Annotated in this window: 51 protein-coding genes and 3 pseudogenes (2 of these 54 only partly in view); 34 read left to right on the forward strand and 20 right to left on the reverse strand. The window is 66.5% G+C overall.

Annotated elements, in window-relative coordinates; genetic code table 11:
* On the forward strand, nt 1-959 hold the 3' portion of the coding sequence (locus EET13_RS12725; RefSeq protein WP_122442620.1) for an aminotransferase class I/II-fold pyridoxal phosphate-dependent enzyme. Its footprint begins 367 nt before the window's first position; 959 of the gene's 1,326 nt are visible here — the last part of the coding sequence; its start codon lies beyond the left edge, outside the window; the stop codon is at nt 957-959.
* 75 nt (nt 960-1,034) lie between these two features.
* Here EET13_RS12725 and treZ read toward each other — a convergent pair whose 3' ends face one another.
* The 5 genes from treZ to ripD all read right to left on the reverse strand — a co-directional run bounded on the left by treZ (nt 1,035) and on the right by ripD (nt 10,378).
* Nucleotides 1,035-2,759 carry a malto-oligosyltrehalose trehalohydrolase gene (gene treZ, locus EET13_RS12730; protein WP_122442621.1) on the reverse strand — a complete coding sequence of 575 codons (1,725 nt, stop codon included), beginning with the start codon at nt 2,757-2,759 and terminating at the stop codon, nt 1,035-1,037.
* Nucleotides 2,752-5,061, reverse strand: a complete 2,310-nt coding sequence (treY, locus tag EET13_RS12735; RefSeq protein WP_122442622.1) for a malto-oligosyltrehalose synthase — start codon at nt 5,059-5,061, stop codon at nt 2,752-2,754. Before treY ends, treZ begins: the two co-directional genes overlap by 8 nt.
* 3 nt (nt 5,062-5,064) lie before the next feature.
* Nucleotides 5,065-7,248 carry a glycogen debranching protein GlgX gene (glgX, locus tag EET13_RS12740; protein WP_122442623.1) on the reverse strand — a complete coding sequence of 728 codons (2,184 nt, stop codon included), beginning with the start codon at nt 7,246-7,248 and terminating at the stop codon, nt 5,065-5,067.
* An 87-nt stretch (nt 7,249-7,335) separates the two neighbouring features.
* A complete protein-coding gene (locus EET13_RS12745) occupies nt 7,336-9,486 on the reverse strand; it encodes an acyltransferase family protein (protein WP_122442624.1) in 2,151 nt (716 codons plus the stop codon).
* 85 nt (nt 9,487-9,571) lie between these two features.
* Nucleotides 9,572-10,378: an NlpC/P60 family peptidoglycan-binding protein RipD gene (gene ripD / locus EET13_RS12750; RefSeq protein ID WP_122442625.1), complete on the reverse strand. Its 807-nt coding sequence runs from the start codon at nt 10,376-10,378 to the stop codon at nt 9,572-9,574.
* Here ripD and EET13_RS30340 point away from each other — a divergent pair.
* A complete protein-coding gene (locus EET13_RS30340) occupies nt 10,377-10,514 on the forward strand; it encodes a hypothetical protein (RefSeq protein WP_168990761.1) in 138 nt (45 codons plus the stop codon). The genes ripD and EET13_RS30340 overlap by 2 nt on opposite strands.
* 198 nt (nt 10,515-10,712) lie before the next feature.
* Here EET13_RS30340 and EET13_RS12755 read toward each other — a convergent pair whose 3' ends face one another.
* Nucleotides 10,713-11,129, reverse strand: coding sequence for a hypothetical protein (locus EET13_RS12755; RefSeq protein WP_244603891.1), 417 nt, complete (start codon nt 11,127-11,129; stop codon nt 10,713-10,715).
* Between the two features lie 84 nt (nt 11,130-11,213).
* Between EET13_RS12755 and EET13_RS12760 the strand changes: the two genes are divergently transcribed.
* Genes EET13_RS12760 through EET13_RS12775 form a run of 4 tightly spaced genes read left to right on the forward strand, consistent with a single transcriptional unit; the run spans nt 11,214 to nt 14,868 of the window.
* Complete coding sequence (locus EET13_RS12760; RefSeq protein WP_122442626.1) at nt 11,214-12,521, forward strand: adenosylmethionine--8-amino-7-oxononanoate transaminase; 1,308 nt, start codon at nt 11,214-11,216, stop codon at nt 12,519-12,521.
* Nucleotides 12,522-12,527: 6 nt separating this feature from the next.
* Nucleotides 12,528-13,688 carry an 8-amino-7-oxononanoate synthase gene (locus EET13_RS12765; RefSeq protein WP_122442627.1) on the forward strand — a complete coding sequence of 387 codons (1,161 nt, stop codon included), beginning with the start codon at nt 12,528-12,530 and terminating at the stop codon, nt 13,686-13,688.
* Nucleotides 13,685-14,359: a dethiobiotin synthase gene (gene bioD / locus EET13_RS12770; RefSeq protein ID WP_122442628.1), complete on the forward strand. Its 675-nt coding sequence runs from the start codon at nt 13,685-13,687 to the stop codon at nt 14,357-14,359. The genes EET13_RS12765 and bioD overlap by 4 nt, the downstream gene beginning before the upstream one ends.
* Nucleotides 14,359-14,868 (forward strand): 2'-5' RNA ligase family protein, encoded by a 510-nt coding sequence (locus tag EET13_RS12775; RefSeq protein WP_122442629.1) that lies wholly within the window; start codon nt 14,359-14,361, stop codon nt 14,866-14,868. Before bioD ends, EET13_RS12775 begins: the two co-directional genes overlap by 1 nt.
* A gap of 336 nt (nt 14,869-15,204) precedes the next feature.
* Here EET13_RS12775 and EET13_RS31425 read toward each other — a convergent pair.
* The 3 genes and pseudogenes from EET13_RS31425 to EET13_RS31430 form a co-directional block, all read right to left on the reverse strand.
* Nucleotides 15,205-15,444: pseudogene (locus tag EET13_RS31425) on the reverse strand (IS1380 family transposase); the annotation flags it as partial.
* A gap of 235 nt (nt 15,445-15,679) precedes the next feature.
* Nucleotides 15,680-16,471 (reverse strand): PE family protein, encoded by a 792-nt coding sequence (locus EET13_RS12785; protein ID WP_122442630.1) that lies wholly within the window; start codon nt 16,469-16,471, stop codon nt 15,680-15,682.
* Between the two features lie 630 nt (nt 16,472-17,101).
* Nucleotides 17,102-17,358 (reverse strand): annotated as a pseudogene (locus tag EET13_RS31430) (hypothetical protein); the annotation flags it as partial.
* 342 nt (nt 17,359-17,700) lie between these two features.
* Here EET13_RS31430 and bioB point away from each other — a divergent pair.
* The 3 genes from bioB to EET13_RS12805 are packed head-to-tail and all read left to right on the forward strand — an operon-like array spanning nt 17,701 to nt 19,665.
* Entirely contained in the window at nt 17,701-18,762 is a 1,062-nt protein-coding gene (gene bioB, locus EET13_RS12795) for a biotin synthase BioB (protein ID WP_122442631.1), read from the forward strand.
* Nucleotides 18,763-18,775: 13 nt separating this feature from the next.
* Nucleotides 18,776-19,003, forward strand: coding sequence for a biotin synthase auxiliary protein BsaP (gene bsaP, locus EET13_RS12800; RefSeq protein WP_122442632.1), 228 nt, complete (start codon nt 18,776-18,778; stop codon nt 19,001-19,003).
* The gene (locus EET13_RS12805) at nt 18,952-19,665 is read left to right on the forward strand and encodes a DUF2567 domain-containing protein (RefSeq protein ID WP_122442633.1); all 714 of its coding nucleotides are present in this window, start codon (nt 18,952-18,954) and stop codon (nt 19,663-19,665) included. Before bsaP ends, EET13_RS12805 begins: the two co-directional genes overlap by 52 nt.
* A 6-nt stretch (nt 19,666-19,671) precedes the next feature.
* Here EET13_RS12805 and EET13_RS12810 read toward each other — a convergent pair whose 3' ends face one another.
* Together EET13_RS12810 and EET13_RS12815 are read right to left on the reverse strand one after the other, a co-directional pair.
* Nucleotides 19,672-21,012 (reverse strand): lipase family protein, encoded by a 1,341-nt coding sequence (locus EET13_RS12810; RefSeq protein ID WP_122442634.1) that lies wholly within the window; start codon nt 21,010-21,012, stop codon nt 19,672-19,674.
* Between the two features lie 309 nt (nt 21,013-21,321).
* A complete protein-coding gene (locus EET13_RS12815) occupies nt 21,322-22,044 on the reverse strand; it encodes an NUDIX hydrolase (RefSeq protein WP_122442635.1) in 723 nt (240 codons plus the stop codon).
* Nucleotides 22,045-22,090: 46 nt separating this feature from the next.
* On the opposite strand from EET13_RS12815, the gene nadA reads away from it, so the two are divergent.
* Genes nadA through nadC form a run of 3 tightly spaced genes read left to right on the forward strand, consistent with a single transcriptional unit; the run spans nt 22,091 to nt 25,577 of the window.
* Nucleotides 22,091-23,149, forward strand: coding sequence for a quinolinate synthase NadA (gene nadA, locus EET13_RS12820; RefSeq protein WP_122442705.1), 1,059 nt, complete (start codon nt 22,091-22,093; stop codon nt 23,147-23,149).
* Complete coding sequence (locus tag EET13_RS12825; protein WP_122442636.1) at nt 23,146-24,720, forward strand: L-aspartate oxidase; 1,575 nt, start codon at nt 23,146-23,148, stop codon at nt 24,718-24,720. Before nadA ends, EET13_RS12825 begins: the two co-directional genes overlap by 4 nt.
* Nucleotides 24,720-25,577 (forward strand): carboxylating nicotinate-nucleotide diphosphorylase, encoded by an 858-nt coding sequence (gene nadC / locus EET13_RS12830; RefSeq protein WP_122442637.1) that lies wholly within the window; start codon nt 24,720-24,722, stop codon nt 25,575-25,577. Before EET13_RS12825 ends, nadC begins: the two co-directional genes overlap by 1 nt.
* Nucleotides 25,578-25,579: 2 nt before the next feature.
* Here nadC and EET13_RS12835 read toward each other — a convergent pair whose 3' ends face one another.
* A complete protein-coding gene (locus tag EET13_RS12835) occupies nt 25,580-26,146 on the reverse strand; it encodes a TetR/AcrR family transcriptional regulator (RefSeq protein ID WP_122442638.1) in 567 nt (188 codons plus the stop codon).
* A 49-nt stretch (nt 26,147-26,195) separates the two neighbouring features.
* On the opposite strand from EET13_RS12835, the gene EET13_RS12840 reads away from it, so the two are divergent.
* Entirely contained in the window at nt 26,196-27,233 is a 1,038-nt protein-coding gene (locus tag EET13_RS12840) for a zinc-dependent alcohol dehydrogenase (RefSeq protein WP_122442639.1), read from the forward strand.
* Nucleotides 27,234-27,347: 114 nt separating this feature from the next.
* Here the strand turns inward: EET13_RS12840 and EET13_RS12845 are convergent, their stop codons facing one another.
* Nucleotides 27,348-27,758, reverse strand: a complete 411-nt coding sequence (locus EET13_RS12845) for a nitroreductase family deazaflavin-dependent oxidoreductase (RefSeq protein ID WP_122442640.1) — start codon at nt 27,756-27,758, stop codon at nt 27,348-27,350.
* Between the two features lie 113 nt (nt 27,759-27,871).
* Here EET13_RS12845 and hisD point away from each other — a divergent pair, with 113 nt between their 5' ends.
* The 8 genes from hisD to hisI are packed head-to-tail and all read left to right on the forward strand — an operon-like array spanning nt 27,872 to nt 34,265.
* The gene (gene hisD, locus EET13_RS12850; RefSeq protein ID WP_122442706.1) at nt 27,872-29,188 is read left to right on the forward strand and encodes a histidinol dehydrogenase; all 1,317 of its coding nucleotides are present in this window, start codon (nt 27,872-27,874) and stop codon (nt 29,186-29,188) included.
* Complete coding sequence (locus EET13_RS12855) at nt 29,185-30,333, forward strand: histidinol-phosphate transaminase (protein WP_122442641.1); 1,149 nt, start codon at nt 29,185-29,187, stop codon at nt 30,331-30,333. Before hisD ends, EET13_RS12855 begins: the two co-directional genes overlap by 4 nt.
* The gene (gene hisB / locus EET13_RS12860; protein WP_122442642.1) at nt 30,330-30,962 is read left to right on the forward strand and encodes an imidazoleglycerol-phosphate dehydratase HisB; all 633 of its coding nucleotides are present in this window, start codon (nt 30,330-30,332) and stop codon (nt 30,960-30,962) included. The genes EET13_RS12855 and hisB overlap by 4 nt, the downstream gene beginning before the upstream one ends.
* On the forward strand, nt 30,959-31,579 hold the full coding sequence (gene hisH / locus EET13_RS12865) for an imidazole glycerol phosphate synthase subunit HisH (RefSeq protein WP_122442643.1): 621 nt from the start codon (nt 30,959-30,961) through the stop codon (nt 31,577-31,579). Before hisB ends, hisH begins: the two co-directional genes overlap by 4 nt.
* Before the next feature lies 1 nt (nt 31,580).
* Nucleotides 31,581-32,315 carry a bifunctional 1-(5-phosphoribosyl)-5-((5-phosphoribosylamino)methylideneamino)imidazole-4-carboxamide isomerase/phosphoribosylanthranilate isomerase PriA gene (gene priA / locus EET13_RS12870; RefSeq protein ID WP_122442644.1) on the forward strand — a complete coding sequence of 245 codons (735 nt, stop codon included), beginning with the start codon at nt 31,581-31,583 and terminating at the stop codon, nt 32,313-32,315.
* A 6-nt stretch (nt 32,316-32,321) separates the two neighbouring features.
* Nucleotides 32,322-33,134 carry an inositol monophosphatase family protein gene (locus EET13_RS12875; RefSeq protein WP_122442645.1) on the forward strand — a complete coding sequence of 271 codons (813 nt, stop codon included), beginning with the start codon at nt 32,322-32,324 and terminating at the stop codon, nt 33,132-33,134.
* 1 nt (nt 33,135) lies between these two features.
* Nucleotides 33,136-33,921 carry an imidazole glycerol phosphate synthase subunit HisF gene (gene hisF, locus EET13_RS12880; protein WP_122442646.1) on the forward strand — a complete coding sequence of 262 codons (786 nt, stop codon included), beginning with the start codon at nt 33,136-33,138 and terminating at the stop codon, nt 33,919-33,921.
* On the forward strand, nt 33,918-34,265 hold the full coding sequence (gene hisI, locus EET13_RS12885) for a phosphoribosyl-AMP cyclohydrolase (protein WP_122442647.1): 348 nt from the start codon (nt 33,918-33,920) through the stop codon (nt 34,263-34,265). The genes hisF and hisI overlap by 4 nt, the downstream gene beginning before the upstream one ends.
* Here hisI and EET13_RS12890 read toward each other — a convergent pair.
* Nucleotides 34,262-35,776 carry a serine/threonine-protein kinase gene (locus EET13_RS12890; protein WP_122442648.1) on the reverse strand — a complete coding sequence of 505 codons (1,515 nt, stop codon included), beginning with the start codon at nt 35,774-35,776 and terminating at the stop codon, nt 34,262-34,264. The two genes, hisI and EET13_RS12890, sit on opposite strands and share 4 nt — an antisense overlap.
* A 152-nt stretch (nt 35,777-35,928) precedes the next feature.
* Here EET13_RS12890 and EET13_RS12895 point away from each other — a divergent pair, with 152 nt between their 5' ends.
* Nucleotides 35,929-37,011: a calcium:cation antiporter gene (locus EET13_RS12895; protein WP_122442649.1), complete on the forward strand. Its 1,083-nt coding sequence runs from the start codon at nt 35,929-35,931 to the stop codon at nt 37,009-37,011.
* Between the two features lie 7 nt (nt 37,012-37,018).
* Here the strand turns inward: EET13_RS12895 and EET13_RS12900 are convergent, their stop codons facing one another.
* Complete coding sequence (locus EET13_RS12900; RefSeq protein ID WP_122442650.1) at nt 37,019-37,477, reverse strand: peroxiredoxin; 459 nt, start codon at nt 37,475-37,477, stop codon at nt 37,019-37,021.
* A gap of 332 nt (nt 37,478-37,809) precedes the next feature.
* On the opposite strand from EET13_RS12900, the gene EET13_RS31435 reads away from it, so the two are divergent.
* From EET13_RS31435 to EET13_RS12945, 9 genes and pseudogenes are all read left to right on the forward strand, one after another.
* The gene (locus EET13_RS31435; RefSeq protein WP_244603893.1) at nt 37,810-39,219 is read left to right on the forward strand and encodes a PPE family protein; all 1,410 of its coding nucleotides are present in this window, start codon (nt 37,810-37,812) and stop codon (nt 39,217-39,219) included.
* Between the two features lie 63 nt (nt 39,220-39,282).
* Nucleotides 39,283-40,887: an anthranilate synthase component I gene (locus EET13_RS12910; RefSeq protein ID WP_244603894.1), complete on the forward strand. Its 1,605-nt coding sequence runs from the start codon at nt 39,283-39,285 to the stop codon at nt 40,885-40,887.
* Entirely contained in the window at nt 40,856-41,527 is a 672-nt protein-coding gene (locus EET13_RS12915; RefSeq protein WP_122442651.1) for a TIGR02234 family membrane protein, read from the forward strand. The genes EET13_RS12910 and EET13_RS12915 overlap by 32 nt, the downstream gene beginning before the upstream one ends.
* Before the next feature lie 130 nt (nt 41,528-41,657).
* The gene (trpC, locus tag EET13_RS12920) at nt 41,658-42,476 is read left to right on the forward strand and encodes an indole-3-glycerol phosphate synthase TrpC (protein WP_122442652.1); all 819 of its coding nucleotides are present in this window, start codon (nt 41,658-41,660) and stop codon (nt 42,474-42,476) included.
* Between the two features lie 35 nt (nt 42,477-42,511).
* Complete coding sequence (gene trpB, locus EET13_RS12925) at nt 42,512-43,810, forward strand: tryptophan synthase subunit beta (RefSeq protein ID WP_122442653.1); 1,299 nt, start codon at nt 42,512-42,514, stop codon at nt 43,808-43,810.
* The gene (gene trpA, locus EET13_RS12930) at nt 43,807-44,619 is read left to right on the forward strand and encodes a tryptophan synthase subunit alpha (protein ID WP_122442654.1); all 813 of its coding nucleotides are present in this window, start codon (nt 43,807-43,809) and stop codon (nt 44,617-44,619) included. Before trpB ends, trpA begins: the two co-directional genes overlap by 4 nt.
* A complete protein-coding gene (locus EET13_RS12935; RefSeq protein ID WP_122442655.1) occupies nt 44,616-46,490 on the forward strand; it encodes a prolipoprotein diacylglyceryl transferase in 1,875 nt (624 codons plus the stop codon). The genes trpA and EET13_RS12935 overlap by 4 nt, the downstream gene beginning before the upstream one ends.
* A 55-nt stretch (nt 46,491-46,545) precedes the next feature.
* A pseudogene (locus EET13_RS12940) lies at nt 46,546-46,961 on the forward strand (NINE protein).
* A complete protein-coding gene (locus EET13_RS12945) occupies nt 46,951-47,388 on the forward strand; it encodes a DUF2752 domain-containing protein (RefSeq protein ID WP_122442657.1) in 438 nt (145 codons plus the stop codon). Before EET13_RS12940 ends, EET13_RS12945 begins: the two are co-directional and overlap by 11 nt.
* Nucleotides 47,389-47,421: 33 nt before the next feature.
* Here EET13_RS12945 and EET13_RS12950 read toward each other — a convergent pair whose 3' ends face one another.
* Nucleotides 47,422-48,174 carry a cutinase family protein gene (locus tag EET13_RS12950; protein WP_122442658.1) on the reverse strand — a complete coding sequence of 251 codons (753 nt, stop codon included), beginning with the start codon at nt 48,172-48,174 and terminating at the stop codon, nt 47,422-47,424.
* A 198-nt stretch (nt 48,175-48,372) separates the two neighbouring features.
* Here EET13_RS12950 and pyk point away from each other — a divergent pair, with 198 nt between their 5' ends.
* The 3 genes from pyk to EET13_RS12965 all read left to right on the forward strand — a co-directional run bounded on the left by pyk (nt 48,373) and on the right by EET13_RS12965 (nt 52,174).
* The gene (pyk, locus tag EET13_RS12955) at nt 48,373-49,791 is read left to right on the forward strand and encodes a pyruvate kinase (RefSeq protein WP_122442659.1); all 1,419 of its coding nucleotides are present in this window, start codon (nt 48,373-48,375) and stop codon (nt 49,789-49,791) included.
* Nucleotides 49,792-50,658: an acyl-CoA thioesterase II gene (locus tag EET13_RS12960; RefSeq protein WP_122442660.1), complete on the forward strand. Its 867-nt coding sequence runs from the start codon at nt 49,792-49,794 to the stop codon at nt 50,656-50,658.
* A 121-nt stretch (nt 50,659-50,779) separates the two neighbouring features.
* A complete protein-coding gene (locus EET13_RS12965; protein ID WP_122442707.1) occupies nt 50,780-52,174 on the forward strand; it encodes a bifunctional lysylphosphatidylglycerol flippase/synthetase MprF in 1,395 nt (464 codons plus the stop codon).
* Here EET13_RS12965 and cydC read toward each other — a convergent pair.
* The 4 genes from cydC to EET13_RS12985 all read right to left on the reverse strand — a co-directional run.
* Nucleotides 52,166-53,824 carry a thiol reductant ABC exporter subunit CydC gene (cydC, locus tag EET13_RS12970; protein ID WP_122442661.1) on the reverse strand — a complete coding sequence of 553 codons (1,659 nt, stop codon included), beginning with the start codon at nt 53,822-53,824 and terminating at the stop codon, nt 52,166-52,168. The two genes, EET13_RS12965 and cydC, sit on opposite strands and share 9 nt — an antisense overlap.
* Nucleotides 53,811-55,424: a thiol reductant ABC exporter subunit CydD gene (gene cydD / locus EET13_RS12975; RefSeq protein WP_122442662.1), complete on the reverse strand. Its 1,614-nt coding sequence runs from the start codon at nt 55,422-55,424 to the stop codon at nt 53,811-53,813. The genes cydC and cydD overlap by 14 nt, the downstream gene beginning before the upstream one ends.
* Before the next feature lie 62 nt (nt 55,425-55,486).
* Entirely contained in the window at nt 55,487-56,527 is a 1,041-nt protein-coding gene (gene cydB, locus EET13_RS12980; protein WP_122442663.1) for a cytochrome d ubiquinol oxidase subunit II, read from the reverse strand.
* A gap of 29 nt (nt 56,528-56,556) precedes the next feature.
* On the reverse strand, nt 56,557-57,415 hold the 3' portion of the coding sequence (locus EET13_RS12985; protein ID WP_122442664.1) for a cytochrome ubiquinol oxidase subunit I. The gene runs 599 nt beyond the window's last position; only the last 859 of its 1,458 coding nucleotides appear in the window; the start codon falls outside the window, past its right edge — the gene reads right to left on this strand; its stop codon occupies nt 56,557-56,559.

The following is a 57,415-nucleotide window of genomic DNA, read 5'->3' on the forward strand; positions in this document are numbered from 1 at the left end:
TCTACGGACAGCCGCCGATGTCGGACGAGTTGGTCAACCATGCTCGCGCCGCGCTGACCGCGGATGGCGTCCCGCCCCATCACCTGGCGGTGACCAGCGGCGCCCTCGACGGGATTGAGCGGGCGCTGACCGCACACCTGCGACCCGGTGACCGGGTAGCCGTCGAGGACCCGGGTTGGGCCAATCTACTCGATCTGCTTGCGGCACTGAGGCTTAACGCGGAGCCGGTACGAGTCGACGACGACGGGCCGCTGGTTGCCGACCTTGCCCGGGCGCTGGGCCGCGGCGTGCGGGCACTAGTGGTCACCACCCGTGCGCAGAATCCGACCGGCGCGGCGTTGTCCGCGGATCGTGCGGCCGCACTCGGCAAACTGTTGGCGGGCCGATCCGACGACGTGTTACTCGTCGAGGACGACCACTGCGCCGGCATCGCTGGGGTGCCGCTGCACGCCCTGGCCGGATCAACCGGCCACTGGGCTTTCGTGCGTTCCGCGTCGAAGGCCTATGGCCCCGACCTGCGCCTGGCCATCCTTGCCGGAGACCAGCGGACAGTCGAACGGGTGCAGGGGCGGCTGCGGCTCGGGCCGGGGTGGGTGAGCCACCTGTTGCAGGATCTGGCCGTCACGCTGTGGTCGGACGAGGCGGCCACGCGCCTGGTCCGCAAGGCCGAACGGCGCTACGCCGATACCCGCGTCCGGTTGCGCGCTGCTCTGGCCGACCGCGGTGTCATCGCATATGGCCGATCCGGGCTGAACGTGTGGATCCCGGTGCCCGACGAGACGGTCGCGATCACCCGGCTGCTCAACACCGGCTGGGCGGCTGCGCCCGGGTCGCGGTTTCGAATTGCGACCCCGGCCGGCATGCGCATCACCATTGCCGACCTGAACGTGGGCGAGATCGACCCGCTCGCCGACTCGATTGCCGAGGCGATGCACGTCGCAGGCCGGCGCTGCGTGTGAGCTACCGGGTGGCGAGCAGACGCGGAATCGCACTGTTGTGGCCACAACAGTGCGATTCCGCGTCTGCTCGCGGTGCTATCCGCAGCGGAGAATGGCGACCGAATGGCCTTCCAGCGCAGTGTGGTCGGCGTCGACTGCCGGCTCGCCCCAGGCCAGTACCACCTCACCAGTGACGGGCACCTGCACCGATTCGGCGCCCAGGTTGCACGTGATGCGCAACCGGTTGCGGCACACGATGATCCAACGCCCGTCTTCGTCGTAGTCGACGATCAGGTGCTCCAGCCAGCGATCAGCCATGTCGGGGTCGTTGCGCCGCAACGCGATCAGATCGCGATAAAAGTGGTGCAGACGGGCATGTTCGCCGGCAAGGAGCTCATCCCACTTCAGCTTGGAGCGCGCAAACGTCCGCGGGTCTTGGGGGTCGGGGATGTCGTCGGCATCCCAGCCGTGCTCGGCGAATTCGGCCTTGCGTCCCTCGGCGGTGGCCCGGGCCAGCTCCGGTTCGGGATGCGAGCTGAAGAATTGAAACGGCGTCGAAGCCGCCCACTCTTCACCCATGAAAAGCATTGCGGTATAGGGTGATCCGAGGGCCAGCGCGGCTTTGATCGCAAGCTGGCCGCTGGTCAGGTTTTGCGATGGGCGGTCGCCGAGAGCGCGGTTGCCGACCTGATCATGGGTACAGGTGTAGGCGAGCAACCTGGTGGCCGGGATGGTCGCGGTATCCAGTGGCCGCCCGTGGCGGCGGCGCCGGAACGACGAATAGGTGGCCGCGTGAAAGTAACCGTGCCGCAAGGTATGTGCCAGTGTGGCAAGCGAGCCGAAATCCGAGTAGTAACCCTGGCGCTCGCCGGACACCGCGGTGTGGATGGCGTGATGAATGTCGTCGGACCATTGCGCGGTCAGCCCGAAACCGCCGCGATCACGCGGCGTGATCAGCCGCGGATCATTGCGATCGCTTTCGGCGATCAATGACAGCGGCCGCCCCAGCTGCTCTGCCAGCCAAGCGGTTTCACCGGCGAGTTCTTCGAGGATATCGATGGCGGTGGTGTCCACCAGTGCGTGCACGGCGTCCAGCCGTAGCCCGTCGGCGTGGAAGTCGCGCATCCAGCGCAGCGCGCACCCGATGATGTAGCGGCGCACCTCGTCGGAGTCGGAGTCGGCGATGTTGATGCCTTCGCCCCAGGGGTTGCTCGCCGACGAGAGGTAGGGCCCGAACCGCGGCAGGTAATTCCCCGACGGGCCGAGGTGGTTGAACACCGCATCGATCAAGACCCCCAGACCGCGAGCGTGACAAGCGTCGACGAACCGGATCAGCCCCTCGGGTCCGCCGTAGGGTTCGTGCACGCTGTACCACAGCACGCCGTCGTATCCCCAGCCTCGGGTGCCGGCAAAAGAGTTGACCGGCATCAGCTCGACGAAATCGATCCCGAGATCGACCAGATAGTCCAGCTTTTCGACGGCTGCGTCGAAGGTGCCGGCGTCGGTGAAGGTGCCCAGGTGCAGTTCATAGATCACCGCACCCTCGATCGAACGGCCCGGCCAGTCGCCGTCGGTCCAGGTTGCATCGGCCGGGCTCCATAATTGCGAGCGCCCGTGCACCCCGTCGGGTTGTCGCGGTGATCGGGGATCGGGCAGCACGGTGGGGTCGTCGTCGAGCAGATACCCGTAGCGGGCCTGCGGTGCCGCGTCGACGTCCGCGTGCCACCACCCGTCGTTCGAACGCGTCATCGCGTGCACCCGGCCGTCGACGTCAAGGCCTACCAGCTCGGGTTTGGGTGCCCAGACCCGAAATTCAGTCACGGTTGCGCTCCAGCAGGACCACGGGCAGGTCCGCGAACAGTTCGCCGGCCGAGGTCGGCCCGCTTGCGGTGGCGCCGGAAAGCGTGTCGGTCCATGACCCATCGGGCAGCGGCACCACGGTGTTACCCCAGCCGGTCTCCGCCAACCGCACGGTCCAGCGGGTCACCGCGACCACGATGTCCTGACCTTCCCAGCCGCGACGAAACGCCACCACATGGTCACTGGCGTCGCCGTCGGCTAGCATCGGAACATAGCCGCCACGGAGGAAGCTGTCCGGACGGGAGCGCCGTAGCCGAAGTGCCGTGGTGACGACGCGAATCTTGGGGTGTGCCAACGCCTTCAGTTCGGTGCGGCGCGCGGCGTAATCGACGGGCCGGCGGTTGTCCGGGTCGACCAGGCTGTCGTCCCACAGCTCGGTGCCTTGGTAGACGTCGGGTATCCCGGGTACGGTCAGCGCGAGCAGCTTCTGACCCAGCGCGTCGCTTGCCGCGTGCGGGTGCAGCTGAGCCACCAGCCCGGTCAGCTGCTCTGCCACCGGACCGTCGAGCACGGTATCGAGCCAGCGGTGTGTCGCGTCCTCGAAATCGCTGTCCGGATCGTTCCACGAGGTGTGCCAGGCCGCTTCCCTGATGGCCTTCTCGGCGTAGCTGTGCAACCGGTTGCGTAGCTCAGCGGTTACCTCGCCACTGACGGGCCACACTCCGAAGATGTTCTGCCACAGGAACTGTCCGGTGGACGGATCGGGGGAGGGGGCCTCGATCTCCCAACGGGCGACGAACTCGGCCCACAGCGACGGAACCTGCGAGAGCACCCCGATCCGGGCGCGCGCATCCTCACCGCGCTTGGTGTCGTGGGTGGTCAGTGTCGTCATCGCGAGCGGCCACATCCGGGCCCGGGTGGCAGCGCTGTGATGGAACTCCGCCGCCCCAACGCCGAAACGGTGCGGTTCGCCACCCACCTCGTTGAGTGAAACCAGCCGGGAGTCGCGGTAGAAGTAGCAGTCCTCGACGGATTTGGCGGTCACCGCACCGCAGAGCTGCTGCAGCCGGGTGGCCGGTTCGCCGCCAATGGCCAATGCCGCGGCGACGACCTGCAGTGCCGGACCTAATTCCGGTGCGGCCGACTGGGTTTCGGCTAATGCGGTGGGCATCACCGCGGCCAGGCCCGGGTAGTCGCAGCGGTACACGCCGATGTGGGTGAGTAGCGCGGCTATCGCCTCGGGCAGCAACGGATCATCGGCGCCGGCGGCGGCCACGATACTGCGGCGTAGCCTGCGCAATTCGCTTGCCAGGGTGTCGGTTGCCGAACGGGTCTTGAGCTCGGCCAACATGTCCGGCATCGCCCGATAGTTCACTCCCGCGGACTCGACCAGCGCGGTGAGCTCCGCGGCTCCGCTCGGATCGACGAAAAGCCCGCCTATCTCCCGCAATGCGTCGTAGCCGGTGGTGCCGGCCACCGGCAGCGTCGGCTCCAGCGCCTCGTCGACGGCCAGGATCTTCTCGATCACGATCCATGCGTCAGGGCCGAGCAATTCGCGTAACCACGTGAGGTATCCACACGGATCCGACAGGCCGTCGGGATGATCGATGCGCACGCCGTCGACGAGTCCCTCGACAAACCATCGCGCGACTTCGGCATGGGTGGCGTCGAACACCGCCCGGTCCTCCTGACGCAGCCCGGCCAGCGAGGTGATCGAGAAGAACCGGCGGTAGCCGCAGACCCCGTTTCGCCAGCCCACTAATCGGTAGTGCTGACGGTCGTGAATCTCCGGGCCGGTGCCCGCCGCGGTGCCGGGCGCGATGGGCAGCGCCAGATCACCCAACCGCAACAGGTCGCCGTCGACTTTCAGGTCCGCGACGTCGTCGTCGGAACCCAGAATCGGCAGCACAATTCGGCCGTCCTCGTCGAGATCCCAGTCGATGTCGAAGTAGCTGGCGTAGGCCGACGAGCGGCCGTGCCGCAAGACGTCCCACCACCAGGAGTTCTGCTCGGGCTGGCCGATGCCCACATGGTTGGGCACGATGTCGACGACCAGACCGATGCCGCGGGCCCGGGCCGCCGCCGACAGTCGCGCCAACCCGTCAGCGCCCCCGACCTCGGCCGATATAGTCGTCGGGTCGGTGACGTCGTAGCCGTGGCTCGACCCGGCGGCTGCGGTCATGATCGGCGACAGGTACAGATGTGACACCCCGAGGTCGTCGAAGTAGTCCAGCAGGTTTTCGGCGTCGGCGAAGGTGAACGCAAATCCGCTGGAGAGACCACGCAGCTGCAGCCGGTAGCTGGACACGATGGGCAAAGCCATGTGTCACAACGTCTTACGGAGTACGAGGAGCGAACGGGCGGACAGCGCGAGCTGTTCTCCGGCGTAGCGGACCTGATCGGTGTCACCGGCCGGGTCGTTGGTGTCGAGTTCCACGGTCCACTCCTGCGCGTAGCTGCCATGGGGCATCACGAACTCCACCGGCTCGTCGTGAGCGTTGAAGCACAACAGGAATGAATCGTCGACCACCCGCTCACCACGGGCGTTGGGTGCCGTGATCGCGTCGCCGTTGAGAAACACCGCCACGCACTGGTGAAAACTCTTGCCCCAGTCCTCGTGTGTCATTTCGCGGCCGTCCGGCGTCAACCAAGCGATATCACGTACCTCGTCGCCGCTCCGGATGGGTTCGCCTTCGAAGAACCTGCGTCGGCGAAATACCGGGTGGTTCTTGCGCAACGTGGTCGCCTTGCGCGCGAAGGTCAGCAGATCCGAGTTCTTGTCCACCAAAGTCCAGTCCATCCAGGATAAGTCGGAGTCCTGGCAGTAGACGTTGTTGTTGCCATTTTGGGTGCGCCCAAATTCGTCGCCGTGGGCGATCATCGGCGTACCTTGGCTGACCATCAAGGTGGCCCAGAAGTTGCGTATCTGGCGGCGGCGTAGCGCCGTGATGTCGAGGTCGTCGGTGGGACCTTCGACCCCGTAGTTCCACGACCGGTTGTGATTTTCTCCGTCGCGGTTGCCCTCACCGTTGGCCTCGTTGTGTTTTTCGTTGTAGGACACCAGGTCGTTGAGGGTGAACCCGTCGTGAGCGGTGACGAAGTTGATGCTGGCACTGGGCCGGCGGCCGGTCGCTTCGTAGAGGTCCGACGACCCGGTCAGCCGGGACGCGAATTCGCCCAAGGTTGCGGGCTCGCCCCGCCAGTAGTCACGCACAGTATCCCGATATTTCCCGTTCCATTCCGTCCACAAACCGGGAAAATTGCCGACCTGGTAGCCGCCCTCACCGACGTCCCAGGGCTCGGCGATCAATTTGACCTGGCTGACCACCGGATCCTGCTGTACCAGATCGAAGAATGCGCTCAACCGGTCCACGTCGTGCAGCTCGCGGGCCAGGGTCGCGGCCAGGTCGAAGCGGAATCCGTCGACGTGCATCTCGAGCACCCAGTAGCGCAGCGAGTCCATGATCAGTTGCAGCACGTGCGGGTGACGGGCGTTGAGGCTGTTACCGGTGCCCGTGTAGTCCTTGTACAGCCGCAGGTCCGAGTCGACGAGCCGGTAGTACGCGGCATTGTCGATGCCGCGGAAGTTGATGGTCGGGCCCAGGTGGTTGCCTTCGGCGGTGTGGTTGTACACCACGTCCAGGATCACCTCGATGTCGGCTTCGTGCAGGCTGCGCACCATGGATTTGAACTCGGCCACCGCCCCGCCGGGTTGCCGGTTCGACGCGTACTGGTTGTGGGGGGCGAAAAAGCCGAACGTGTTGTAGCCCCAATAGTTTCGCAATCCCAAGTCGAGCAACCGCGAGTCGTGCAGGAACTGGTGCACCGGCATCAGTTCGAGCGCGGTGACGTTCAGCGACTTGAGGTGGTCGATGATCACCGGGTGCGCCAGGCCGGCGTAGGTGCCCCGCAGTTGCTCAGGAATTCCCGGGTGAGTTTGCGTCATCCCTTTGACATGAGCCTCGTAGATGACCGTCTCGTTGTACGGGGTCACCGGTGCCCGGTCGTAACCCCAGTCAAAAAACGGGTTGATCACCACGCTGGTCATGGTGGAGCCCAAGGAGTCAACCAGGGGAGGGGTGCCCGGGTCGGCCGAATCGCCTGCGGGATCTACTGCGCTCAAGTCGTAGGAGAACAGCGCCTGCCCGAAGGTGAAGTCACCGTCGAAGGCCTTGCCGTAGGGGTCGAGCAGCAGTTTGCTGGGATCACAGCGATGGCCGGTCGAGGGCGCGAAGGGCCCGTAAACCCGAAACCCATAACGCTGGCCTGGGACGATGTTGGGCAGATAGGCGTGCCAGACGTATCCGTCGACCTCGTCCAGGGAGATCCGGGTTTCGCTGCCGTTGTCGGCGATCAGGCACAATTCGACTTTCTCGGCGATTTCGGAGAACACCGAGAAGTTGGTGCCGGCACCGTCATAGGTAGCTCCGAGCGGATACGGGGTGCCCGGCCACACCGTGGGCAGTGTGGGCCGGGTTGCGCCTGAGCGTTCGGTGTTGTTCGGCGACATGGCTTGACCTTATCCGCGTTCGGTGTGGCGCCGATTGGTGATCGACACTCGTGTCCGGCTGATTTGCCGCATCGGTGCGGCGCCCGGTCACCACCAACCGGTGATCGCCGCGATCTGCCGCCCCAGCTCCGGTGCCATGGTTCGCATGTACGTCGGAGTGAGGTGGTGAGAATCGCGGTAGATCAGCACATTCCCCTCTACCGCGCGACAGAAATCCTCGCGGCATATCGCATCTGACATGTCAATGGGTTTCAGCAGCGGAAACTGCGCCACGAAATCCAGGGTGGTGTTGTAGTCGGAAAGCAGGTCCGAGCGCTTGATTCCGCAGGATTTCCCGTTACCGCCCTTGGCCAGGCAGTCCGCAGGCTTGAATGGTTGGCCGTCTTTGACCATCCACGGGGTGTCGCGAACCGCGAGAATAGGAATGTTGTTGTCTGACAACGTTTGCCAGATCCCGATGTAGGTGGCCGGCATCACGTCACCGGGCTTGATGTTCCACGGGCGGGTCGACGTGGTGAACACGTAATCGGGACGATCAGCGACGATCTTTTCCATGGTTGCCTGCACCCACTCGCGGCATTGTGGGTACGCGGCGTTGTTGCCCATGATCAATGGGACTTCTTCGGTCGACAGCGGGCAGCCCATCTTGAGATAGGTCACCACCTTGAAGTGATGCAGACGCCCGAGCAGGTCCAGTGCCGGCAGCCAGTGTTCGGCATGGGACCCGCCGGCCAGCGCGATCGTTCGGGGGGCTTCCGGGTCGCCGTAGGTGCAGTTGACCAAAGCCGGATTCACGAAGTCACTGATGCACCCGTCCCGGGTGGACGCCGGCAGGTCGTCTTTGACTTCCAGGACGGTGGGACGCATCCGCAAGGTTGGGACCCGGGCGTGGTTGGTTAGGGCTCGGGCGCCGGGATAGTCGCTGGCGCTGAGTCCACTGAGCTCCTTTCCGGACGCTCGCGCGACGATGACATGCTCACGCCAGCTGAACGATGTCGCGGTCAACGTGACGCCCAACAGCACCACGATCGATCCCAGCGCCATGCTCGGCCGGCGAAAACGCAGCTGCCAGGGCTTCGTGGCGGGGGTGGCGGGGGCGGCTTGGGCGGTGGAGGATGCGCGGTACCGCAGGGGGTCTTCGACATGGCGAAGGGTCAGGTAGGCCAGCAACCCCGACACCAGCAGTACCGCTGCGCCCTCGAGGAAGTTCGCCTGCCGGTGGCCGGTGTAGGAAAGCCAGAAGATGAGCAGCGGCCAATGCCACAGATATAGCGAGTAGGCCATCGCCCCCAACGTCACCAACGGCCCGATGGCCAGCACCCGGTTGGGCAGCGGCAGTCGATTGCTGGTGCTCGGATGGGCTTGCCGGTTCGCTCCGGCCATGATCATCAGCATCGCGGCGCCAACGGGTACCAGAGCCCAGGGGCCGGGGAATTCCTTGACGCCGTCGATCAGGGCGCCGCACGACAAAATCGCCGCCAGGGCGGCGGTGGCGGTGAGGGTCCGCAGCCACATCGGCCAGCGGATGTAGGGCACCGATGCCCCGACGAGCACTCCCAAGAGCAGCTCCCAGGCCCGCGCGAAGCTGTTGTAATAGGCGTTGGCCTGGTCGGCCTGGTGGGCGGCGACGGCGTAGCTGAACGACGCGACCGTGAGCACGCTGAGCAGCACGACGAACAGCGTTCGCAGGCGGGGGCGCAGCGGACGCCGGATTAGGTGCGCACATCCGGCAATCAGCAACAGGAAAGCCAGATAGAACTGGCCCTGAACTGACATGGACCAGATGTGCTGCAGCGGGCTGACGGCTTCGCCGGCGCGCAGGTAATCCGACTGTGAATTGGCCAGTTCCCAGTTCTGGTAATAGCCCAGGCTGGCCAGGCTCTGGTCGGCGAACGTCTCCCAGCGGGTCTGTGGCTGCACCAGGACGGTGAGCAGGGCGCAGCCGGCGAGAACGACGACCAGCGCCGGAAGCAGGCGGCGGATCAGCCGGACCACCTCGGTGACCGGCGAGAGCTTCGCGCCTGGATCAAGGGCCGCACGCACTACTTTGCCGCCGAAGAAGAAGCCGGACAGCGCCAGGAACACGTCCACTCCGCCGGAAACCCGGCCGAACCACACATGGAATACCGCGACCAGCGCTATCGCGACACCCCGCAAGCCGTCGAGGTCATGCCGATAAAACCCCGCCGCCCGCGACCCCATCGCGGTGGGGGTATGAGGAGGCGCCACGGTCTGCATGATCGACCGCCAATTTACCGAAACCCGCCACCGGCCCCGCGCTGAGCGGCGGGTACCGGTGGCGGGTTGCGGGTGGTCGAAAAGGTTACCGGGGGGTGCCGGCGGGCGCTTGCTGTGCAGGCACGCGCTGTAGCGGTGCCTGTTGGGCCGGCAACTGCTGTAACGGGGCCTGCTGGCCGGGCGTCTGCTGGGCCGGCAACTGCTGTAACGGGGCCTGCTGGCCGGGCGTCTGCTGGGCGGGCAACTGCTGTAACGGGGCCTGCTGGCCGGGCGTCTGCTGGGCGGGCAACTGCTGCAGGGGTGCCTGCTGCAGCGGTGTCTGCGACGTGGGTGCTTGCTGCACCGGCGCCTGCGGTAATGGCGTCTGCGATGGCACCTGCCCGGGCGCCGTCTGGGTGCCGAGGATCCGGACCAGGTAGGGGGTCATGCCGCTGGTTCGCACCGGCGAAACCTGAACGACGTCGCCGACCTCGAGCATCTGGCCGTTCCCGAGATACATCGCGACGCTTTGCGTGCCTTCGGGGCCGTAGAAGATCAGGTCACCTTTGCGTGCCTGCTGCGGCAGGACCTTCTGGCCCACTTTGTACATCTCGCCGGAGGAACGCGGGAGCTTGATTCCGGCGCCGGCGTAGGCGTATTGGATGAGACCTGACGCGTCGAATCCGACGGTGTAGATGCCGGATCCTTTGCCGCGGGTGGGGCCGGTGATACCGCCGCCGGCCCAGGAAAATGGCACCCCGCGTTGCGAAAGACCGCGGGCGATGACGGCGTCGGTGGCCTGCTGGTAATCCGTCGACCTCAGGCCTGGGTCGGCGGCCGCGAGGCTCGGGACGGCCGCCATCGGGCTGACCATCATCGCCAGACCGACGGCGAAGGCGTAGATGCGTTTCATGGTGATCAACCTCCTGGACCCTGCCGGGCCCTTCCTGCGTCAGCGCGGTGACTTCGCGCGTCAGCCGCCGTTGCATGACCGCCGCGGTGGCCGCTACGTCGAGACCTCACGGCGCTGCATGCACTCGGAAGTGTGAATCACTCGGCCGAAACCACTTAATTCACACCAGTCACTACAGTCACTTTGACAACCGGAACCGACGATCGCCAGGGTTTACCGGAATTTTTTGTCTTAACGTGACCGGACAGTGACTGCACTGGCCCCAATCTTCTGCGGGCAGTTGTGATTTCGGTCTCAAAGAGGCTGCGGCCAGGTGTTCAGTCAGATGCGGAGATCAGTGCCAAAAACGTTCGCTGAAGCCGGCCAGCGCGTACCCGAGTACGGACGTGATGGTGATGACGCCGACCGCGATGATCGGCCAGAAGGACATGTACCAGCCCTTGACCATCGACACGAACGGGCCGATGACGGCGGCGGCAATGGCGGCGCCGATACCGCCCCACATCACCGGATAGATGTAGTAGTTGGCGCCGTACGGCACGGGCGGGCAATCCTCGGTTAAACACACGTTGTCGGTGAAAGCGAACAGCCGCGCCGGCCAACTGGTTGCGGTGACCAGGTACAGCAGCAGCGCCGACACCGCGACGGTACTGACCACGTCCCACGGGACTATCCGCAGCTTGAGCACGCGCGGAGCCTGATGGTCCGCGGTAGCGGAGCTCGGACGGTCTTCGGAATCGGGCGCGGCCATGCCATGCATGCTCCCGGATGACCGGGGTTTGCGCGACCGGCGACCGGGATGGGCCGTGCGGCGCCTGCATTACTCTCGGTCTCCATGGCTGCCGCGGTAACGCCCGGGTTGACACCCGAGCAGATCAGCGCGATCGACGCCGCCCACCTCTGGCACCCGTACAGCACGATCGGCGCCGAGGCGGTGCCGCCCGTCGTGGCGGTCGCCGCACATGGCGCTTGGCTCACGTTGATCCGTGACGATCGCCCGATCCGGGCACTCGACGCGATGAGCTCCTGGTGGACGGCGATTCACGGGCACGGCCATCCCGTTCTGGACGCGGCATTGACCACTCAGCTGGCCACGATGAACCACGTGATGTTCGGCGGCCTGACGCATGAGCCGGCGGCCCGGCTGGGCCGGCTGTTGGTCGAGCTGACTCCGCCCGGCCTGGACACCGTCTTCTTCAGCGACTCGGGCTCCGTCGCGGTAGAGGTGGCGGTGAAGATGGCGCTGCAGTATTGGCGCAGCCGGGGCCGGCCCGCCAAGCACCGGCTGATGACCTGGCGGGGCGGCTATCACGGTGACACGTTTACGCCGATGAGCATCTGTGACCCCGACGGCGGCATGCATTCGCTGTGGACCGACATCCTGGCACGGCAGGTGTTCGCACCACAGGTGCCGCGGGACTACGACCCCCACTACAGCGCGGCGTTCGAGGCTCAGCTGGCAGTGCATGCCGGCGAGCTGGCCGCGGTGGCGGTGGAGCCGGTCGTGCAGGGCGCGGGCGGCATGCGTTTCCATGACCCGCGCTACCTGCGCGACGTGCGCGAGATCTGCCGTCGCCACGAGGTATTGCTGATCTTCGACGAGATCGCCACCGGTTTCGGCCGCACCGGCGAACTGTTCGCCGCCGACCACGCCGGGGTGAGCCCGGACATCATGTGCGTGGGTAAGGCGCTCACCGGCGGATATTTGAGCCTGGCAGCCACGTTGTGCACGACCGAAGTCGCGCACACCATCAGCACCGGTGCGGCCGGCGCGCTGATGCACGGGCCCACGTTCATGGCCAATCCGCTGGCCTGCGCGGTGTCGGTGGCCAGCATCGAAGTGCTGCTGACGCAGGACTGGCGTTCGCGGATCTCCGAAATATCGGGGGGGCTGACCGCTGGGCTCAAACCGGCCCGAGCCCTGCCCGCGGTGGCCGACGTGCGGGTGTGCGGCGCTATCGGCGTCATCGAATGCGACCGCCCGGTCGACCTGGCTGTCGCCACCCCGGCGGCTCTGGATCAGGGTGTCTGGCTGCGCCCGTTTCGCAACCTGATTTACGCGATGCCGCCCTACATCTGCCCACCCGCCGAGATCGCGCAGATCACCTCCGCGATGGTAGAAGTCGCGCGACTCGTAGTCTGAACGCCTATGAACGCCTCTGCGCAGGCACCGACCGAGACGTCACCGTTGGCTTGGCTGGACGAAGTCGAACGGCAACGGTACGCGGCCGGGTTGCGCCGCTCGCTGCGGCCACGTCGCGCCGTCGCCACCGAATTGGATTTGGCCTCCAATGACTACCTGGGACTGTCCCAGCATCCCGATGTCATCGACGGTGGTATCCAGGCGCTGCGCGTGTGGGGTGCCGGTGCAACCGGTTCGCGACTCGTCACCGGCGACACCGAACTGCACCAGGAGTTCGAAGCCGAGATCGCCGAGTATGTCGGCGCCTCCTCAGCGTTGCTGTTTTCCTCCGGATACGCCGCCAACCTCGGAGCTGTCGTGGGCCTGTCCGGTCCCGGCTCGCTGCTGGTGTCCGACGCCTATTCGCACGCGTCGCTGGTTGATGCTTGCCGTCTTTCGCGGGCCCGCGTGGTCGTGGCCCCCCATCGCGACCTCGCGGCGGTGGCGGCGGTGTTGGGATCGCGCGACGAGGAACGCGCCGTCGTCGTCACCGATTCGGTGTTCAGCGCCGACGGCACCTTGGCCCCCATCCGCGAGTTGGCCGGGGTGTGCCGCCGGCATCGGGCGCTGCTCATCGTCGACGAGGCGCACGGCCTGGGGGTACGCGGCGGCGGGCGGGGACTGTTACACGAAGTCGGGCTGGCGGGTGCGCCCGATGTGGTGATGACGACCACGTTGTCCAAGGCGCTGGGCAGTCAGGGCGGTGTGGTCTTGGGACCGGCGGCGGTGCGCGCGCATCTGATCGACGCGGCCCGGCCGTTCATCTTCGACACGGGCCTGGCACCTGCGGCGGTGGGCGCGGCGGTGGCCGCGCTGCGAGTGCTCAAGTCCGAGCCGTGGCGACCCGACGCGGTGCTTGCGCATGCGCGCCGCCTGGCCGGGATCTGCGGGGTGCCGACGGCGCCGGAATCCGCGGTGGTGTCCGTGGTGCTGGGTGATCCGGAGGTGGCGGTGGCGGCCGCGGCGGACTGCCTGGACGCCGGGGTCAGGGTCGGCTGTTTTCGTCCTCCGACGGTGCCCGCCGGGACGTCGCGGTTGCGGCTGACGGCGCGCGCCTCGCTGAGTCCCGACGAGCTGGAGTTGGCTCGACGGGTCTTGACCGACGTCCTGGCTGTGGCGCGCGGTTGACCGTACTGCTTGTCACCGGGACCGGCACCGGCGTCGGTAAGACCATCGCCAGTGCGGCGCTGGCGTCACAGGCGCGCCAGGCCGGCATCGAGGTCGCGGTGTGTAAGCCGGTGCAGACCGGCACCGGCGCCGGCGACGACGACCTGGCCGAGGTGGGCCGGCTGTCGGGGGCGACCGAGCTTGCCGGGTTGGCCCGCTACCCGCTGCCCATGGCGCCGGCCGCGGCGGCGGAGCAGGCCGGGACCGCATTGCCCACCCGCGATCAGGTGGTGCAATTCATCCGTGGCGTCGACCGTCCCGGCCGGTTGACCTTGGTCGAGGGCGCGGGCGGGTTACTGGTCGAACTCGCCGACGGCGGGGTAACGCTGCGCGATCTGGCCGCCGCGCTGCGGGCCCCGGTGCTAGTCGTGGTCGGCGCCGGGCTAGGCACGCTTAACCACACAGCGCTGACTCTGGAAGCACTTGCCGTCCAAGGGATTTCCTGCGCCGGCCTGGTGATTGGCAGCTGGCCGGCCCGCCCCGGCTTGGTCGAGACGTCGAATCGGTCAGCACTGGCCCGGATGGCCCCGATCCGAGCGGTAGTTCCAGCGGACGCCGGGGCGGCCGACGACTTCGAGGCCATCAGTGCGGCCGCGTTCGACCCCGAATGGGTAAGAACGCTGGTCGGCTGATGGTTCACTCAATCGAGCTGGTTTTCGACCGCGACACCGAGGCGGCAATCCGTCGCATCTGGGACGAGCTGGCGGCCGCCGGCATACCCAGCCAGGCGCCGGCCAGCCGTCCGCACGTGACGCTGGCCGTCGCTGACCACATCGACCCCGAGGTCGACGAGTCGCTTCGCCCGGTCGCCGCAACACTGCCGCTGAACTGTGAGATCGGCGCACCAGTGCTATTCGGCCGGGCCAACGTCGTGTTCGCGCGGCTCGTGGTGCCGACGACCGAGCTGTTGACCCTGCACGCAGAGGTGCACCGGCGCTGCCTCCCGCACCTGACGCCCGCGCCGATGTCCAACAGCCTGCCCGGTCACTGGACCGCCCATGTCACGCTGGCTCGTCGGGTGGGCGGCAGCCAGCTGGGACGGGCACTGCGGATCGCGGGACGCCCGGCGCAGCTCGCCGGCGGCTTCACGGGATTGCGTCGCTGGGAGGGCAACAAGCGGCTCGAGCACGCCATTGGCTGACTATCCGCCGAAGAGCAGATACAAACCGGTGAACGTGTAGCCGACCATGACCAGCATCATGGTGAGCTGACCGGTGAGCTGATAGCCCGCCGGGAGCAGCCGCAGCGCCCTGTCGTGTGCCGCGATCACCGCAACGATGTGGCCCGTGACCACGCACGCGACCTTGATCGTGGCCAGCACCGGCGGGTGCGTGGACAACACGTAGTCGACATGCAGGTGCGCCAGCCCCAGCAGGTTCCACCCCCGCGCGAATGGATCGGCAAGAGAAATGACCGTCTGCTGTCCACGCTCGACCAGACAAGTCAGATAGTGCGCGGCCTCGGCCAGGACCGTTTTGTGGTCGGCGGCGGTGTTGGTCCCGGCATGACGGGGGCGCAGCAAGATCGCCACCGGTTCCCCGGTCTCCTGGGGGCCGTGATCGACGAGCGCACTACGGGTGAAACGCGTAGCCCCCTTATAGGTTGGGGCCGCGAACTCCTTATCGGAATGAGCGGTCACCAGCGAGGCGTCCAGATCGATGACCAGTGGATGTTCGGCATCAGCGTCGTGATTAGGCGCCCGATCCCGGGCGGCCGCCTACGGCTATCCACGCACACGCCCTGGGCGCACCTGCTGGTCACCGCCCTGACCCGGCTACAACCCGACTGACCAACACCAACGCTCCCCAACGAACCGAAAGGAGCCCTGGAAAGTGGAACCCGGCAGAACCCGCTGACCCGGGCAACCCGTCATACCCCCCATTCAGAATCCAGTCGAAAACATCAACCCGAACCCGCTCAAGCCAACACGTCAGCCACGCGAAAGACCGAGGTTAGGAGACAGGCGAATAGCCTATTCTCGGAAGAACGTCGTAGAACGGTGTTCCCAGCCACGAAATGCTGACGCTAGGAAGACCGAGCGGGTTCAACGGCAATGCAAGCTCTATACCGTTGAGAGTGAACAACACCGACGCGGGCGTTGACCCCCATGTAGCTAGCGTGTTGAACGTGCTGTAGCCAAAGTAGATGAAGGGCGCCGAGAAATGATACACATTCAATGCCCAATCATTGGTAGCCGTGACTGCAACGCCTTCCGAGATTAACTCCACAGGGCCCAGCGGCGTGTTTAGCCTGATTCCCAGATTATTGCTTATCCCTTTTACGGGCGGAATGTCAAAGGACGTCGAATCATAAAAAGCCTCGAAAGGACCAAGGCTTTGGCTGTAGATCGTTTCAGCTGGGTTGGCGACTGCGGCTGCGAGCGCTTGACCGGTTCCAACTAACGGATGACCCAACAGAGATTGCGCCGGCGTATTCACGGCATCGGCTAATGTTTGCTGAACATTCGTCGCCTCGGTACTGAGGTACTGTGTGGCCCCACCATTCAGCAAGTTCACGAACTCTTCATGAAAAGACGCCGCTTTGGCGCTCAGAGCTTGAAATTCCTGAGCATGCGTACCAAACAGCGCTGTAATCGCCTCCGACACTTCATCGGCGGCAGGCGCCGCAAACGCCGTCGTTCGGCTCGCCGCCTCCGCAGTTGCATTGCGCAGTGCAGCGCTTAAGTTCTTTAAATTTCCACTGGCTGCCGACACGATTTCGGGCGCGATACTTAACAATGACATTGATTTCTACCTTTCGTGAGCTACCCAGGACGCCGACTGCCCGATGGTCAGCAACAGCTAACAATTTAACATCCGCCTGCGTCTGGATGGCAAACTTTTGCAAGGTTCCGGACCCGCGAATCAGGGACGAATTGCTGCCTGGCGAAAAGCCGCCTCCCGCCCGGGTTAGGTACAGATTCGCGATACGCGCAGCCTGCCTCGCGACCCCTCGGTCGCCGGCTTCCATACCGTGACATTTCGTGTTGCGGGACATGGCCCACTGGCCCGACGTTGGCAATCGCCGGCTCGCGGGATTCATCGGACGACTCGCAACCTGGCTTGCCGGCTGAGGGTGGTGAAGCCGGGCCACGCTGACGACTGAACATCTCAAGCAACAGCGCCGTCGCCTCTAGCCCAGCTGTGCCGGCGTCCAGCCACGTGCCTCGATAACGGTCAGCGACGCCTCGATACGCCCGTAGGGGCAAGACTCGGGCGTGCAGGACTTGCAACTCATCGTGCCCGCCCGTCAATCTCGGCGGCAGCTTCGAGCAGCGCGGCGGCCGGCTCGCGCGCTTGGTCAGAATAAAGCTGGTCGTCCGGTCATGGCCCCAGACGACAACACCACGTTTCCGGCGCACCGTGGGCCGAGCCCGTCAGCCGGTCGGAGAAGTTGCGCCAGGTCGGTGACGACGAATAACTGTCGAACGCCGTGGAACCGAGCAGCACCGCCAGGATCATGACCACCCCTGGCGCACCGGCAGCGAGGGCAGATGGTCGAACGGGTTGCCCACCACTATTTGCGTGAGGACGGAGCCTGCCAAAAAGGAGAAAGCCGCGAAAGAGCCATGCTGTAGACGCCGAACGGGTCCGCCCCGCGCCAGCCAGCGCTGGCCGCACAACCTGGCCCCGCTCACCAACACCACCGCGTAGACCAGTACCAGGTCCGCACGCCGGTCAGCGATGCCGAGTCCGGACTTCAGGCGTCATGGTGGTCACGCTCCGGGCTGTCAGGCCGGCACCATCGACATTGGCCCAATAACATCACGGTGCGCAAGCAAACGGTGACGGCGCCGATGCCCAGCACCGGGTGCCCCAGCATGCCCATAAGCTGGCGGGCCTACGCAGACCGTTACCCTAGCCTGAACACCGTTTGCTTCCGGCCGCGCGTGCCCGTGCGGCCGGAAGTGGGCCAGAGACTAGCTGCGGGTCCGCACACCCGGACACGACAAGATGATGCAGGGGAGCACCTGGTGACTCACGCGCCGATTCGACCGACGACCGACGCCGGCCAGCATGGCGTGTCCGACGCGGACATTCCGGCCGACATTTTGGCCGAGGCTCGGCAGCAGGTGCTCGAGCGTGGTGAGGGTCTGACCCAGGCCCAGGTGCTGCAGGTGCTGCAGCTGCCCGACGACCGGCTCGAGGAGCTGTTGGGGCTGGCGCACGAGGTGCGGATGCGGTGGTGCGGCCCCGACGTCGAGGTGGAAGGCATCATCAGCCTGAAGACCGGCGGTTGCCCGGAGGACTGTCATTTCTGCTCGCAGTCGGGCCTCTTCACATCGCCGGTGCGCAGCGCCTGGCTCGACATTCCCAGCCTGGTCGAAGCGGCCAAGCAGACCGCCAAGACCGGTGCCACCGAGTTCTGCATCGTGGCCGCGGTCCGCGGGCCCGACAACAGGCTGCTGGCCCAGGTCGCGGCGGGCATCGAGGCGATTCGCAACGAAGTCGAGATCAACATCGCCTGCTCGCTGGGCATGTTGACCGCCGAGCAGGTTGAGCAGCTGTCGGCGATGGGCGTGCACCGTTACAACCACAATCTGGAGACCGCTCGCTCCTACTTCACCCACGTCGTCACCACGCACACCTGGGAGGAGCGGTGGCAGACGCTCACGATGGTGCGTGACGCCGGCATGGAGGTGTGCTGTGGAGGCATCCTCGGCATGGGCGAGACGTTGGAGCAGCGGGCCGAATTCGCGGCCAACCTGGCCGAGCTGAACCCCGACGAGGTGCCGTTGAACTTCCTCAACCCGCGGCCGGGAACCCCCTTCGGTGATTTGGAGGTGCTGCCGGTCAGCGAAGCGCTCAAGGCCGTGGGTGCCTTCCGGCTGGCGCTGCCGCGCACGATGCTGCGTTTCGCCGGTGGCCGCGAGATCACCCTGGGCGATCTCGGTGCCAGACGCGGGATTCTGGGCGGCATCAACGCGGTGATCGTCGGCAACTACCTGACCACCCTGGGCCGCCCTGCCGAGGCCGACCTGCAACTGCTGGACGACCTGCAGATGCCGATCAAGGCCCTCAACGCCACCCTGTGAGCAGGCAGCACATATGGTCGACACGCTGGGCGATCCGGTCGGTGGTGGCGTCTACAACGTATACACCGGGCAACCGGCGGGCACGGCCACCCCAACCGCTGCCCAGTTGGGCCTCGAGCCGCCGCGGTTCTGCGCGGAGTGCGGCCGGCGAATGATCGTGCAAGTTCGTCCCGATGGCTGGCGGGCACAATGTTCCCGCCACGGACAGGTGGATTCGTCCGACCTGGAGACGCGGCGGTGACGGGCGAATCTGTGCCGCAGGCTGTCGCCGTCCCGGGGGCACCGCCAGCCGCTCGAACGTCCCGTAGAACCGCAGCCATCACGGTCTTGCTCGGCTTGTCGCTGACCGGTGTGGTGGTCGGTGCGCTGTGGGCCTGGGTAGCACCACCGATCCATGCGGTGGTGGCGATGACGCGTGCGGGCGAGCGGGTGCACGACTATCTGGGCGAAGAATCGCAGAATTTCTTCATCGCGCCGTTCCTGATGCTCGGACTGTTGGGTGTGGTGGCGGTGGTGGCTGCGGTGCTGGTGTGGCAGTGCCGCGGATCCCGGGGGCCGGGGATGGTCGTCACGCTGTCGGCGGGGCTGGCCAGCGCCGCGGCGGTGGCGACGGCGGTGGGGGCGTTGCTGGTTCGGTTGCGCTACGGCGCACTGGACTTCGACACCGTGGCGCTGGCAAGCGGGGAGCATTCGCTGACATACGTCACGCAGGCGCCTCCGGTGTTCTTTGCCCGCCGGCCGTGGCTGGTGGCGGCCACACTGCTGTCGCCGGCGGCCACCGCGTCACTGGTCTACGCGATGATCGCGGCCGGAACGGCGCGTGACGACTTGGGCCGCTATGCCGGCATAGGGCAGGCCTCGAACGCGCCGGTGGAGCCGGTGTCCGAAGCCGGGGTGTCTTGACCCTGGTCAGAGCGGCCGACGGTGGACTTTACGTCCGGTGATCACTTTGGCAGCAATGACGGCGAGGCGGGCCATGCCGGCATAGGTCATCGGGTTGAAGATCGTCGGCCAGGTAGTCCGGATCAGATGTTCGCTCAGCGGCCGCCCGGCGAATCGGTCGGTGAGCCAGCGCAGGGTCATCGGAGCCGACAATGGGTGCAGCACCATGTGCTCGTTGAAGGCATCCCGATGGTAGGTGACGTTGGCGCCGCCCGCCGAATACGCCTCGGCCAGCGCGTCGATATCGTCGACGTCGATGAGGTAGTCGTGGACCGCCTGCACGATCAGGACCGGTGGTGCCGGTACCGCGGCACCGAGCTTGATGTCCTGGAAGACGTGCACGATCTCGGGGGTGGACAGGACGTCCTCGAGCGGCTCGTCCAAATAGTCGCCCAAGTTCTTGTTCGCCGTGCGGATGACCGCCTCGATGGTCGTCATCCCCTCCAGCCGCTTGAGTAGGTCGATGCCCGCGTCGTTGGCGTGTTGTTTGATCACCCCGTCCAGGCCGGGGTAGGTGTGTGCGAGCGCAGCGACCACCAGCGAGGGCAGACCTGCGAGCAGGGTGCCGTTGAGCCGGCGGAAGGTGTTACCCAGGTCACCGACCGGTGATCCCAGCACCGCCCCGACGATGTCCAGCTCCGGCGCGTAGTCGCCGGACATTTCGGCGGCCCAGGCGCTCGCCAGGCCGCCGCCCGAGTAGCCCCATAGGCCGATCGGCGCCGACGGAGACAACCCGAGACGTTCCGAATTTAGGGCCGCACGGATGCCGTCCAGCACGCGATAGCCGGGCTCGTACGGCGCCCCCCAGAGTCCCCGTGTGCCTTCATGATCGGGCACCGAGACCGCCCAACCCTCGGCGACGGCGGCGGTGATCAGCAACAGCTCCAGCTGAGTCAATGAGCCCAGGCCCTTGGCCCGGCGCCGCAGCGCGTAGGACGGAAAGCAGCGAGAGGATATGGCGTCGATCGCACACTGATACGACAAAAGCGGACAGGTCTGGCCAGGCGCGGCTTCGGCGGGCAGGATCACCGTGGTCGCCGTCGCCTCGGGGTTGCCGTTCATATCGGTCGTCCGGTACAGCAGCTGGGTCGCAGTGATGGATTGCGGTATCAGACCCAGAAACGCAAGCTCGACGTCGCGTGATCGCAGTACCGTTCCGGGTTCGGCGTGCTGGTAGCCCGCTGGCGGCTGGTAGAAGGGGTCATCGCACGGCAGCAGTGGGCGCACCTTGCGCTGCAACTCCTCATGCGAGGGCCGGCCGATCCATTCCGCGGCGCGCGCATCTGCCAGATTGCCGACGCTAACCATCAGGCTCCCTTCTCGGCCTCGGCGTTTCGCGCATCAATCCGTCCCGGACCAGGAGACAGCGCAATTAGCCCAGTCATAGTCAGGCGCCGGCACCTCAAATGGCGGCCAGCGCCTCTTAGCTACCTCTTATATAGCCTTATTCAGCTCTTATGCAACTTACGGCATCGTCGGTCGCGGGAGCGACAAGGAGGCGGCGTGCCGCTCGTCACAGTCGGTGAACTGGGCAAATGAGAGCACCGTGCGCCCGCGATCCTGCCGACACGCCGAGCCGAAAACAGTCGAGTTTGTGGTGCCGCGGTCCGCGGCCATTCAGAGTTGGCCAGGAGGGCGCAACGCGGCGAATTCGTCGGTCACCCTCAGCTGAGAGTCGGTGAACCGGTACAGCGCCGCGGGGCGGCCGCCGCTGCGACCGGATTGGGCGACGGTACCGGTCTGCGTGATCACGTTGCGGCGTCCCAAGACACGCTGCAGGTTCGTCGCATCGACCTGATAACCCAAGGCGGCACCGTAGATGGCGCGCAGCGTGGACAACGCGAATTCTTTGGGAGCCAACGCAAAACCGATATTGGTATACGACATTTTGGCGACCAGCCGGGCGCGGGCATGGGCGACCATCGGGCCATGGTCGAAAGCCATCAGCGGCAGTGAATTCACCGGATGCCAGCGGGTATCTTCGGGCAACTCCGGGGTCGCGGGGGAGGGAACCAGCCCGAGGAAGGTCGACGCGATCACCCGAGTGCCCGGCACCCGATGCGGATCGGAGAATACGGCCAGCTGTTCGAGATGGGACAGCTCACGCAGATCGACTTTCTCGGCCAGCTGGCGGCGAACTGAAGTTGTCAAATCCTCGTCGTTGCGCAGCCGTCCCCCCGGAAGTGACCACGCGCCCTTCTGCGGGTCTCGGGCGCGTTGCCATAACAGCACGTTGAGCTGCGGCTTCTCGGCACTCGACCGTTGCTCCCGGCCGACGGTGACCATGCGAACCTGGAATACGACGGCCAGCACTTCATGCGCGGTGTTACCATGGGGCATGTTTTCGATTGTAAGTCGAAAACCTGCTGGCGTGAAAGGAGCCGCAGTGACGGTCTTGAGTCGCATGGACACGCTCGGCACCGGCATCACCGACATGACCGCCCGGATCACTGATACGCCAACCGGCTATACCGGGGTCGAGGGCGACGTGCGGTGGGCCGCGGAAGTGCGCCGATTGGCACGATTACGCGGAGCCACGATACTGGCCCACAATTATCAGCTCCCCGCCATTCAAGACGTCGCCGACCATATCGGGGATTCACTGGCGCTGTCGCGTATCGCCGCCGATGCGCCCGAAGACACCATTGTTTTCTGCGGCGTGCACTTCATGGCTGAGACTGCCAAGATCCTCAGCCCGCACAAGACGGTGCTGATTCCCGATCAACGGGCCGGCTGCTCTCTGGCCGAGTCCATTACTGCTGACGAATTGCGTGCCTGGAAGGCTGAGCACCCCGGCGCGGTCGTCGTCTCCTATGTCAACACCACAGCCGAAGTGAAGGCGCTCACCGATATCTGCTGCACGTCGTCGAACGCAGTCGACGTGGTCGCGTCCATCGAACCTGATCGCGAGGTGCTGTTCTGCCCGGACCAATTTCTGGGCGCACACGTGCGCCGCGTCACCGGCCGCCAGAATTTGCACGTATGGGCCGGCGAATGCCATGTGCACGCCGGGATCAACGGTGAAGAGCTCACCGACCAGGCGCGCGCCAATCCCGACTCGGAGCTGTTCGTACACCCCGAATGTGGCTGCGCTACGTCAGCGCTCTACCTGGCCGGCGAAGGCGCTTTCCCGCAAGAGCGGGTGAAGATCCTGTCCACCGGCGGCATGCTCGACGCAGCCCGCCGAACCCGTGCCCGCAAGGTGCTGGTGGCTACCGAGGTCGGCATGCTGCACCAGTTGCGCAGGGCGGCACCGGAAGTCGAATTCCAGGCGGTTAACGATCGTGCGTCGTGCAAGTACATGAAGATGATCACGCCCGCGGCTTTGCTGCGTTGTCTGGTGGAAGGGGCCGACGAAGTCGACGTCGATCCCGACGTCGCGGCAGCGGGCCGGCGCAGTGTCCAGCGGATGATCGCAATCGGTCAGCCCGGCGGTGGCGAATGAGGACCGCGCCCGCCTGGCGCGGTGCGGTCGACGTCGTTGTCATCGGCACTGGCGTGGCCGGCTTGGCCGCCGCGCTGGCGGCCCATCGTGCGGGCCGCAGTGTCGTGGTGCTCAACAAGGCGGCTCAGCGAATCGGGGTGACCGCGACACACTACGCGCAAGGCGGCATCGCGGTGGTATTGCCGAACACCGACGATTCCGTCGAGGCACACGTTGCCGACACACTGGCTGCGGGGGCCGGGTTGTGCGACGCCGGCGCGGTGCACTCGATCGTCGCCGACGGCTACCGGGCGTTGACCGAACTCGTCGGCGACGGGGCGCGGTTCGACGAAACATCGGCTGGCCGTTGGGCACTCACGCGCGAAGGCGGCCACTCCCGGCGACGCATCGTGCATGCCGGCGGCGATGCCACCGGTGCCGAGGTCCAGCGAGCGCTCAACTACGCGGCTGGCGCACTGGACGTCCGCCCCAGTCATGTGGCGATGCGGGTGCTTCACGACGACGCCGCGGTGACCGGCGTCTTGGCGCTCAGCCCGGACGGCGTCGGGATCATCAGCGCTCCGTCGGTCATCCTGGCCACCGGCGGGCTCGGGCACTTGTACAGCGCGACCACCAACCCCGACGGCTCGACCGCGGACGGGATCGCCCTGGCCTTGTGGGCTGGTGTGGCGGTCAGCGACCTCGAGTTCATCCAATTCCATCCGACGATGCTCTACGCGGCGGGCGGCGGCGGCCGACGGCCGCTGATCAGCGAGGCAGTGCGCGGTGAAGGCGCGAAATTGCTGGACCGCCAAGGTCATTCGATCACCGAGGGTGTTCATCCGATGGGCGACTTGGCGCCCCGGGATGTCGTGGCGGCGGCGATCGATGCACGGATGAGGGCCACCGGCGACCCGTGCGTCTACCTCGACGCGCGCGGCATCGATGGCTTCGAATCGCGGTTCCCGACCGTCACCGCCTCCTGCCGTGCCGCCGGTATCGACCCGGTTCGCCAGCCGATCCCGGTCGTCCCGGGGGCGCATTACAGCTGCGGAGGCGTCGTCACCGACGTGTCCGGGCAGACCGAACTACCGGGGCTGTTCGCCGCCGGCGAGGTTGCCCGCACCGGGATGCACGGCGCCAACCGGCTGGCCTCCAACAGCCTGCTCGAAGGCCTTGTGGTCGGTGGCCGGGCCGGAAAGGCTGCGGCCGCGCATGCGGCGGTGGTCGGGCGGTGCGATGCGACGTTGCCAGAGCCCATCCTGCACACCGCGCCGCAGCGTGCCGACTTACAACGCGCGATGAGCCGCGAGGCATCGGTGGTGCGCAGCACCGACGGGTTGCAACGGCTGTCGGTATCGCTGACCGGGCTGATGCGCACGGTCACGTGCCGACGCGATTTCGAAGACATATCGCTGGCGGTTGCCGCGCGCGTAGTGACTGCCGCCGCGCTGGCGCGCACCGAAAGCCGCGGTTGTCACCATCGCGCCGAGTACCCGGACGCCGCCCCCGAACAGGCCCGCAGCATCCTGGTTCGGCTGGCCGACGACCACCACCCGGCGGGTGTGCCGGCGTTGGCGGCGGTGGGTTGATGAAGCTGTCCGACTGCGAACGAGAAGCCGCTCGGCAGATCATCCGGCGCGGACTCGAGGAAGACTTGAACTTCGGGCCGGACGTCACCACGATGGCGACGGTGCCCGCCGGAGCGGCGGCCACAGCGTCGATGGTTCCCCGGGAAGTCGGCGTGGTCGCGGGAGTGGACGTCGCGTTGATGGTGCTGGACGAGGTGATCGGCCAAGACGGCTACCGGGTGCTCGACCGTGTCGACGACGGCGCCCGGCTGCAACCGGGCGAGCCACTGCTGACCCTGCGCGCCGACGTCCGAGGATTGTTGACCGCCGAACGCACCATGCTCAATCTGGTCTGCCACATGTCCGGAATCGCCACTGCGACCGCGGCTTGGGTCGACGCGGTGCACGGCACCGGTGCCAAGATCCGCGACACCCGCAAGACCTTGCCGGGCCTGCGCGTACTGCAGAAATATGCGGTGCGCGTCGGCGGTGGGGTCAACCACCGAATGGGTCTGGGGGATGCGGCGCTGATCAAGGACAATCACGTTGCCGCCGCGGGATCGGTGGTAGAGGCGTTGCGCGCGGTGCGCACTGCCGCGCCCGAGCTGCCGTGCGAGGTGGAAGTCGACTCGCTCGAGCAACTCGATGCGGTGTTGCCCGAAAAGCCCGAATTGATCTTGCTGGACAACTTTCCCGTGTGGCAGACCCAGATGGCAGTGCAACGTCGGGATGCACGTGCACCCAATGTTCTGCTCGAGTCGTCCGGCGGGCTCAGCCTCGAGACGGCCGCGACCTACGCCCGAACCGGGGTGGACTACCTGGCGGTGGGGGCGCTGACACACTCGGTGCGCGTCCTCGACATCGGTTTGGATATGTAGGTCTAACCGGACAGGAGCGTGCGCGCTGCCGGCTTGACGGCTTGCAGGGCTGCCGCATCACCGGCTACCCGGGACAGGATCAGGGCTCCTTCGACCAACGAGACCACTGCGAACGCAATCGATTCCGCATCGGCGGTCGCCCGGCCTTCGGCGTGCAGCCGCTCCGCGATCGCTGCACACCACCCGGTGAAGGCGCGTGCGGAGGCTTCGCGTACCAGGGGGCTGGCGTGCACAGCTTCGGTGGCGATCGGCTCGATCGGGCAGCCGTCGCGATGGTCGCCGGCCAATCCCGCGACCAACAGCTCGACCCATTGGTCGACGACGTCGGCCACCGGCCGGTCGGTGGCCAGGAACCTGCGCAGGAGTTGCTCGATGGCGGTCCCGGCCGTGCCGACGACGGTAGCGGCCAGCTGTTGCTTGCCGTCGGGGAAGTGGTGGTAGAGCGATCCGGCGTTGACGCCCGCTTCATCAAGGATCTGCTTCAGGCCGGTCGCCGCGTATCCCTGCCGACGAAACAGCGCGGCGGCTGTGTCGATCAACGCTGAACGGCTGTGGTCTGGTCGCGGCATGGGTAAAAAATACTTGACAATTCTTGAGTGATCACTCAAAAATACCGGAATGCGGCAGTTGGTTTTCGAAGAGACCGGACGATACGGATGGCACGAGGCACCGGACCCGGCCATCACCACTGCGGACCAAGCACTGGTGCGGCCCCTTGCGGTGGCCTGTTGTGACCTCGATGTCGCGGTTGTCGACGGCCGGGTGCCGCTGACGCCCGGGTATGCCGTCGGTCATGAAGGAGTGGCCGAAGTCGTGGCGGTCGGCGACGGCGTCAGCACTGTCGGCGTCGGTGACCGCGTCGTGGTGCCCTTCCAGATCAACTGCGGCAAGTGCCATGCATGTCGCCGTGGCAGGACGGGCTCGTGCACCTCGGTGCCGCTGATGGCGATGTACGGCATGCGTCCGCTCGCCGGTCTAGATGGCGGCGGATTCATGGCTGACCTGGTGTCGGTGCCCTATGCCGACGCGATGCTGGTTGCGCTTCCCGCCAACCTCGACCCCGCTGATCTGATCGCCGTTGCGTCGCTGTCGGACAACATTCCCGACGCCTGGCGGACTGTCGGGCCCTTCAAAGACGACTTGTTCGGGCTCGAACCCGCTGACCGCCGGGTCTTGGTGGTAGGGCGGTCGTCCATCGGGTTATATGCCGCGGCCTTCGCGGCGGCGCTGGGAGCCCACGTCGACTACGTCGACATCGACGTGCAGCGGCTCGCGGTCGCCGAAAAGTTCGGGGCAAGCGCGCATGACCGGCCGAAACCGGCTAAGGAGTGGGACCCCTATCCCGTCACGGTGCACACCTCGGCCGACCCGTCCGTGTTGGCTGCCGCACTGCGAGCAACCTGGCCGGACGGCGTATGCACGGACACCGGGATCTACTACCAGCCCACGGTCGAGATGCCGTTGCTGTCGATGTACACCCGCGGCGTGCGGTTTGTGACCGGACGGGTCAATGCGCGTGCCGTCATCCCGGAAATCCTGGGCGTGCTCGCCGCCGGCTGCGACCTGTCGCCCGCCGTCGATCGGGTCGTGGCGTGGGACGACGCGGCATCGGCCTGGCCGGCGATGACCGGAAAGACCGTGTTCGCCAGGACCTGATGCCGCCTCGGACGGTGTGTAGCGGGCGTTGTGCGTGGACGCAGGCCGGGCTCCGGGCTTTTCGACTCAACCAGCCTCAGCCGCGAGAAACCTGGGGTGCTCACTGGGGTGCGCTCAGGCGATATCGGCGACGAATATCCCCATGCGACCCGCCTGCAGCCGTGCCATCAACGGCAACCCCGCGCCGTCAGAGCCGGCCGGCAGGATCCGCGGGTTGGTGACGTGCACCTGACGGCGGGTGAACAGTACGTCGGCCTCGCCGGCAGCCAGCACGTTCTTGACCCAGTCGGTCTTGCCGTGACCCAGCGCGATCGCCAGCACATTCCCTTTGCGGTAGGCGGTGACGATGGTCCGGTAGGGCTTGCCGGATTTGCGGCCGCGGTGGGTGATGGTTGCCGCTCCGGGTAGGTAACGCGCAATCGGTTTGAGTGCGGGATTGATGTATCTGATCTGGAAGTTCTCAAACCACGGCGGGAACACCATGGGGACGCCCGGGGCGTTGTTCGGGTGGTCCTTTGCCGACATGGTGGCTGCCTTTCGCGTAGGCGGGCGGCGGCGCCGCTCTACCGGCACTGTACCGGCCCGATATCGACTTGAGCTGCTCTGGGACAATGGTCGTCGTGACTACACCGCCCGCGCTGCTGGCCCGTATCGATCTGCGGGGAGCGGAGTTGACCGCCGTGCGGTTGCGCGCGGCGCTGCCCCGTGGAGGTGCCGACGTAGCGACCGTACTGCCGAAGGTTCGCCCAATCGTGCACGCAGTCGCCGAGCGCGGCGCTGCGGCCGCTTTGGACTTCGGCGAGTCGTTCGACGGAGTGCGCCCCCCAGCCGTGCGGGTGCCGGATGCCGCATTGGACTCCGCGCTGGCCGAACTATCCCCGGAGGTCCGGGAAGCGCTGCAGGTGGTGATCGAGCGGACCCGCGCGGTGCACGTCGGCCAGCGGCGCAGCGACGTCACCACAACGCTGGGCCCCGGTGCGACGGTCACCGAGCGTTGGGTCCCCGTCGAGCGCGTGGGCCTGTATGTGCCCGGCGGCAACGCGGTGTACCCATCGAGCGTGGTGATGAACGTGGTGCCTGCGCAGGTCGCCGGGGTCGACTCACTGGTGGTGGCCAGTCCGCCGCAGATCGGCTTCGGCGGACTGCCGCATCCGACGATCCTGGCCGCGGCCCGGCTGTTGGGAGTCGACGAGGTCTGGGCGGTCGGCGGAGCCCAGGCCGTGGCGTTGTTGGCGTACGGCGGCAACGACACCGACGGGTCCGAATTGACGCCGGTCGACATGATCACCGGGCCCGGCAACATCTATGTGACGGCCGCGAAGCGGCTGTGCCGCTCCGACGTCGGCATCGATGCCGAAGCGGGGCCGACCGAGATCGCCATCCTCGCCGACCACACGGCCGATCCCGCACATGTGGCGGCCGACTTGATCAGCCAGGCCGAACACGACGAGATGGCTGCCAGTGTGCTCGTCACCCCGAGCGTGGATCTAGCCGACGCCACCGACGCCGAAGTTATCGCCCAATTGCAGACCACGGTGCATCGGGCACGGGTGACGACCGCGCTGAGCGGCCCCCAATCGGCGATCGTCCTGGTGGACGACGTGGCGGCCGGCATCAAGGTCGTCAACGCCTATGCCGCTGAGCATCTGGAGATCCAGACCGCCGATGCGCCGCAGGTCGCCGGTCGGATACGTTCGGCCGGAGCCATTTTCGTCGGACCCTGGGCACCCGTCAGCCTGGGCGACTACTGCGCCGGGTCCAACCACGTGTTGCCGACGGCTGGCTGCGCCCGGCATTCCAGCGGCCTTTCGGTGCAGACCTTTCTGCGCGGCATCCATGTCGTCGACTACACCGAGGCCGCACTCAAAGACGTTTCCGGGCATGTGATCACTCTGGCCAAGGCCGAAGACCTGCCGGCTCACGGTGAGGCGGTACGGCGGAGGTTCGAGCGGTGACGGGTCCATCCGAAGGAGGGTCGCCCACCCTTGCGGATCTGCCGCTGCGTGACGATTTGCGCAGTAAATCCCCTTACGGTGCACCGCAATTGGCGGTTCCGGTGCGGCTCAACACCAACGAGAACCCGCATCCGCCTACCAAGGCGCTGGTCGACGACGTCGTGCAGTCAGTGCGGGACGCGGCCGTCGACCTGCACCGCTACCCCGACCGCGATGCGGTGGCATTGCGCCGTGACCTGGCTGTCTACGTGACTACGCAAACAGGGATTAAGCTCGGTGTTGAAAACATTTGGGCCGCAAACGGTTCCAATGAGATCCTGCAGCAACTGCTGCAGGCGTTCGGTGGACCGGGGCGCAGCGCCATCGGATTCGTTCCGTCCTATTCGATGCACCCGATCATCTCCGGTGGCACCCACACCGAGTGGATCGAGACGGTACGCGCCGAGGACTTCGGTCTGGACGTCGACGCGGCTGTCGCGGCTGTCGGCGAGCGTGGACCCGACGTGGTGTTTGTCACCAGCCCCAATAACCCAACGGGGCAGAGCGTTTCCCTGGACGACTTGCGCCGGCTGCTCGATGTGGTGCCGGGGATCTTGATCGTCGACGAAGCCTATGGTGAATTTTCCGCACAGCCCAGCGCGGTCGCCCTGTTGGCAGAGTATCCGACCAAACTTGTCGTCAGCCGCACCATGAGCAAGGCATTTGCGTTCGCCGGCGGGCGGCTGGGGTACTTGGTCGCCACACCGGCGTTGGTCGACGCAATGCTGCTGGTGCGACTGCCATATCACCTGTCATCGGTCACCCAAGCAGCCGCGCGAGCGGCGCTGCGGCACGCCGACGACACCCTGGGCAGCGTCAAAAGCCTGATCGCCGAACGCGAGCGGGTGTCAACGGCGTTGGTGGGCATGGGGTTTCGCGTGGTCCCGAGTGATGCCAACTTCATCCTGTTCGGCACGTTCGCGGACGCGCCGGCCACTTGGCAGCGTTACCTGGATGCCGGGGTTCTGATCCGTGATGTCGGAATTCCCGGCTACCTGCGCGTCACTACCGGCCTGGCCGAGGAGAACGACGCCTTCCTGCGGGCGAGCGCGCGAATCGCTGCCGCCGAACTTGCCCAGACCACCAGCCCCGTAGGAGCGTCATGACCGCCCCCCCAACAGGAAACGTATCCCGTCGTGCGCGCGTCGAACGCCGCACCAGCGAATCCGACATCGTCATCGAACTGGATCTCGACGGCACCGGGCAGGTCGACGTCGACACCGGTGTGCCGTTCTACGACCACATGCTGACGGCGCTGGGCAGCCATGCCAGCTTCGACCTGATGGTGCGCACCACCGGCGACGTTGAGATCGAAGCGCATCACACCGTCGAGGACACCGCGATCGCGCTGGGGCAGGCGCTTGCCCAGGCTCTGGGGGACAAGAAGGGTATCCGCCGCTTCGGCGATGCCTTCATCCCGATGGACGAGGCGCTGGCTCATGCAGCGGTCGATGTGTCCGGCCGGCCTTACTGCGTGCACACCGGTGAGCCGGATCATCTGCAGCACACCACGATCGCCGGCAGCGCGGTGCCCTACCACACCGTCATCAATCGCCACGTGTTCGAGTCGCTGGCTGCCAATGCTCGCATCGCCCTGCACGTACGTGTCCTGTACGGTCGCGATCCGCACCACATCACCGAGGCCCAGTACAAGGCCGTCGCACGCGCGCTGCGTCAGGCCGTCGAGCCCGACCCTCGGACCTCCGGCGTGCCGTCCACCAAAGGTGTTCTGTGACAGAAAAATCGGTTGTAGTCCTGGACTATGGCTCCGGCAATTTGCGGTCGGCGCAGCGTGCGCTACAGCGAGTCGGCGCGTCGGTGGAGGTGACCGCGGATGCCCACGCGGCAATGGCCGCCGACGGGCTGCTAGTGCCCGGGGTCGGAGCGTTCGAAGCATGCATGACGGGCCTGCGAAAGATCGGTGGCGAGCGGATCATCGCCGAGCGGGTGGCGGCCGGGCGTCCGGTGCTGGGCGTCTGCGTCGGCATGCAGATCATGTTCGCGCGCGGCGTCGAGTTCGGCGTGGAGACACCAGGCTGCGAGCAGTGGCCCGGCGCGGTGACGCGGCTGGCCGCACCGGTGATTCCGCACATGGGCTGGAATGTGGTGGATGCCGCCGCGGGCAGCACGTTGTTCAAGGGCCTGGACACCGACGCCCGGTTCTATTTCGTGCATTCCTATGCTGCGCAGCGCTGGGAAGGTGAACCGGCTGCGCTGCTGACCTGGGCCACCCACCAGCTACCGTTCCTGGCCGCGGTAGAGGACGGACCGCTGGCTGCCACCCAGTTCCACCCGGAGAAAAGTGGGGATGCTGGAGCAGCCGTATTGAGCAATTGGGTTGAGGGGCTTTGATATGCCGCTGATTTTGTTGCCCGCGGTGGACGTGGTCGACGGTCGTGCCGTACGCCTGGTCCAGGGCAAGGCCGGCAGTGAAACCGAATATGGCTCGGCGCTGGATGCTGCGCTGGGCTGGCAGCGCGACGGCGCGCACTGGATTCACCTGGTCGACCTGGACGCGGCGTTCGGGCGCGGCTCCAACCGCGAACTGCTGGCCGAGGTAGTGGGCAAGCTCGACGTCAAGGTCGAATTGTCGGGTGGCATTCGTGACGACGATTCCTTGGCCGCCGCACTGGCCACCGGGTGCGCGCGGGTCAACCTGGGCACGGCGGCGCTGGAAAACCCGCAGTGGTGCGCGCGGGTGATCGCCGAGCACGGCGACAAAATCGCTGTCGGCTTGGACGTTCAGATCGTGGACGGTCAGCACCGGTTGCGCGGGCGGGGCTGGGAGACAGACGGTGGTGACCTGTGGGAGGTCCTGGAACGCCTTGATAGCCAAGGGTGTTCGCGGTTCGTCGTCACCGATGTCAGCAAGGACGGCACGTTGGGTGGCCCCAACCTGGACCTCCTGGGGCGGGTCGCCGGTTGCACTGCGGCGCCGGTGATCGCCTCGGGCGGGGTATCAAGCCTGGACGACTTGCGCGCCATCGCCACCCTTGTCGGCAGCGGCGTCGAGGGCGCCATTGTCGGCAAGGCCCTCTACGCCGGGCGGTTCACCTTGCCGCAGGCGTTGGCCGCGGTGCGGGATTAGGCTGACATGGATCTGGCTGCGCAGGTAATGCCGTTGGTCGAGCAGGCATCGGCGATTCTGGATGCAGCGGTGCCACGATTCCTGGATGGCCACCGCGCCGATTCGGCAGTCCGCAAGAAGGGCAACGACTTCGCCACCGAGATCGACCTGGCGATCGAACGGCAAGTGGTCGACGCGCTGGTTGCGGCCACCGGAATCGGCGTACACGGCGAGGAATTCGGTGGGACGCCCGTCGACTCGCCCTGGGTATGGGTGCTGGATCCGGTGGATGGCACATTCAACTACGCTGCCGGCTCGCCGATGGCCGCGATCTTGCTGGGTCTGCTGCACCACGGTGATCCCGTGGCCGGCCTGACCTGGTTGCCCTTCATCGACGAGCGCTACACCGCGGTCGCCGGTGGCCCGCTGGTCAAAAACGGTGTCCCGCGGCCGTCGCTGATGCCGGCCAAGCTGGCCGACAGCCTCATCGGCGTCGGCACGTTCAGCGCCGATTCCCGGGGCCGGTTCCCCGGGCGCTATCGGCTGGCGGTCCTGGAGAACCTCAGCCGGGTCTCGTCGCGGTTGCGCATGCACGGCTCGACCGGTATCGACCTGGTCTACGTTGCCGACGGAATACTCGGTGGCGCAATCACTTTTGGCGGCCACGTGTGGGATCACGCGGCCGGTGTGGCGCAGGTGCGGGCCGCCGGAGGCATTGTCACCAACCTGGCGGGAGAACCATGGACTCCGGCGGCGTCCTCGGTGCTGGCCGCGGCGCCCGGCGTGCACGACGAGATCCTCGACATGCTGCGCAGCACCGGGGAACCGGAGGACTACTGAGATGCACGCCGATACCGGTCTTGCGGTGCGGGTGATCCCGTGCCTGGACGTCGACGGCGGGCGGGTGGTCAAAGGTGTCAACTTCGAAAACCTGCGTGACGCCGGCGATCCGGTGGAACTGGCCGCGGCATATGACGCCGAAGGCGCCGACGAGTTGACGTTTCTCGACGTGACCGCGTCGTCGTCGGGCCGGGCGACCATGCTGGAGGTGGTGCGCCACACCGCCGAGCAGGTGTTCATTCCGCTCACCGTCGGCGGCGGGGTGCGTACCGTGGCAGACGTGGATGCGCTGTTGCGCGCGGGGGCCGACAAGGTCTCGGTCAACACCGCCGCGATCGCCCGCCCCGATCTGCTTGCTGAAATGGCAAGGCAATTCGGCTCTCAATGCATCGTGTTGTCGGTCGATGCGCGCACCGTGCCGGTGGGCTCGCCGCCGACGCCGTCCGGTTGGGAGGTCACCACTCACGGCGGCCGTCGTGGTACCGGCATCGACGCCGTGGCATGGGCGACTCGCGGTGCCGAGCTGGGGGTGGGGGAGATCTTGCTGAACTCGATGGACGCCGACGGCACTAAGGCCGGATTCGATCTCGCGATGCTGCGCGCGGTTCGCGACGCGGTCACCGTCCCGGTCATCGCCAGCGGCGGTGCCGGCGCGGTCGAGCACTTCGCGCCCGCAGTTGCCGCGGGAGCCGATGCGGTATTGGCCGCCAGCGTCTTTCACTTCCGGGAATTGACGATCGGGCAGGTGAAGGCCGCCATGGCCGCGGCGGGGATCACGGTTCGATGAGCCTCGATCCCGCCATCGCCGCGCGCCTCAAGCGCAATGCCGACGGACTGTTCACCGCAGTCGTGCAGGAGCGGGGCAGCGGCGACGTGCTGATGGTCGCCTGGATGGATGACGACGCATTGGCCCGCACTCTGGAAACCCGTGAAGCGACCTATTTTTCGCGATCCCGCGGCCAGCGGTGGGTCAAGGGCGCGACATCTGGACACACCCAGCACGTGCATTCGGTGCGCCTGGACTGCGACGGGGACGCCGTGCTGGTGACGGTCGACCAGGTCGGGGGAGCGTGCCACACCGGCGACCACACCTGTTTCGACGCCGTCGTACTGCTGGAACCCGAGACCTAGCGGGCAGCCACATCCAGGCCGTTGGCCGCGGCCAGCGCCGCATGGGCCCATTCGCGTCGGAACACGGCGGGCTCGATACGGTCCCGGCGGATGACTTCGACGTCGATGACTCGTCCGGTGGTGATGGCCGCCGGCACCCGGAAGGAGAAGGCCGGCCCGTCGGTGGCAACCGCAAGCATGGCGTCAGCGTCTGCAAAACCGTTGGAACGCATGGTGTTTTCGGCCCATCGGGCCGGTTTGAGCCCGCCGAAATCCTTGACGTAGATGACCCAGAGCCGGATGCCGCGCTGGTTGTAGAGCCTGGTCAGTGCCCGGTCGACGATGGCGTGCTCGGCCGGGGTCAAGACGTTCGAGTCGTCGGTGAGGTAGGCGGACAACTGCAGTGCCGGCGTTGATGGTGGCGTGACCCCACCGTTGGGTGATGCGGTTGACGAGGACGTCGCACCGCTGCCCGGGTTGGTGGACGGGCCGCGGAGCAGTCGGATGCCGAGAACCACCGCGACCACGACCAGCGCAAGGGCCACCAACGCCGCAACCAGGGTCGCAGGCTTGGCTCGGCTACCGCGCGCCGCGGGCGGTACGGCTGGAGACGTGATGACCTGCGTCGGTGAGTCTGAAACCGCCGTGAGGCTCGTCGCGGCTGCCGAGTTGGCGCCGGGCTGGCCGGCGAGAGCGGTAGCGAAATCCGCGCACGTCGGGTAACGCTGGTCGGGATCCTTGGCCAGCGCTTTGACGATGACGGCGTCAAGGTGGGCCAGTTCGGGACGGCGTGCACTGATCGGCGGCGGCGGCGCCGACAGGTGCTGGCTGATGACCACCGCCGGATTGGAATGCTGGAACGGAGCAGCGCCTGCCAACAGGTGAAACGCGGTGCATCCCAATGCGTACTGGTCGGCGCGCGCGTCGAGATCTGCGCCCTGCAGTTGCTCGGGAGCGCAATACGCGGTGGTTCCCATCAGCATGTTCGTTGCCGTTAACCCGCTGATCTCGCCGAGCTGGCGGGCGATCCCGAAGTCGGCCAGCAGAATTCGCCGCCGGGGCGTAGCCACGCCCAGCAGAATGTTCGCGGGTTTGACATCCCGATGCAGCAGACCACGCGAATGGGCGTAATCCAGCGCGTCGGCAACGGCGGCAATGATGTCGACGACGTCGGCGTACGGCATCCCGGCGGGGTACTGGCTGCGCAGCAATTGGGCGGCGTCGGTTCCCTCGACGTAGTCCATCGAAATCCACAGTTGTCCCTGAAATTCGCCGCGGTCGTGGATGCCGACGATGTGTTCGTTGTACAAGCTCGCGGCAAGGTCGGCTTCGCGGTTGAAGCGCTGACGAAACTCGAGGTCCGCGGTGAGTTCGCGGGGCAGGATCTTGACGGCATCGCGCCGCGGCAGCCGGGGGTGCTGCGCCAGGTACACCTCGCCCATCCCGCCCGCGCCCAGCCGGCGCACGATGGTGTATCCGGCGAACGACTCGCCTTCGCTGAGGCCTGTACTCTGGCCGGCGCTGGTGGGCATGTGAGCATGCTACTGAGGCCACGCAACCAACCACCGCGTGCTTGCAGACAGCTCGCCGGGGACCATCCCCTACCATCCCCGACCATCGTGTCGGCCCGGCACGCAGCAACCGCTGATCGGCCGGCCGGTGCCATCGGCAAGAATGGCGCTCGATGCTGAAACGCGTGCCCTGGAGCGTGGTGGCGCCGGTGCTTGCGTTCATCGCACTGGTATTGACGTGGGGCCACAAAATCGGCCCACTGCTGGGCCTGCTGGTGGCGGTGCTGCTGGCCGGTGCTGTGCTGGCCGCGGTCCATCACGCCGAAGTGGTCGCGCACCGGGTCGGAGAGCCGTTCGGGTCATTGGTGTTGGCGGTCGCGGTGACTGTGATCGAGGTGGCCCTCATTGTCACGCTGATGGCCAGCGGGGGTCACGAGACAGCCACCCTGGCCCGCGACACCGTGTTCGCCGCGGTCATGATCACTACGAATGGAATCGCCGGGCTGGCGCTGCTGCTCGGCTCCCGCCGCTACGGCGTGACACTGTTCAACGACCAGGGCAGCGGTGCCGCACTGGCCATGGTGACCACCTTGGCGGCGTTGAGTCTCGTGCTGCCCACGTTTACCACCAGCAAACCGGGGCCGGAGTTTTCACCCAGCCAGCTTGCGTTCGCCGCTGTCGCGTCGCTGGGCTTGTACCTGCTTTTTGTATTCACTCAGACGGTCCGCCATCGAGATTTCTTTTTGCCAGTTGCCCAAAAGGGCGTCGAAGACGATGACGGCCATGCGGACCCTCCGAGCATCCGCGTGGCACTGCGCAGTCTCGGGGTACTGCTGGTCGCGCTGGTGACAGTGGTGGGTCTGGCCAAGGTGGAATCGCCGATCATCGAGCGCGCCGTCGCGGCGGTCGGCTTCCCGCCGTCGTTTGTCGGCGTGGTGATTGCCATGTTGGTACTGCTCCCCGAGACCCTGGCCGCAGCGCGCGCCGCGCGGCAGGGCCGCCTGCAGATCAGTCTGAACCTGGCCTACGGCTCGGCGATGGCCAGCATTGGGCTGACAATTCCGACGATCGCCCTGGCCTCGCTGTGGCTCAGCGGCCCGTTGCTACTCGGTCTCGGCCCGACCCAGCTGGTGCTGCTGATCCTGACCGTCGCGGTCAGCATGCTGACCGTGGTGCCGGGCCGGGCCACCCGCCTGGAAGGTGAGGTGCACTTGGTACTGCTGGCCGCTTATGTGTTTCTGTCGATCGTCCCCTGAAGCGGCGTCAGGACCGGGCGCGCAGGGTCGCCAACGCCTTGTCGGCGTGAGTGTCCATGCTGAATTCACTGGAGATGACGTCAAGCACCGTGCGGTCGGTGTCGATGACGAAAGTGGTGCGTTTGACCGGCAGCAACTTGCCGAGCAAACCGCGTTTGACACCGAATTGGGTGGCGACGGCGCCGTCGGTGTCCGACAGCAGCGGGTAATCGAAGTGCTGCATGTCGGCGAACTTGGCCTGCTTGTGGACGGGGTCGGCGCTGATGCCGACCCGGGCGGCGCCAACGGCGGCGAACTCTGCCGCCAAGTCGCGGAAGTGACAGGCTTCCTTGGTGCAGCCCGGCGTCATTGCCGCGGGATAGAAGAACAGAACCACCGGTCCGTCGGACAGCAGCGTGCTGAGCTTGCGAGGCGAGCCGGTCTGATCGGGAAGCTCGAAATCGGCCACGGTGTCACCAGTTTTCATGGCCGTCAGGCTACGCTCAGCGGCCGCCCACTGGCCGGCTTGCCCCCAGACACCCGGCGCTGGATCCGACCATTGAGCACGCTTTACCCACGGGTGGTCGAGCACGTTTATCGGCAGGTGCCGGGGAGCTGAATACGTGTCGAGGGGAGGCGGCCGCCGCCGTCGGAAGATTTTTCAGAAAGGCCCGACAAGTTTGCTGACAATCGAGATATGGGCGCGCGATTGTCATAAAGTTTTGGTACCGAACTGCTCGCGTCAATGGGGAGCGCCACGGTCGTCACCGTGGATTGGGGGGTCAGCCCGGGCAGGCCACCTAAGAAGGGACGGCTGTGATGAATTTTTCGGTATTGCCTCCGGAGATCAATTCGCTGCGGATGTTCGCCGGTGCGGGGCCGGGGCCGATGCTCTCGGCCGCTGCGGCCTGGGATGGGTTGGCCGCCGAGTTGCAGGGCGCGGCCAGCTCATTTTCGTCGGTAACCGCGGACCTGGCGGGCGCTGCCTGGCAGGGTCCGGCGTCGACGGCGATGGCAGCCGCGGCCGCACCCTACGCGGGGTGGCTGAGCGTGGCGGCGACGCAGGCGGCGGGAGCTGCCGGACAGGCCCGGGCGATGGTCAGCGCGTTCGAGGCCGCGCAGGCGGCCACGGTGCAACCGCTGCTGGTGGCGCTCAACCGCAATGCGTTCGTGCGGATGGTGCTGACGAATTGGTTCGGGCAGAACTGCCCCGCGATCGCCGGTGCCGAAGCCGAGTATGAGCAGATGTGGGCACAGGACGTGTCCGCCATGGCCGGCTATCACGGCTGCGCCTCGGCGGTGGCCGCGCGGCTGACCCCGTTTCAGCGGATGCTGCAAAGCCTGCCCGGCCAGGTCAGTGCATCCGTCCCGGCGGCCGCCCCGGCGGGTCCGGACATCGCCTTGTCGATGTTCGGGACGACGCTGTTCCAGTCGGGCACGGCGCACGCCACCTCCGGTTTCGGGGGTGTTGCGCTTGCCGTCGGCGCCAACAGCAACGCCACCGCCAACACCACCATGCTCACCCCGGGCTTAGGTTCCTTTGCCACTGCCATCGGCAACAACAACACTGCCGTGGCCAACGGCACCCTGTGCACGGCAACCGTGGTGGGCAACAACAGCAACGCCACCGGCGGCTTCGGCGGGATCGGCAGCACCGCCTTCGTCACCGGCGACCACTCCGGAGCTTCCGCCGGGTTCAGCAATCGCGACTTCGGCAATCTCGCCGCCGTCTCCGGCAACTACAGCTCGGCACTTGCCGGGTCCGGCAGCGGCAACGCGGCCGTGGCTTTCGGAAACGAGAACACAGTGAGGGCCGGCGGGAACCCCGGTATCGCCGGCGCACCCGGCAGCAACCTCAACTTCGGTTTCGCTCAGGGTACCGGCAACGAAGTCTCGGCTGGCACCCTGAACCCGAGCTCCAGCAACGCCAACGTCGCGGGTGTCCTGCTCGCCAACCACGCCTTTGCCAGCTCTGGTGACGGCAATGCCAACATAGCCACCGTCCTGTCCGGCACCGGCGGCTCCGCGCACGCCGCCAATGGCAATGCCAACCTGGCCACCGTCGTCGCCGGCACCGGCTGTTCCGCCCACGCCGGCTCTGGCAACCTCAACGCGGCCGGGGTCTCGGGGTTGCTACCTTTCACCAATAACCTCACGTCGTCGGCTACCGGCGGCTTTGCCAGCAGCTTCAAGTTCTTGCCGCCGGCCTTGGATCCGTTCGGGCCGTAGCAGGGGTTTTCCTCGCCGCCAGGTCAGGCGGGTGCTGATCCGCGAATCTGGTTGGATGGGTCGGTGCGTGCCAACCTTGCGACCACGACCACGAGGGCGGACTTTCGCGTGCTGGCGGCAGAGCACCGCGTGGTTCCGGTGACTCGCAAGGTCTTGGCCGACAGCGAGACTCCGCTGTCGGCGTACCGCAAACTTGCCGCCAACCGGCCGGGGACGTTCCTGCTCGAGTCAGCCGAGAACGGCCGGTCGTGGTCGCGGTGGTCTTTCATCGGGGCCGGGGCGCCAACAGCGTTGACGGTGCGTGACGGCGAAGCGGTGTGGCTGGGCACCGCCCCGAAGGACGCCCCGACCGGAGGGGACCCACTGCGGGCGCTGCAGGCCACCCTGGACCTTCTCGCCACCTCGGCGCCCGGTCAGTCCGAACCCGGTTTTCCGCCACTGTCGGGCGGCATGGTCGGCTTTTTCGCCTATGACATGGTGCGGCGCCTCGAACGGTTGCCCGAACTGGCTGTCGACGATTTGCAGCTTCCGGACATGCTGCTGCTACTGGCCACCGATGTTGCCGCCGTCGACCACCACGAGGGCACCATCACCTTGATCGCCAACGCGGTGAATTGGAACGGCACCGACGAGCACGTCGACTGGGCCTACGACGACGCGGTCGCGCGGCTGGACGTGATGACCGCGGCCTTGGGTCAACCGCTACCGTCCACGGTTGCGACATTCAGCACGCCCGAGCCGCATTACCGAGCGCAGCGCACGGTCGAAGAGTACGGCGCGATCGTCGAGTATCTGGTGGCGCAAATCGCTGCCGGTGAGGCCTTCCAGGTGGTGCCCTCGCAGCGCTTCGAGATGGACACCGACGTCGATCCGATCGATGTCTACCGGATCCTGCGGGTAACCAACCCCAGCCCCTACATGTATCTGCTTCAGATCCCGAATAGTGCTGGCGCAGTCGATTTTTCGATCGTCGGATCCAGCCCGGAGGCGCTGGTCACCGTCCATGAGGGCCGAGCGACAACGCACCCCATCGCGGGGACCAGGTGGCGGGGAACCACCGACGAAGAGGATCAGTTGCTGGAAAAGGAGCTGCTGTCCGACGACAAAGAACTCGCTGAGCACCTGATGCTGGTCGACTTGGGCCGCAACGACCTTGGCCGGGTCTGCATGCCGGGTACGGTTCGCGTCGAGGACTACAGCCACATCGAACGCTATAGCCACGTCATGCATTTGGTGTCGACGGTGACCGGCCTGCTGGACCAGGGCCACACCGCGCTGGACGCGGTGACTGCCTGCTTCCCCGCTGGCACGCTATCGGGTGCACCCAAGGTGCGGGCGATGGAGTTGATCGAAGAAGTCGAGAAGACGCGCCGCGGCTTGTACGGCGGCGTGGTCGGATACCTCGACTTCGCCGGCAACGCCGACTTCGCGATCGCCATCCGCACCGCGCTGATGCGCAACGGCACGGCCTACGTGCAGGCCGGCGGCGGGGTCGTGGCCGATTCCAACGGGCCCTACGAATACAACGAGGCCCGGAACAAGGCGCGGGCGGTGTTGAACGCGATCGCCGCCGCCGAGACGCTGGCCAGTCCGAACTTCAGTCCCGCGGCCATGCCGGGCATGCAGCGGTCCGATCATGGCCCGACCAGGGCGTGCCGCCGTGACTGACTCCGGGCCGCTGCGGTCCCGCCGGCTCAGGATCGGGTTGGCCCAACTGCTGCTGGTGATTGCTGCCGGGGCGTTGTGGGTCGCTTCGCGGCTGCCATGGGTTGTCATTCGATCGTTCGACGGGTTGGGGCCGCCTCGGCAGGTGACCCTGACGGGCGCAACCTGGTCGACTGCGCTGCTGCCGGTCGCGATGCTGCTGCTGGCAGCGGCGGTGGCGGCACTCGCCGTGCGCGGCTGGCCACTGCGGATGCTGGCCGCTCTGCTGGCGGCAGCGAGCTTCGCGGTCGGTTATCTCGGTATCAGTGTGTGGGTGATTCCCGATGTCGCGGCTCGCGGCGCCGAACTCGCCCACGTCCCGTTGACCACCCTGGTAGGCAGCGGTCGGCACTACTGGGGTGCCGCGGTCGCGGTGGGCGCCGCGGTGTGCATCCTGGTCGCAGCCGCTGTGTTGATGCGCTCCGCGTCGATGGACCGGTCAGCTCATCCGGGCACCACCAAATACGCCGGACCTGCGGTGCGCCAGTCGGCGGCGCACCGTGACGACGACGGACCCATGTCGGAACGAATGATTTGGGATGCCCTTGACCACGGTGTGGACCCCACCGACCGACTGCACGGGTCTGACACCGAGGGTCGGTGACGAAGCCTGCGCCGAGGGCCGCTACCCTTCATGAACGTCATCGCAATCGGCTGCGGGGCGTGGGTCACGGTGGTGACGGTTGGAGACCGTCGGGGACCGTTGGAGACCGTTGGGAAAGGAAGCAGCAGGCATGAGTCCGGCAACCGTGCTTGACTCCATCCTCGAGGGAGTCCGGGCCGACGTCGCCGCGCGCGAAGCACGTATCAGCCTGCCGGAGATCAAGGCGGCCGCGGCCGCCGCGCCACCGCCCCTCGACGTGATGGCCGCGCTGCGCGCCCCGGGTATCGGGGTGATCGCCGAAGTCAAGCGCGCCAGCCCGTCGGCGGGCTCGCTGGCGACCATCGCTGATCCGGCAAAGCTGGCCCGGGCCTACGAAGACGGAGGCGCCCGCATCATCAGCGTGCTGACCGAGGAGCGGCGCTTCCACGGTTCCCTCGTCGACCTGGACGCGGTGCGCGCGGCTGTCTCGATTCCGGTGTTACGCAAAGACTTTGTGGTGCAGCCCTATCAGATCCATGAAGCTCGTGCGCACGGCGCCGACATGCTGTTGCTCATCGTCGCGGCGTTGGACCAGTCGGCATTGGTGTCGATGCTGGACCGCACCGAATCACTCGGGATGACCGCGCTGGTGGAAGTGCACACCGAGCAAGAAGCCGACCGGGCGCTGAAGGCCGGTGCCAAGGTGATCGGCGTCAATGCCCGTGACCTCACGACCCTGGAGGTCGACCGGGATTGCTTTGCGCGAATCGCTCCGGGGCTGCCCAGCAATGTAATCAGGATCGCCGAGTCCGGGGTGCGCGGCACCGGTGATCTGCTGGCGTACGCGGGTGCGGGCGCTGACGCCGTGCTGGTCGGTGAGGGTCTGGTCAAGAGCGGTGACCCGCGTGCGGCGGTTGCCGATCTGGTCACTGCGGGCACCCACCCGTCCTGCCCGAAGCCGGCTCGTTAGTCGTTGATGACCCGCGTGCACCTCGAGCGTCGGTGATGGCAGACCTTTCGACTCCGGGCCTTCCGCGCACGAGTGCCGCCGTCGCCGAACGGACCAGCCACGATCCTGACTCGGGCGGTCATTTCGGTGGCCACGGCGGTTCTGGCGGTTGGGGCGGCCGTTATGTCCCCGAGGCGCTGATGGCGGTGATCGAGGAAGTCACCGTCGCCTACGAGAAGGAACGCATCAACCAGGATTTCCTCGACACCCTGGACAAGCTGCAAGCCAACTATGCCGGCCGGCCCTCGCCGCTCTATGAAGCCACCCGACTCAGCCAACACGCCGGCTCGGCGCGCATCTTTCTGAAGCGAGAAGACCTGAACCACACCGGTTCTCACAAAATCAACAACGTCCTCGGTCAGGCATTGCTGGCCCGCCGGATGGGCAAGTCCCGGGTGATCGCCGAGACGGGTGCCGGTCAGCACGGGGTAGCCACCGCCACCGCATGCGCGCTGCTGGGCCTGGACTGCGTGATCTACATGGGTGCCGTGGACACCGCGCGCCAGGCACTCAACGTGGCCAGGATGCGACTTCTCGGCGCTGAGGTAGTTTCGGTGCAGACCGGTTCGCAGACACTCAAGGATGCCATCAACGAGGCGTTCCGCGACTGGGTCACCAACGCCGACAACACGTACTACTGCTTCGGCACGGCCGCCGGACCCCATCCCTTCCCCACCATGGTGCGTGACTTTCAGCGGATTATCGGTATGGAGGCACGCGTCCAGATCCGGGACCAGGCGGGCAGGTTGCCGGATGCGGTGGTGGCCTGCGTGGGCGGCGGATCCAATGCGATCGGAATCTTCCATGCGTTCCTCGACGATCCGGGGGTGCGGCTAGTCGGCTACGAGGCGGCCGGTGACGGCGTCGAAACCGGTCGGCACGCGGCAACATTCACCGGTGGTTCGCCCGGCGCCTTCCAGGGCTCGTTTTCCTATCTGTTGCAGGACGAAGACGGCCAGACCATCGAATCTCATTCGATCTCAGCAGGTCTGGACTATCCGGGAGTCGGCCCCGAACATGCGTGGCTCAAGGAATCTGGACGCGTCACCTATCAACCGATCACCGACTCGCAGGCGATGGAGGCGTTCGGGCTACTGTGCCGGACGGAGGGGATCATCCCGGCTATCGAATCCGCGCACGCGGTGGCCGGTGCGCTCCAGCTGGGCGGTGAATTGGGAAGGGGTGCCGTCATTGTGGTCAATCTGTCGGGGCGCGGGGACAAGGATGTCGAGACGGCCGCCCGCTGGTTCGGTCTGCTGACACCCGGCGCCGGCGCGGACGGGTCTGTTGGGTGATGACTGTCGAGCAGCGTGAAACCAGCAGGCTCGGGCCGCTTTTCGAGTCGTGCCGCACAGCTGGTCGCGCGGCGCTGATCGGCTATCTGCCCACCGGTTATCCCGATGTGCGCACGTCGGTGGATGCAATGACCGCGTTGGTCGAATCTGGTTGCGACATCATTGAAGTCGGTGTTCCGTATTCGGACCCGGGCATGGACGGACCCACCATCCAGCGGGCTACCGAGGCCGCATTGCGTGGGGGAGCACGCGTCCGCGATACCTTGGCCGCGGTCGAGGCGATCAGCGGGGCCGGTGGCAATGCCGTAGTGATGACGTACTGGAACCCGGTGCTGCGCTACGGGGTCGACGCATTCGCCAGGGATCTGGCTGCGGCCGGCGGACAGGGCCTGATCACTCCTGACCTGATTCCCGACGAGGCGCAACCCTGGTTCGCCGCTTCCGACGAACATCGGTTGGACCGCATCTTTCTGGTGGCGCCGTCATCAACGCCCGAACGATTGGCGACCACGGTCAAGGCTTCGCGCGGGTTCGTCTATGCGGCGTCGACGATGGGGGTGACCGGGGCGCGTGACGTGGTTTCACAGGCTGCGCCCCAACTGGTGGGGAAGGTGAAAGCGGTGACGGACATACCGGTCGGGGTGGGGTTGGGGGTGCGGTCGCGCGAGCAGGCCGCGCAGATCGCACGTTATGCCGACGGCGTCATTGTCGGTTCGGCGTTGGTCTCGGCGCTTGGTGCGGGTCTGCCGAGCCTGCGCGCGCTGACCGACGAACTTGCCGCGGGTGTGCGCGAAAGGCCGGCGTCATGACAACGACGTGGCTTGCCTACATTCCCAGCCCGCCGCGCGGGGTCTGGCACCTCGGGCCGCTGCCCATCCGGGCCTACGCGCTGTTCATCATCACCGGGATCATCGTGGCCCTGCTGATCGGCGACCGGCGCTTCGTGGCCCGTGGCGGAGAGCGCGGCGTGATCTATGACATCGCGCTGTGGATGGTGCCTTTCGGCTTGATCGGCGGCAGACTTTATCACTTGGCCACCGATTGGCGGACATATTTCGGCCCCGGTGGCGCCGGGTTCGCCGCGGCGCTTCGGATTTGGGATGGGGGCCTGGGCATTTGGGGCGCCATCGCCCTCGGTGCCGTCGGGGCGTGGATTGCCTGTCGCCGTCGTGGAATTCCGCTGCCCGCTTTTCTGGACGCGGCCGCCCCGGCAGTCGTTTTGGCGCAGGCTATCGGCCGGTTGGGAAACTACTTTAATCAAGAGCTCTACGGACGCGAGACCACCGTACCGTGGGGACTGGAAATCTTCTACCGCCATGATCCCGCCGGATTCGTCGACGTCCATTCCCTTGACGGGGTTTCTACCGGGCAGCTCGCCGTCGTTGTGCATCCGACGTTCCTCTACGAATTGCTTTGGAACGTACTGGTATTCGCGGTGTTGATCTACCTGGATCGGCGTTTCACGATCGGCCATGGGCGACTGTTCGGTCTCTACGTCGCGCTGTACTGCGTCGGGCGATTCGGCGTCGAGTTGCTGCGTGACGATACCGCCACACACATCGCCGGTATCCGGATCAATTTGTTCACGTCCACTTTCGTGTTCATCGGCGCCATGGTGTACGTGATTTTGGCGCCGAAGGGGCGTGAGGATCCGGCCACCGTGCACGGTGGTGTTGCTGGCGGGACCGCTGCCGAGCCTGAGGCACTGGACGAGTCTGAGCAGGAGCCCGCGGCGGTGGCTTCGGACTCGTCGGCTGTCACCGCTGCCGCGGCCGGTGCGCAGGTCGAGGATGGCGAAACGACCGAGTCAGCGCAAACCGTGCAGTCCGGCGAAGTCGCCGAATCGCAAACCGTGAAGTCCCAGGCCGCGGTGGCCGAGGAGGGCGCAACTGAGATCCAGCCAGTGGAGACTGGGCAGGCGGAAGCCGTTGAGGCGGAGCCCGAGGCGGCTGTGGGAGCCGAGCCTCGCGAAGCCGACGGGGCGAAGGTCGAGGAAGTCGGGGGAGCCGAGCCCCGCGAAGCCGAAGGGGCCGAGGAGGCTGAGGAGTGCGAGGGCACCGAGGCTGAGGAAGCCGAGATCGAGCCGGAGCCCGAGCCTGAGCCTGAGCCTGACGTCCACGAAGCTCGAGCTGAAGAATCGCAGCCCGCTGTCGACGAGGCCGAGCCCGGTTCGGTACCTGATGAGGCCGAGCTTGCACCGGCCGACGGTGAATCGGAGGTCGGGGCGCCGGAGGTCGGTGAGGCAGCAATGACCGAAACCGAGGTAGAAGAGCCGGAAGTCGAAGAGGCTGAAGACAATTCCGCTGCTGAAGAGGCCGAGCCCGCGGAGGCTGAGGTTACAGAGGCGCAGACCCCCGAGTCCGAGCCGGCGGAAGCCGAGGGACCGCAGACCGAAGCCCTGGAGGCCGAGCCGGACGCCGTAGCGACCCAAACCGAACACGCCGAGGCGCGTGAACCTGCGGCCGAGACGCAGACATCGGAGCCGGACACAGAAGACGCCACCCGGCCTGATAAGCCTGAGACACCCCAGACACCGGAAGGGGACGCATCCAGCGGTTTTACCGGTGATGACGGCCAGGCACCGCCCGTTTCCGGTTTGCCGACGGCGGAGAGCGCCGGCTTGACTCGGCAGAGCTGGCGGGCTCGGTTGCGCAACCGGCGACAGCGGTCCGGGCGGTAGCGGGCGGGGCAACTTGGCGCACCAGCGGCTCGGGCGCAGACCCGCCGAATCTGGCATGCTGAAGCGGTGACTGACCAGCCGTGGGCTGCGCAACCCGGTTCACCAGAGCAGCAACCGGGATATCCGCCGCCGTTTCCGCCGCCGTACTACCCCGAATACTCGCGGCCCGGCGGTTACTCCGGTCCAGCAGCGGATCCGTCCGCTCCTTTCGGCCGACATCCTGTTACCGGACAACCACTTTCGGACAAGTCGAAGACAATAGCGGGGCTCTTGCAGTTACTCGGGCTGTTCGGCATCGCCGGTATCGGACGAATCTACCTCGGACACACCGGGATTGGTGTCGCGCAACTGCTCGTCGGTTGGCTGACGTGCGGGGTGGGCGCCGTTATCTGGGGTGTCATCGATGCGGTGCTGATCCTGACCGACAAAGTCAGCGACCCCTGGGGTCGCCCATTGCGCGATGGAACCTGATCCGGGCGCGCGGGGCGGGCACGCTCGGCGGCGTCGTCATCGCTACGGTGTGGCCGGCTCGGCCGTGCTGTTCGTCGGGGCACTGGGCTACATCGGGCTGGTCGATCCGCACCGCGGCGACTCGCTGTACCCACATTGCCCGTTCAAGTTGCTCACCGGCTGGAATTGCCCCGCCTGCGGTGGGCTGCGGATGACGCATGATCTGCTGCACGGTCAGGTCGTGGCCGCCATCAATGACAATGTGTTCTTGCTTTTCTTGCTGACCGGCATCCCCATCCTGGCCGGCTGGTCGCTGCTGCGCCGTCGCCACGGTCGGTCGGTGCTACCGCAACCCCTGATCATCACGCTGGCGGTGGCGACGGTGGCGTGGACGGTGTTGCGTAACCTGCCCGGCTTCCCGTTGGTGCCGACCGTTCTCGGCGCATGACCTCCCGCGGCCCCATTCAGGCGGTCGGCCCGTTCAGTTGCCGAAGCCGGATAGTGGGCCCGGCGCCCCGGCGGCAGGCACGCTAAGCCGACTGGCGGCAAAGGCTACACCCTGCTCCACTGCCAGCCCATCGCCTGCATAGGCGTCATGGGCCGCAAAGTTGAGCCCATCAGAGCAAACCGGGTCCTCCGGCTCGCACACCTTGATGGTCTTGGCCTGATAAGCGGGACCAATGGCGACCGGGGGCTGGCCGAGGAAGTCCATCGCCCGGTGGTTCGGCAACCCGAACAACACCACCGCGGCGACGTGGTCAGCTACCTCGGGTGCCAGCGGTTTGGGCACGGTGGCGGCATCGACTCCATCCGGCACCGCGGCCGACGTGACGAAGCCCATCACTGCCGCTCCCTGCGAATATCCGCCGAGGACCATTTTCGTCTTCGGGCAGCTGCCCGCCATGGAAATGACGTGGGCACTAGCGTCTCGGATGCCGTCGATCCCGGTATCCCACTGGTCGCTGGCCGGGTAGTTGACCGGGTATACCCCGAACGTCTTGCCGCCGGCTCGCGAGCGCAGAGAGTCGACAAATGCCTGCCCCGTGGGGCCGACTCCCGGAGCTTCCCCGGTGCCCCGGGCGAACACCACCTCGACGTCTGGACAAGGCTCTGCGGACGCTGCCGGGACCACAAAGCCGGGAAGGACGGAGGCGCCGATACCCCACGCGGTGACCACTGCGGGGCTAAGGATTCGAACGACGGGAGAAGCAATCAGGGCGCGGTAGGTGTCCATATGAGGAGTTTCTCAAATCAAGAATTTTCCGGCACCTTTTGCGGAGGGAATTTCAGTCCCTGGCTATGACGTGTCGAACGTTGCCACCGTGCGGCGGCGCTGACCCGCGAAAGCGCGGGGTGACGACGCCCGCGTTGGGTTGTACGGGTATCGGCGAGGCGCACCGAAGGCACCTGACCGCGACTATGCTTTGTCGTCGTGACAAGACGCGGGAAGATCGTCTGCACTCTCGGGCCGGCCACCCAATCGGACGACATGGTCAGAGCGCTGGTCGAAGCCGGAATGGACGTCGCCCGAATGAACTTCAGCCACGGCGACTACGCCGATCACGAGGCCGCCTACAAACGAGTCCGGGCGGCCTCCGATGCCACCGGCCGCGCCGTTGGGGTGCTCGCCGACTTGCAAGGCCCGAAGATCAGGTTGGGGCGCTTCGTGAGTGGGCCCACCTATTGGGCTGACGGCGAAACGGTCCGGATCACTGTCCGGGAATGCGATGGTTGCCACGACCGGGTGTCGACCACCTACAAGAGGCTGGCTCAGGACGCGACGGCCGGCGACCGCGTGCTCGTCGACGACGGCAAGGTCGGCTTGGTGGTCGATCACATCGACGGTGACGACGTGGTGTGCACGGTCGTTGAGGGCGGCCCGGTGAGTAACAACAAGGGAATCTCCTTGCCCGGCATGAATGTTTCAGCGCCCGCGCTGTCCGAAAAGGACATCGAGGACCTGACGTTCGCGCTGAACCTCGGCATCGACATGGTGGCGCTCTCCTTTGTGCGCTCGCCATCTGATGTCGAGCTTGTCCACGAGGTGATGGATCGGATCGGACGCCGAGTGCCGGTGATCGCCAAGCTGGAAAAGCCCGAAGCGATCGACAACCTCGAGGCCATCGTGCTGGCCTTCGACGCCGTCATGGTGGCCCGCGGTGATCTCGGGGTCGAGTTGCCGTTGGAAGAGGTTCCGTTGGTGCAGAAGCGGGCGATCCAGATGGCGCGGGAGAACGCCAAGCCGGTGATCGTGGCAACGCAGATGCTGGACTCGATGATCGAGAACTCGCGGCCGACCCGCGCCGAGGCCTCCGACGTCGCCAACGCCGTGCTCGATGGCGCCGACGCGCTGATGCTGTCCGGTGAAACGTCGGTCGGTAAGTATCCGTTGTTGGCGGTACGGACCATGTCGCGGATCATCTGTGCGGTCGAAGAGAATTCGACGGCGGCTCCGCCACTGACGCATGTGCCGCGCACCAAGCGAGGCGTGATTTCCTACGCCGCCCGCGACATCGGCGAGCGGCTGGACGCCAAGGCGTTGGTCGCTTTCACCCAATCCGGCGACACGGTGCGACGGCTGGCCCGCCTGCACACCCCGCTGCCGCTGCTGGCCTTCACCGCGTGGCCCGAGGTGCGCAGCCAGCTCGCGATGACATGGGGCACCGAAACATTCATCGTCCCAATGATGACGTCCACCGATGGCATGATCCGCCAGGTCGACAAGTCACTGCTCGAACTGGGCCGCTACAAGCGGGGCGACCTGGTGGTGATCGTCGCGGGTGCGCCGCCGGGCACGGTAGGTTCCACCAACCTGATCCACGTGCACCGGATCGGTGAGGACGACGTTTAGTTGTCCGATTTCGACGAACTGTTAGCGGTGCTGGATCTCCAGTGTGTCGGCGAGGACCGGTTCATCGGATCACATCCCAGCAAGAACCCGCTGCGCACCTTCGGCGGGTTGCTCGTCGCCCAGTCGTTCGTCGCGAGCAGCCGCACGCTGGCCCGTGATGACCTGCCGCCCAGCGCGCTCTCGGTGCATTTCATCAACGGTGGCGACACCACCAAAGACATTGAATTCCATGTGGTTCGGTTGCGCGACGAGCGTCGGTTCGCCAACCGCCGCGTCGACGCCGTGCAGGACGGCACCTTGCTGTCTTCGGCGATGATCTCCTACATGTCCGGCGGTCCCGGACTCGAGCACGCCGTCGACCCGCCACAGGTGGACGAGCCGCATACGCGGCCGCCCATCGGCGAGCTGCTGCGCGGCTATGAGCAGACAGTCCCGCACTTCGTCAACGCATTGCAACCGATCGAATGGCGCTATACCAATGACCCGTCCTGGGTGATGCGAGAGAAGGGCGATCGGCTTGGTTACAACCGGGTGTGGGTCAAGGCGCTCGGTGCGATGCCCGACGATCCGGTGCTGCACACCGCGACGATGCTGTATTCCTCCGACACCACCGTGCTGGACTCGGTGATCACCACCCATGGGCTGTCGTGGGGCTTTGACCGTATCTTCGCGGCCTCCGCCAACCACTCGGTGTGGTTTCATCGGCAGGTCGACTTCGACGACTGGGTCCTGTATGCGACCTCGTCGCCGGTGGCCGCGGATTCGCGCGGGCTGGGCACGGGTCATTTCTTCGACCGAGGTGGGCGTCTCATTGCGACGGTGGTGCAGGAGGGCGTCCTGAAATACTTTCCCGCGGCGCGCCGATAGACAGGTGGGGTAACCGCAGGACAACCACCGGTTTCGGCTCGACCCGGCCGCGCTCAGGCGTACCGTTCCTGGTAGCGGGTACCCTTCCGGCAGCTGAGAGGCAGGTCAGGGGGAGGTGAGCGTGAACGAACCGTCGGTTGAAGTTGCGCCGCGCGCCCGCGAACGCGTCGTGGTCCATGTCGATTCACTCACGGCCCGCTTTGTCGCTGCCCTCGCGGTGTTCTGCGCGGCGTGCTGGCTTATCGCTCTGCTCGCACACAACTATCGGCACGAGGATTGGCAGGCAGCCGGGCGGCTGAGTTGGTCGCTGACGATGCTGGCGGCCGTCGCCTTGATCGCCCGGGGTATCTTCCTCGGGCGTCCGGTCACGGCCATGCACGCGGCGGCGGCCGGCTTGTTCCTGGTCATCGGGTTGGGCTTGCACGTGCTGTCCTTCGATCTGGCCGGCGAGATGCTGATCGCCGGATCGGGTTTGGTGTTGATGTGGCCCACGTCATCGCATCCGCGGCCCGGCGACCTACCTCGGGTCTGGGCGTTGGTCAACGCCACCTGCGAAGATCCGTTGGCGCCGTTCGCCATGCAGGCGGGCAAGTGCTACCACTTCAGTGCTGCCGGCACCGCCGCGCTGGCATACCGGACGCGGATGGGCTTTGCGGTGGTCGCGGGGGATCCGGTCGGTGACGAATCGCAGTTCGCCGGGCTGGTTGCCGACTTCGCCGCCCTGTGTCATGCGCGGGGTTGGCGGATTGCGGTGCTGGCCTGCAGTCAGCGACGGCTTCGTCTGTGGACTGACCCCGCCCTGCCGGGACGCTCGCTGCGGGCGGTACCCATCGGGCGAGACGTCGTCATTGATGTCCCCAACTTCGCGATGGTGGGCCGCAAATTCCGCAACCTGCGTCAGGCCGTCAAACGGACCCATAACTTCGGGATCGCCACCGAGATCGTGGCCGAGCAGGAGCTCGACGAGGAGCGGCGCGCCGAGCTGACCGAGGTGCTGCTGGCGTCACCCAAAGGAGCCCGCACCGATCGCGGCTTCTGCATGAGCCTGGACGGTGTGCTGGAAGGAAAGTACCCGGGAGTTCAGCTGATCATCGCCAGGGACGCATCGGGGCAGGTGCAGGGCTTCGACCGGTTCACCACGGCGGGCGGCGGTAGTGACTTCTCCCTCGACGTGCCCTGGCGGCGCCGCGGTGCCCCGAACGGGATCGACGAGCGGCTCAGTGTCGACATGATCACCGCCGCCAAAGATGCTGGCGCACGGCGATTGTCACTGGCGTTTGCGGCGTTTCCGGAGATCTTCGACGCAGCGCACCGAAGCCGCCTGCAACGCCTGTTCTATCTGCTGATCCATCTGCTTGACCCGATGATCTCACTGGAATCCTTGTACCGGTACTTGTGCAAGTTCCACGCGTTGGACGAACGACGCTATGCGCTGGTCTCGCTGTCACAGCTAGTTCCGTTGCTGATAGTGCTGCTGTCCCTGGAGTTCATGCCGCGACGCCGACAGCTACCCTAAGGGGCGCGCCGGTGAGCCGACGCTGAGGCGAGCACACTCAATATCGTCGGGCAAGTGGTGGGTGGCCACCACAACCGTCCTGGCGCCCAGAATCGGTCCGGGACCGGGTGTCAGCAGATCGCGCAGCACAGCGTCGGTGTCGCTCGCGTCAAGGTGCTCGGTTGGCTCGTCCAGCAGCACAATCCGGGCGGGAGACAGTACGGCCCGCGCCAGCAGCAGCCGCCGGCGTTGGCCTGCTGAAAGCCCTTGCGCACCACCGATTAACACCGTCGATAAGCCTTCGGGCAGAGCGGCCAGCCAGTCGCCGAGGCCAACTTTCGCCAGGGCGGCCGTCAATTCGTTGTCGCTGCAGTCGGCCCGGACGACCAGTAGATTGTCTCGCACCGTGGTGCCGAAAACGTGTGCGTCTTCGGCGAAAAAGGTTATCGCTCTTCGTAGTTCGGCTTCATCGAAGCGGCTCAGCTCGATTTCATCCAAGAGCACCCCGCCGTGTACCGGCGGCAGCAGCCCGGCCAGCGTCATCAGCAGCGTCGTCTTGCCGGAACCGCTGGGGCCGGTTACGGCAAGCCGGGTGCCCGGTGCCAGGTCGACCACCGCCCGGGCTGACTGCGCCTGGATGTGACCGAACCACACATCGGCGGACAGCCGGCCGGCGACCACGCTGCCCGCTGGAGTTGCGGCGGCCTCGGCGAGGCGGTCGGGCGGAGCCAGGTCGAGCAGCCGCCGGGCCGCGATGCGCGACCGGGTCAACTGGGCCGCGGCCGCCGGGAGCGCATTGGTCGCCTCGAAGGCCGACAACGGCAACAACATCAACACGGCCAGCGTCGTCGGCGCGACCGTGGGCGCCATGGCCATTCCGGCCACCACCGCGCCCAACACGCTGGCCCCGATCGCCGCGGTCGGTATCGCCTCGGCGATCGCCGCCGGCCGGGCCGCGTTGTCAAGGGCTTGGCCCCAAGCACGTTGCCGCCCTTGGGATTCGGCAATGACGTCCGGCAGCACCCCGGCGACCCGGAGCTCGGGTGCATGGTCGAGTGCGGCCATCGCCGACGTGTCGCGTTCGCCATGATGGCGGCGGGCCAGCGCTTCGTGTTCGACGGCGGCTCTGCCGGCAAGCCAGGGCGCGAGAGCCCCGGCCACCAGGAGGCAGAGCGCCAGTACCACTCCGGCCGGCACCGAGATGATCGCGACGGCGGTGGTCGCGGCCACCGCCAGTACTGCGGCGACGCTGATCGGTACCACCGCGCGCACCAGCATGTCGGCAACGGTGTCGACGTCGGCACCGACACGGGCCACCACCTCGCCGCTGGGCAGCCGGACGGCGGCCGCCACGGGCCCCGTGGCCAGCCGGTGGTACATCTGGGCGCGGGCGGTGCCGGCCGCGCGCAGTGCGGTGTCGTGGGTGGCCAGCCGCCCGCAGTAGTGCAGGATCGCGCGCGAGATCGCCAATGTCCGCACCGCGACGACCGCGACGGACAGGTCCAGCAAGGGCGGCATTTGCCAGGCGCGGGTGATCAACCACGCCGACACCCCGGCCAGGGTCAGGCCGCTGCCCAGCGACAAGGCCCCCAGCGCAGTCGCGGCCACAATGCGGGCCCGCCGAGGGCGCAGTAGGCGATAACCGGCCAGCAGCGGATCAGACCGGGGCATAGTCGGCCTCGCTGCTGGCGGTGACCTCGACGACCCGGTCGCCGATAGCCACGACCCGCTCTCGGTGCCCGATGACCACCACTGTCGCGCCGGCGCGGGCCCGATCGACGATGGCCCGCAATACCCGGTCCTCGGTGCCGGCGTCCAGGTGTGCGGTGGGTTCGTCGAGCAGCAGCACCGAAGCGGTGGATCCGAGGGCTCGGGCCAGTCCCAGCCGCTGGCGTTGCCCCAGCGACAAGCCGACGCCGCCGCGGCCAAGCGTGGTGTCCAATCCGTCGGGTAGCTCGGCCAGCACGGTATCGAATCCTGCTGCGGCGCAAGCCTCATCGATGTCCTCGAGATCACCGAGCAGGAGCAGGTTGTCGCGAACGGTACCCGGAATCAGTACCGGGCGTTGGGGTAGCCAGGACAATTGCCGCCACCAACCGGCGGGGTCTAGGTCGCCGACGTCGATTCCGGCGACGGTGACCCGTCCCGACGACGGCAGGGTGAGGCCCGCTATCGTCTGCAGCGCTGTGCTCTTGCCTGCGCCGTTTCGCCCGGTCAGCACCGTGACTCGGCCGGGTTCGAGCGCCGCGGACAGACCATCCGGGGAGCGTCCTGCTCTGCTTGCGACGCTGAGGTTTTCGATGCGGATCGGGGCTCCGTGGGCCGCCACCGTCCGGGTGCCCGCCGAGGCGGGCTTCGGCTGTTCGATGAGCGCGAAAGCCTCATCGGCCGCGGTCTTGCCGTCCTGGGCGGCGTGAAACTCCACCCCGATGCGCCGCAGCGGCCAATAGACGTCTGGGGCCAACAACAGCACCGTCAACCCGGCCGCCAGGCTCATCTGCCCGAACACCAGGCGAAGACCGATGCTCACCGCGATCAGTGCCACACCCAGCGTGGCCAGCAACTCGAGCACCAACGCCGACAGGAAGGCCACCCGCAGCGTGGCCATCGCCGAACGTCGATGGGCGGCGCTGAGTTCTGCGATGCGCTGCTCCGGCCCCACTGCACGGCCCAGCGCCCGCAGGGTGGGGATGCCCGCGATCAAGTCCAACAGCCGAGCCTGCAGCGTGCCCATCGCGGCCAGCGCGGCTGCCGACCGATCGGCGGTCGTGAGCCCGATCAACACCATGAAGAGCGGAATCAGCGGCAGCGTGATCACCACGATCACCGTCGACTTCACGTCGTAGAACGCGATGACCGCGACGGTGGCCGGCGTCAGAATCACCGCAAGCAGCAAAGCGGGCAGGTAACCAGTGAAGTAGGGGCGCAAGCCGTCCAGCCCCCGGGTAGCCAGTACCGCCGCGGCATCCCGCTGTGCCGCCACCTGCCTGGGCTGTCGGCCGGTTACCGCCGTCAGCACCTGCCCGCTCAGATCGGCGATCACCGCGCTGGCGCCCCGCTGCCCAAGGCGCGCTTGCAGCCAGTGCGTCGCCGTACGGATCACCCACAGCGCCAACACTATTGCCAGCGGTCCCAGCCAGCGGCCTAGGTGTCGCGTCGAGGGATCGGCCACGACCCGCGCGACGATGCTCGCCAGGACCACCGCCGAGCCGATCGCGCAGCCGGATATCGCCACTCCACATGCCACCGCGGCGATCAGGTAGCCGCGCAGGGCCGACGACGCCCGCCACAGCCGCGGATCCAGCGGCGCCCGGGCCGACCTGTCCGTCGCGCTCAGGACGGGCGCCTCGCCAGACCGACGGACGGGGGTATCCGCTCAGCCGATATGCGTTGCCGGAACACCCAATACGTCCAAGCCTGGTACGCCACCGTCAGCGGTGCGAAGATGGCGGTCACCCAGGTCATGATCTTCAGGGTGTATGGCGTCGACGAGGCGTTGTAGATCGTGACGTTCCACTGCTCGTTGAGCGTCGACGGCACCAGGTTCGGGTACAGCACGCCGAACAACAACACCACCACGGCCGCGACGACCACCAACGTGCTCAGGAACGCAAACCCGTCGGATGCGCGCCGCCATATCAGCAGCACGGCCGCGAGCTGGGCGATCACGGCCACCCCCAGCGCCGCCCACGTCCATTGCTTGCCATACACCAGCTGGGTCCACACTCCGAACCCGCCAACCACAACGGTCGCCGCCAGCGCGAGCCACAGCCCAACCCGGTAGGCGCTGTCGCGGATCGGCCCGGCGGTTTTCAAGGCGATGAACACCGCACCGTATTGCAGGAACAACCCTGCGGTGGCCAGACCGCCCAACAGTGTGTAGCCATTGAGCACATCGCCGATGCCCAGATGCACGTGGCCATCGCCGTCGACTGGGAGTCCGTGCACCAGGATGGCGAACGCGACGCCCCACAGCACCGCGGGCAGCCACGACCCCGCGGCGACACCGAAATCTGCCCAGGCCCGCCATTTGGTGTCGTCGACCTTGCCGCGCCATTCGATAGCCACCGCGCGCAGGATCATGCCGAACAAGATGGCCAGCAGCGGCAGGTACAACGCCGAAAATACGGTCGCGTACCACCCAGGAAACGCGGCGAACATTCCGGCGCCCGCGGTCAGCAGCCAGACCTCGTTGCCGTCCCAGACCGGGCCGATGGTGTTCAGTACGGCTCGCCGTTGAATTTCGGAATCGCCCGGGGCCACTCGGGCCAGCGGCTCCATGAGCATGCCAACACCGAAGTCGAATCCCTCGAGCACCAAGAAACCGAGGAACAGCAACCCGATGACAGCGAACCACAATTGTTGGAGTCCCACCGGTCATCTCCCTCCTGGGTCAGTGGGTGTCAGTAAGCGAACGAGAGCGGTGCCACTTCGTCGCTGTCAGGGGCCGCCGGCGCCGCCGGCTCCGCGTCGTGCTCCTGCGGACCTTCGACGACGTAGCGCTTGAGCAGCCAGAACCAGATGACCGCGAGTACCGCGTAGACCAGCGTGAACGTCGCCAATGAGGTGACGACCATACCGAACGGGTGGTTGGATACCGCGGTCGCGACGGTGAGTCGAACCTGCTGATCGCCTGTCGGGTTGGGAGCCACGATCCAGGGCTGGCGGCCCATCTCGGTGAACACCCATCCGAACATGTTGGCCAGGAACGGGGCGGGAATGGTGAGCAGCGCAAGCCGGGCGAACCACCGCCGTTCCGGGATCCGTCCGCCGCGCGTCAGCCACAGGGCCAGCAACGCGAACAGGACCGGAATCGCGAGGAACCCGATCATCGCGCGAAATGACCAGTAGGTGACGAACAGATTGGGCCGGTAATCATTCGGGCCGAATCGTTGGTTGTAGTCCTGCTGCAAATTGCGGACACCCTGCAACGTCACGCCGGTGGTTTGGCCCTGGGCGAGGTACGGCAACACATAGGGCACCTCGAGGACCCGGGTGAGGCTGTCGCAGTTGTTCTGCCGGCCCACCGTCAGGATGGAAAAATCCGGGTCGGTCTGGGTGTCACACAGCGATTCCGCGGACGCCATTTTCATCGGTTGCTGGGTAAACATCAGCTTGCCCTGGTGGTCACCGGTGAAGAACAAGCCAACCGTAGCGACCAGCACAACCCAACAGCCCAGGATGGTTGCCGGGCGATACATGGCGCGGGTACCGGGCCCGACGGGGGCGGTGTTCGAACGCACCAGCCACCATGCGCTGACC

It is taken from the genome of Mycobacterium attenuatum, from assembly GCF_900566085.1.
Lineage (GTDB): Bacteria > Actinomycetota > Actinomycetes > Mycobacteriales > Mycobacteriaceae > Mycobacterium > Mycobacterium attenuatum.

Bases quoted from the DNA above. Each gene is read 5' to 3' on its own strand.
- treY (WP_122442622.1), bottom strand. From the start codon at position 5,061: ATGGCTTTGCCCATCGTGTCCAGCTACCGGCTGCAGCTGCGTGGTCTC.
- glgX (WP_122442623.1), bottom strand. From the start codon at position 7,248: ATGTCGCCGAACAACACCGAACGCTCAGGCGCAACCCGGCCCACACTG.
- EET13_RS12745 (WP_122442624.1), bottom strand. From the start codon at position 9,486: ATGCAGACCGTGGCGCCTCCTCATACCCCCACCGCGATGGGGTCGCGG.
- EET13_RS30340 (WP_168990761.1), top strand. From the start codon at position 10,377: ATGGTGATCAACCTCCTGGACCCTGCCGGGCCCTTCCTGCGTCAGCGC.
- ripD (WP_122442625.1), bottom strand. From the start codon at position 10,378: ATGAAACGCATCTACGCCTTCGCCGTCGGTCTGGCGATGATGGTCAGC.
- EET13_RS12755 (WP_244603891.1), bottom strand. From the start codon at position 11,129: ATGGCCGCGCCCGATTCCGAAGACCGTCCGAGCTCCGCTACCGCGGAC.
- EET13_RS12760 (WP_122442626.1), top strand. From the start codon at position 11,214: ATGGCTGCCGCGGTAACGCCCGGGTTGACACCCGAGCAGATCAGCGCG.
- EET13_RS12765 (WP_122442627.1), top strand. From the start codon at position 12,528: ATGAACGCCTCTGCGCAGGCACCGACCGAGACGTCACCGTTGGCTTGG.
- EET13_RS12775 (WP_122442629.1), top strand. From the start codon at position 14,359: ATGGTTCACTCAATCGAGCTGGTTTTCGACCGCGACACCGAGGCGGCA.
- EET13_RS12785 (WP_122442630.1), bottom strand. From the start codon at position 16,471: ATGTCATTGTTAAGTATCGCGCCCGAAATCGTGTCGGCAGCCAGTGGA.
- bsaP (WP_122442632.1), top strand. From the start codon at position 18,776: ATGGTCGACACGCTGGGCGATCCGGTCGGTGGTGGCGTCTACAACGTA.
- EET13_RS12805 (WP_122442633.1), top strand. From the start codon at position 18,952: ATGTTCCCGCCACGGACAGGTGGATTCGTCCGACCTGGAGACGCGGCG.
- EET13_RS12810 (WP_122442634.1), bottom strand. From the start codon at position 21,012: ATGGTTAGCGTCGGCAATCTGGCAGATGCGCGCGCCGCGGAATGGATC.
- EET13_RS12815 (WP_122442635.1), bottom strand. From the start codon at position 22,044: ATGCCCCATGGTAACACCGCGCATGAAGTGCTGGCCGTCGTATTCCAG.
- EET13_RS12825 (WP_122442636.1), top strand. From the start codon at position 23,146: ATGAGGACCGCGCCCGCCTGGCGCGGTGCGGTCGACGTCGTTGTCATC.
- nadC (WP_122442637.1), top strand. From the start codon at position 24,720: ATGAAGCTGTCCGACTGCGAACGAGAAGCCGCTCGGCAGATCATCCGG.
- EET13_RS12835 (WP_122442638.1), bottom strand. From the start codon at position 26,146: ATGCCGCGACCAGACCACAGCCGTTCAGCGTTGATCGACACAGCCGCC.
- EET13_RS12840 (WP_122442639.1), top strand. From the start codon at position 26,196: ATGCGGCAGTTGGTTTTCGAAGAGACCGGACGATACGGATGGCACGAG.
- EET13_RS12845 (WP_122442640.1), bottom strand. From the start codon at position 27,758: ATGTCGGCAAAGGACCACCCGAACAACGCCCCGGGCGTCCCCATGGTG.
- hisB (WP_122442642.1), top strand. From the start codon at position 30,330: ATGACCGCCCCCCCAACAGGAAACGTATCCCGTCGTGCGCGCGTCGAA.
- priA (WP_122442644.1), top strand. From the start codon at position 31,581: ATGCCGCTGATTTTGTTGCCCGCGGTGGACGTGGTCGACGGTCGTGCC.
- EET13_RS12875 (WP_122442645.1), top strand. From the start codon at position 32,322: ATGGATCTGGCTGCGCAGGTAATGCCGTTGGTCGAGCAGGCATCGGCG.
- hisF (WP_122442646.1), top strand. From the start codon at position 33,136: ATGCACGCCGATACCGGTCTTGCGGTGCGGGTGATCCCGTGCCTGGAC.
- hisI (WP_122442647.1), top strand. From the start codon at position 33,918: ATGAGCCTCGATCCCGCCATCGCCGCGCGCCTCAAGCGCAATGCCGAC.
- EET13_RS12890 (WP_122442648.1), bottom strand. From the start codon at position 35,776: ATGCCCACCAGCGCCGGCCAGAGTACAGGCCTCAGCGAAGGCGAGTCG.
- EET13_RS12895 (WP_122442649.1), top strand. From the start codon at position 35,929: ATGCTGAAACGCGTGCCCTGGAGCGTGGTGGCGCCGGTGCTTGCGTTC.
- EET13_RS12900 (WP_122442650.1), bottom strand. From the start codon at position 37,477: ATGAAAACTGGTGACACCGTGGCCGATTTCGAGCTTCCCGATCAGACC.
- EET13_RS31435 (WP_244603893.1), top strand. From the start codon at position 37,810: ATGAATTTTTCGGTATTGCCTCCGGAGATCAATTCGCTGCGGATGTTC.
- EET13_RS12915 (WP_122442651.1), top strand. From the start codon at position 40,856: ATGGCCCGACCAGGGCGTGCCGCCGTGACTGACTCCGGGCCGCTGCGG.
- trpC (WP_122442652.1), top strand. From the start codon at position 41,658: ATGAGTCCGGCAACCGTGCTTGACTCCATCCTCGAGGGAGTCCGGGCC.
- trpB (WP_122442653.1), top strand. From the start codon at position 42,512: ATGGCAGACCTTTCGACTCCGGGCCTTCCGCGCACGAGTGCCGCCGTC.
- EET13_RS12935 (WP_122442655.1), top strand. From the start codon at position 44,616: ATGACAACGACGTGGCTTGCCTACATTCCCAGCCCGCCGCGCGGGGTC.
- EET13_RS12945 (WP_122442657.1), top strand. From the start codon at position 46,951: ATGGAACCTGATCCGGGCGCGCGGGGCGGGCACGCTCGGCGGCGTCGT.
- EET13_RS12950 (WP_122442658.1), bottom strand. From the start codon at position 48,174: ATGGACACCTACCGCGCCCTGATTGCTTCTCCCGTCGTTCGAATCCTT.
- cydC (WP_122442661.1), bottom strand. From the start codon at position 53,824: ATGCCCCGGTCTGATCCGCTGCTGGCCGGTTATCGCCTACTGCGCCCT.